General features: G+C 70.1%; 53 protein-coding genes (2 of these 53 running past the window's edge). 29 read left to right on the top strand and 24 right to left on the bottom strand.

Annotation, left to right across the window (positions count from 1 at the left end):
- Window positions 1-327, bottom strand: the 5' portion of a protein-coding gene (locus ACQPXB_RS48505) for a MarR family winged helix-turn-helix transcriptional regulator (RefSeq protein ID WP_285971553.1). Its footprint begins 198 nt before the window's first position; the window shows 327 of its 525 coding nt (coding positions 1-327); it begins with the start codon at window positions 325-327; its stop codon lies off the left edge, out of view.
- Window positions 328-572: 245 nt separating this feature from the next.
- Here ACQPXB_RS48505 and ACQPXB_RS48500 point away from each other — a divergent pair, with 245 nt between their 5' ends.
- Complete coding sequence (locus tag ACQPXB_RS48500) at window positions 573-998, top strand: PPOX class F420-dependent oxidoreductase (protein WP_366580260.1); 426 nt, start codon at window positions 573-575, stop codon at window positions 996-998.
- An 88-nt stretch (window positions 999-1,086) separates the two neighbouring features.
- On the top strand, window positions 1,087-2,481 hold the full coding sequence (locus ACQPXB_RS48495) for an FAD-binding oxidoreductase (RefSeq protein WP_386944193.1): 1,395 nt from the start codon (window positions 1,087-1,089) through the stop codon (window positions 2,479-2,481).
- Between the two features lie 61 nt (window positions 2,482-2,542).
- Here ACQPXB_RS48495 and ACQPXB_RS48490 read toward each other — a convergent pair whose 3' ends face one another.
- The 4 genes from ACQPXB_RS48490 to ACQPXB_RS48475 form a co-directional block, all read right to left on the bottom strand.
- On the bottom strand, window positions 2,543-3,256 hold the full coding sequence (locus ACQPXB_RS48490; RefSeq protein WP_366580262.1) for a DedA family protein: 714 nt from the start codon (window positions 3,254-3,256) through the stop codon (window positions 2,543-2,545).
- Window positions 3,257-3,333: 77 nt separating this feature from the next.
- The gene (locus tag ACQPXB_RS48485) at window positions 3,334-3,735 is read right to left on the bottom strand and encodes a hypothetical protein (RefSeq protein ID WP_366580263.1); all 402 of its coding nucleotides are present in this window, start codon (window positions 3,733-3,735) and stop codon (window positions 3,334-3,336) included.
- 39 nt (window positions 3,736-3,774) lie between these two features.
- A complete protein-coding gene (gene nagA / locus ACQPXB_RS48480) occupies window positions 3,775-4,965 on the bottom strand; it encodes an N-acetylglucosamine-6-phosphate deacetylase (RefSeq protein WP_366580265.1) in 1,191 nt (396 codons plus the stop codon).
- Window positions 4,966-5,024: 59 nt separating this feature from the next.
- Window positions 5,025-5,600 carry a SigE family RNA polymerase sigma factor gene (locus tag ACQPXB_RS48475; RefSeq protein WP_285971557.1) on the bottom strand — a complete coding sequence of 192 codons (576 nt, stop codon included), beginning with the start codon at window positions 5,598-5,600 and terminating at the stop codon, window positions 5,025-5,027.
- A gap of 170 nt (window positions 5,601-5,770) precedes the next feature.
- Between ACQPXB_RS48475 and ACQPXB_RS48470 the strand changes: the two genes are divergently transcribed.
- Complete coding sequence (locus ACQPXB_RS48470) at window positions 5,771-6,052, top strand: YciI family protein (RefSeq protein WP_432848821.1); 282 nt, start codon at window positions 5,771-5,773, stop codon at window positions 6,050-6,052.
- A gap of 3 nt (window positions 6,053-6,055) precedes the next feature.
- On the opposite strand, the gene ACQPXB_RS48465 is transcribed toward ACQPXB_RS48470, so the two are convergent.
- The 5 genes from ACQPXB_RS48465 to ACQPXB_RS48445 all read right to left on the bottom strand — a co-directional run bounded on the left by ACQPXB_RS48465 (window position 6,056) and on the right by ACQPXB_RS48445 (window position 10,857).
- Window positions 6,056-7,006, bottom strand: coding sequence for a PDR/VanB family oxidoreductase (locus tag ACQPXB_RS48465; RefSeq protein WP_432857156.1), 951 nt, complete (start codon window positions 7,004-7,006; stop codon window positions 6,056-6,058).
- Window positions 7,007-7,070: 64 nt separating this feature from the next.
- Window positions 7,071-7,934, bottom strand: coding sequence for a metal-dependent hydrolase (locus ACQPXB_RS48460; protein WP_432848820.1), 864 nt, complete (start codon window positions 7,932-7,934; stop codon window positions 7,071-7,073).
- Window positions 7,931-9,403 (bottom strand): flavin-containing monooxygenase, encoded by a 1,473-nt coding sequence (locus ACQPXB_RS48455; RefSeq protein ID WP_432848818.1) that lies wholly within the window; start codon window positions 9,401-9,403, stop codon window positions 7,931-7,933. Before ACQPXB_RS48455 ends, ACQPXB_RS48460 begins: the two co-directional genes overlap by 4 nt.
- Window positions 9,404-9,484: 81 nt before the next feature.
- Complete coding sequence (locus ACQPXB_RS48450) at window positions 9,485-9,958, bottom strand: pyridoxamine 5'-phosphate oxidase family protein (protein WP_432848816.1); 474 nt, start codon at window positions 9,956-9,958, stop codon at window positions 9,485-9,487.
- A gap of 11 nt (window positions 9,959-9,969) precedes the next feature.
- The gene (locus tag ACQPXB_RS48445) at window positions 9,970-10,857 is read right to left on the bottom strand and encodes an SDR family oxidoreductase (RefSeq protein WP_386944204.1); all 888 of its coding nucleotides are present in this window, start codon (window positions 10,855-10,857) and stop codon (window positions 9,970-9,972) included.
- Window positions 10,858-10,963: 106 nt separating this feature from the next.
- Here ACQPXB_RS48445 and ACQPXB_RS48440 point away from each other — a divergent pair, with 106 nt between their 5' ends.
- On the top strand, window positions 10,964-11,608 hold the full coding sequence (locus ACQPXB_RS48440; protein ID WP_432848813.1) for a maleylpyruvate isomerase N-terminal domain-containing protein: 645 nt from the start codon (window positions 10,964-10,966) through the stop codon (window positions 11,606-11,608).
- On the opposite strand, the gene ACQPXB_RS48435 is transcribed toward ACQPXB_RS48440, so the two are convergent.
- Window positions 11,605-12,519 (bottom strand): aldo/keto reductase, encoded by a 915-nt coding sequence (locus ACQPXB_RS48435; RefSeq protein WP_432848811.1) that lies wholly within the window; start codon window positions 12,517-12,519, stop codon window positions 11,605-11,607. The genes ACQPXB_RS48440 and ACQPXB_RS48435 overlap by 4 nt on opposite strands.
- A 60-nt stretch (window positions 12,520-12,579) precedes the next feature.
- Here ACQPXB_RS48435 and ACQPXB_RS48430 point away from each other — a divergent pair, with 60 nt between their 5' ends.
- Window positions 12,580-13,401 (top strand): LLM class F420-dependent oxidoreductase, encoded by an 822-nt coding sequence (locus ACQPXB_RS48430; protein ID WP_366580275.1) that lies wholly within the window; start codon window positions 12,580-12,582, stop codon window positions 13,399-13,401.
- A 113-nt stretch (window positions 13,402-13,514) separates the two neighbouring features.
- Complete coding sequence (gene fbaA / locus ACQPXB_RS48425; RefSeq protein WP_432848809.1) at window positions 13,515-14,546, top strand: class II fructose-bisphosphate aldolase; 1,032 nt, start codon at window positions 13,515-13,517, stop codon at window positions 14,544-14,546.
- 86 nt (window positions 14,547-14,632) lie between these two features.
- Here fbaA and ACQPXB_RS48420 read toward each other — a convergent pair whose 3' ends face one another.
- Window positions 14,633-15,823: a hypothetical protein gene (locus tag ACQPXB_RS48420; protein ID WP_432848807.1), complete on the bottom strand. Its 1,191-nt coding sequence runs from the start codon at window positions 15,821-15,823 to the stop codon at window positions 14,633-14,635.
- A 226-nt stretch (window positions 15,824-16,049) separates the two neighbouring features.
- Between ACQPXB_RS48420 and ACQPXB_RS48415 the strand changes: the two genes are divergently transcribed.
- The 4 genes from ACQPXB_RS48415 to ACQPXB_RS48400 all read left to right on the top strand — a co-directional run bounded on the left by ACQPXB_RS48415 (window position 16,050) and on the right by ACQPXB_RS48400 (window position 17,902).
- A complete protein-coding gene (locus tag ACQPXB_RS48415) occupies window positions 16,050-16,460 on the top strand; it encodes a DUF3151 domain-containing protein (RefSeq protein ID WP_366580280.1) in 411 nt (136 codons plus the stop codon).
- Window positions 16,461-16,591: 131 nt separating this feature from the next.
- Window positions 16,592-17,467: a helix-turn-helix domain-containing protein gene (locus tag ACQPXB_RS48410; RefSeq protein WP_432848804.1), complete on the top strand. Its 876-nt coding sequence runs from the start codon at window positions 16,592-16,594 to the stop codon at window positions 17,465-17,467.
- The gene (locus ACQPXB_RS48405) at window positions 17,439-17,609 is read left to right on the top strand and encodes a DUF397 domain-containing protein (RefSeq protein ID WP_432848803.1); all 171 of its coding nucleotides are present in this window, start codon (window positions 17,439-17,441) and stop codon (window positions 17,607-17,609) included. The genes ACQPXB_RS48410 and ACQPXB_RS48405 overlap by 29 nt, the downstream gene beginning before the upstream one ends.
- A 41-nt stretch (window positions 17,610-17,650) precedes the next feature.
- A complete protein-coding gene (locus ACQPXB_RS48400; RefSeq protein WP_432848802.1) occupies window positions 17,651-17,902 on the top strand; it encodes a TetR/AcrR family transcriptional regulator in 252 nt (83 codons plus the stop codon).
- A 48-nt stretch (window positions 17,903-17,950) separates the two neighbouring features.
- On the opposite strand, the gene ACQPXB_RS48395 is transcribed toward ACQPXB_RS48400, so the two are convergent.
- Together ACQPXB_RS48395 and ACQPXB_RS48390 are read right to left on the bottom strand one after the other, a co-directional pair.
- Window positions 17,951-19,138 (bottom strand): GGDEF domain-containing protein, encoded by a 1,188-nt coding sequence (locus ACQPXB_RS48395; protein ID WP_366580286.1) that lies wholly within the window; start codon window positions 19,136-19,138, stop codon window positions 17,951-17,953.
- Window positions 19,139-19,451: 313 nt separating this feature from the next.
- Entirely contained in the window at window positions 19,452-20,711 is a 1,260-nt protein-coding gene (locus ACQPXB_RS48390) for an MFS transporter (protein ID WP_432848801.1), read from the bottom strand.
- A gap of 342 nt (window positions 20,712-21,053) precedes the next feature.
- Between ACQPXB_RS48390 and ACQPXB_RS48385 the strand changes: the two genes are divergently transcribed.
- A complete protein-coding gene (locus ACQPXB_RS48385) occupies window positions 21,054-22,982 on the top strand; it encodes an FAD/NAD(P)-binding protein (RefSeq protein WP_432857153.1) in 1,929 nt (642 codons plus the stop codon).
- On the opposite strand, the gene ACQPXB_RS48380 is transcribed toward ACQPXB_RS48385, so the two are convergent.
- A complete protein-coding gene (locus ACQPXB_RS48380; RefSeq protein ID WP_432848799.1) occupies window positions 22,972-24,261 on the bottom strand; it encodes a PQQ-binding-like beta-propeller repeat protein in 1,290 nt (429 codons plus the stop codon). The genes ACQPXB_RS48385 and ACQPXB_RS48380 overlap by 11 nt on opposite strands.
- 271 nt (window positions 24,262-24,532) lie before the next feature.
- On the opposite strand from ACQPXB_RS48380, the gene ACQPXB_RS48375 reads away from it, so the two are divergent.
- Window positions 24,533-25,105: a hypothetical protein gene (locus ACQPXB_RS48375; RefSeq protein WP_432848797.1), complete on the top strand. Its 573-nt coding sequence runs from the start codon at window positions 24,533-24,535 to the stop codon at window positions 25,103-25,105.
- Window positions 25,106-25,750: 645 nt separating this feature from the next.
- Here the strand turns inward: ACQPXB_RS48375 and ribB are convergent.
- A complete protein-coding gene (ribB, locus tag ACQPXB_RS48370; protein ID WP_432848795.1) occupies window positions 25,751-26,365 on the bottom strand; it encodes a 3,4-dihydroxy-2-butanone-4-phosphate synthase in 615 nt (204 codons plus the stop codon).
- Window positions 26,366-26,625: 260 nt separating this feature from the next.
- On the opposite strand from ribB, the gene ACQPXB_RS48365 reads away from it, so the two are divergent.
- The 11 genes from ACQPXB_RS48365 to ACQPXB_RS48315 all read left to right on the top strand — a co-directional run bounded on the left by ACQPXB_RS48365 (window position 26,626) and on the right by ACQPXB_RS48315 (window position 39,204).
- A complete protein-coding gene (locus ACQPXB_RS48365) occupies window positions 26,626-27,906 on the top strand; it encodes an acyl-CoA dehydrogenase family protein (RefSeq protein WP_366580298.1) in 1,281 nt (426 codons plus the stop codon).
- Entirely contained in the window at window positions 27,903-28,907 is a 1,005-nt protein-coding gene (locus ACQPXB_RS48360) for a phosphotransferase family protein (protein WP_432848794.1), read from the top strand. Before ACQPXB_RS48365 ends, ACQPXB_RS48360 begins: the two co-directional genes overlap by 4 nt.
- Before the next feature lie 104 nt (window positions 28,908-29,011).
- The gene (locus tag ACQPXB_RS48355; RefSeq protein ID WP_366580302.1) at window positions 29,012-30,049 is read left to right on the top strand and encodes an LLM class flavin-dependent oxidoreductase; all 1,038 of its coding nucleotides are present in this window, start codon (window positions 29,012-29,014) and stop codon (window positions 30,047-30,049) included.
- Complete coding sequence (locus ACQPXB_RS48350; RefSeq protein ID WP_432848792.1) at window positions 30,046-31,617, top strand: long-chain fatty acid--CoA ligase; 1,572 nt, start codon at window positions 30,046-30,048, stop codon at window positions 31,615-31,617. Before ACQPXB_RS48355 ends, ACQPXB_RS48350 begins: the two co-directional genes overlap by 4 nt.
- A complete protein-coding gene (locus ACQPXB_RS48345) occupies window positions 31,614-32,732 on the top strand; it encodes an LLM class flavin-dependent oxidoreductase (protein WP_366580306.1) in 1,119 nt (372 codons plus the stop codon). Before ACQPXB_RS48350 ends, ACQPXB_RS48345 begins: the two co-directional genes overlap by 4 nt.
- Window positions 32,733-32,760: 28 nt before the next feature.
- Window positions 32,761-33,561, top strand: a complete 801-nt coding sequence (locus ACQPXB_RS48340) for an alpha/beta fold hydrolase (protein WP_432848790.1) — start codon at window positions 32,761-32,763, stop codon at window positions 33,559-33,561.
- On the top strand, window positions 33,558-34,271 hold the full coding sequence (locus ACQPXB_RS48335) for an SDR family NAD(P)-dependent oxidoreductase (RefSeq protein ID WP_366580310.1): 714 nt from the start codon (window positions 33,558-33,560) through the stop codon (window positions 34,269-34,271). Before ACQPXB_RS48340 ends, ACQPXB_RS48335 begins: the two co-directional genes overlap by 4 nt.
- Before the next feature lie 147 nt (window positions 34,272-34,418).
- A complete protein-coding gene (locus tag ACQPXB_RS48330) occupies window positions 34,419-35,507 on the top strand; it encodes an LLM class flavin-dependent oxidoreductase (protein ID WP_366580312.1) in 1,089 nt (362 codons plus the stop codon).
- 92 nt (window positions 35,508-35,599) lie between these two features.
- On the top strand, window positions 35,600-36,085 hold the full coding sequence (locus ACQPXB_RS48325; RefSeq protein WP_432848789.1) for a flavin reductase family protein: 486 nt from the start codon (window positions 35,600-35,602) through the stop codon (window positions 36,083-36,085).
- Window positions 36,085-37,326 (top strand): bifunctional 3,4-dihydroxy-2-butanone-4-phosphate synthase/GTP cyclohydrolase II, encoded by a 1,242-nt coding sequence (locus tag ACQPXB_RS48320; protein WP_386944238.1) that lies wholly within the window; start codon window positions 36,085-36,087, stop codon window positions 37,324-37,326. Before ACQPXB_RS48325 ends, ACQPXB_RS48320 begins: the two co-directional genes overlap by 1 nt.
- Before the next feature lie 51 nt (window positions 37,327-37,377).
- Window positions 37,378-39,204: a GAF domain-containing protein gene (locus ACQPXB_RS48315; protein ID WP_432848787.1), complete on the top strand. Its 1,827-nt coding sequence runs from the start codon at window positions 37,378-37,380 to the stop codon at window positions 39,202-39,204.
- Window positions 39,205-39,394: 190 nt separating this feature from the next.
- Here ACQPXB_RS48315 and ACQPXB_RS48310 read toward each other — a convergent pair whose 3' ends face one another.
- From ACQPXB_RS48310 to ACQPXB_RS48300, 3 genes are all read right to left on the bottom strand, one after another.
- Window positions 39,395-40,294 (bottom strand): glycosyl hydrolase family 18 protein, encoded by a 900-nt coding sequence (locus tag ACQPXB_RS48310; RefSeq protein WP_432848786.1) that lies wholly within the window; start codon window positions 40,292-40,294, stop codon window positions 39,395-39,397.
- Window positions 40,295-40,431: 137 nt separating this feature from the next.
- On the bottom strand, window positions 40,432-41,070 hold the full coding sequence (locus ACQPXB_RS48305; protein WP_366580320.1) for an HNH endonuclease family protein: 639 nt from the start codon (window positions 41,068-41,070) through the stop codon (window positions 40,432-40,434).
- Between the two features lie 147 nt (window positions 41,071-41,217).
- Window positions 41,218-41,889, bottom strand: a complete 672-nt coding sequence (locus ACQPXB_RS48300) for a hypothetical protein (RefSeq protein ID WP_386944243.1) — start codon at window positions 41,887-41,889, stop codon at window positions 41,218-41,220.
- Window positions 41,890-41,963: 74 nt separating this feature from the next.
- Between ACQPXB_RS48300 and ACQPXB_RS48295 the strand changes: the two genes are divergently transcribed.
- Window positions 41,964-43,250, top strand: coding sequence for an adenylosuccinate synthase (locus ACQPXB_RS48295; protein ID WP_366580324.1), 1,287 nt, complete (start codon window positions 41,964-41,966; stop codon window positions 43,248-43,250).
- Window positions 43,251-43,286: 36 nt separating this feature from the next.
- Here ACQPXB_RS48295 and ACQPXB_RS48290 read toward each other — a convergent pair whose 3' ends face one another.
- From ACQPXB_RS48290 to ACQPXB_RS48270, 5 genes are all read right to left on the bottom strand, one after another.
- Window positions 43,287-44,927 (bottom strand): Na+/H+ antiporter, encoded by a 1,641-nt coding sequence (locus tag ACQPXB_RS48290; RefSeq protein WP_432848783.1) that lies wholly within the window; start codon window positions 44,925-44,927, stop codon window positions 43,287-43,289.
- 37 nt (window positions 44,928-44,964) lie between these two features.
- A complete protein-coding gene (locus tag ACQPXB_RS48285) occupies window positions 44,965-46,425 on the bottom strand; it encodes an alpha/beta fold hydrolase (RefSeq protein ID WP_432848781.1) in 1,461 nt (486 codons plus the stop codon).
- 59 nt (window positions 46,426-46,484) lie between these two features.
- Window positions 46,485-48,029 (bottom strand): amino acid permease, encoded by a 1,545-nt coding sequence (locus ACQPXB_RS48280; RefSeq protein WP_432848779.1) that lies wholly within the window; start codon window positions 48,027-48,029, stop codon window positions 46,485-46,487.
- An 869-nt stretch (window positions 48,030-48,898) separates the two neighbouring features.
- On the bottom strand, window positions 48,899-49,885 hold the full coding sequence (locus tag ACQPXB_RS48275; RefSeq protein WP_432848777.1) for a serine hydrolase domain-containing protein: 987 nt from the start codon (window positions 49,883-49,885) through the stop codon (window positions 48,899-48,901).
- Between the two features lie 96 nt (window positions 49,886-49,981).
- Window positions 49,982-51,112 carry a glycerophosphodiester phosphodiesterase gene (locus ACQPXB_RS48270; protein ID WP_432848775.1) on the bottom strand — a complete coding sequence of 377 codons (1,131 nt, stop codon included), beginning with the start codon at window positions 51,110-51,112 and terminating at the stop codon, window positions 49,982-49,984.
- 327 nt (window positions 51,113-51,439) lie between these two features.
- Between ACQPXB_RS48270 and purD the strand changes: the two genes are divergently transcribed.
- The 5 genes from purD to ACQPXB_RS48245 form a co-directional block, all read left to right on the top strand.
- A complete protein-coding gene (gene purD / locus ACQPXB_RS48265; protein WP_366580335.1) occupies window positions 51,440-52,705 on the top strand; it encodes a phosphoribosylamine--glycine ligase in 1,266 nt (421 codons plus the stop codon).
- Between the two features lie 83 nt (window positions 52,706-52,788).
- Window positions 52,789-53,178, top strand: coding sequence for a PE domain-containing protein (locus tag ACQPXB_RS48260; protein WP_220245152.1), 390 nt, complete (start codon window positions 52,789-52,791; stop codon window positions 53,176-53,178).
- Window positions 53,159-53,758, top strand: a complete 600-nt coding sequence (locus tag ACQPXB_RS48255) for a DUF3558 domain-containing protein (RefSeq protein WP_432848773.1) — start codon at window positions 53,159-53,161, stop codon at window positions 53,756-53,758. The genes ACQPXB_RS48260 and ACQPXB_RS48255 overlap by 20 nt, the downstream gene beginning before the upstream one ends.
- An 8-nt stretch (window positions 53,759-53,766) precedes the next feature.
- Window positions 53,767-55,350: a hypothetical protein gene (locus tag ACQPXB_RS48250; RefSeq protein WP_432848771.1), complete on the top strand. Its 1,584-nt coding sequence runs from the start codon at window positions 53,767-53,769 to the stop codon at window positions 55,348-55,350.
- Window positions 55,347-55,684: the beginning of an ESX secretion-associated protein EspG gene (locus ACQPXB_RS48245; protein ID WP_386944256.1), read on the top strand. The gene runs 421 nt beyond the window's last position; 338 of the gene's 759 nt are visible here — the first part of the coding sequence; it begins with the start codon at window positions 55,347-55,349; its stop codon lies off the right edge, out of view. Before ACQPXB_RS48250 ends, ACQPXB_RS48245 begins: the two co-directional genes overlap by 4 nt.

Genomic DNA, 55,684 nt, shown 5'->3' with positions numbered 1-55,684 from the left:
GGTGGGCGCCAGCAAGCAGGCGCGGCCGTCTTCGGGGTCGGCCTGACGTTCCACCAGTCCGTGCTGCACGAGCGCGCTCGACTGCCTGCTGATGGTGGAGATTTCGGAGTGCAGGAACTCGGCGAGCTTGCTGGTGCGCTGCGGTCCCTCGTGGATGAGGCAGAAGAGGATCGCGTACGCGGCCCGCTCGATGCCGTCCGGACCCTGCTTGGAGACCTGGGACTTCGCCTTGGTGATCAGGCGCATGAAACGGACCAGCTCGTGTCCGAGCTGGTCGGCCAAGTCGAGCCCGTCCTTGGGCCGGGTGGCGGCGCTGTTCGGTGCCATTCGGTCGATCTTTCTCGCGGTGAAACGAACCGTTGTTTGGCGGCTGCAACTAGTTGCCTTAAGCAAGAGTGTGCCTGATCCGTGCTTCGCGCAAGCTCGCGGACCCCGGTTGTGTCGCATCACACTTTAGTTGTTGCATGCAAGCAGATATTCACCGGAGGGTGTTCGTCCGTTTTCTCCCGAGTCCGAAGGCCCTGGTCACGGTCCCGGGGAACAAGACGGAGCGTGCCGGGTTGGATAGGGGTATGACCGACGACACACCGCTGTACGACCTCATCGGCTCCCGGCGCAACGGCGTGCTGGCCACGCTCAAGCGTGACGGGCGGCCCCAGCTGTCCACCGTCAGCCACTACTTCGACGCCGCCGAGCGCAAGATCCTCGTGTCGATCACCGAGACGCGGGCCAAGACGAAGAACATGCGCCGCGACCCGCGCGTGAGCTACCACGTCGGCAGCGAGAACGGCTGGTCGTACGCGGTGGCGGAGGGCAAGGCCGTGCTGACGCCGGTCGCCGCCGCCAAGGACGACGCGACCGTGGAGGCGCTCATCGAGCTGTACCGCAAGATCGGCGGCGAGCACCCCGACTGGGACGAGTACCGCGCCGCGATGGTGGCCGACCAGCGGCTGGTGCTCACGATCAACGTCGACCGCGTCTACGGGCTCGCGCGCTGACGGGAGTCACGCCGGGCAAGTCGCCATCCGGCTGAAATTTGGAAATTCTATTCCGCACTGCGGAGATATCTGTGCTTACGATGAAGCCATGAGCACTGACGTCCTCCTGCAGCGACTACGCGACGAGCTCGGCAAGGAGGCCGTGCTCACCGATGCCGACGTGACCGCGAGCTATTCGCGCGACATGATGCCGCTCGCCGATTCCGGGAAACCGCTGGCGGTGGTGCTGCCCGCGGACACGGCGGGGGTGCAGGCCGTGGTCAAGGCGTGTGCCGAGGCGAAGGTGCCGGTGGTGCCGCGCGGGGCGGGCAGTGGCCTGTCCGGCGCGGCCAACGCCATCGACGGCTGCGTGGTCCTGGTCCTGACCAAGCTCGACGAGATCGTGGAGATCGACCCCGGCAACCGCCTGGCGGTGGTGCAGCCGGGCGTGGTCAACCTCGACTTCCGCACCGCCGTGGAGAAGCACGGCCTGTTCTACCCGCCCGACCCGTCGAGCTACGACTGGTGCACGATCGGCGGCAACCTCTCCACCAACGCCGGCGGTCTGTGCTGCGTGAAGTACGGCGTGACCACCGACTCCGTGCTCGGCCTCGAGGTCGTGCTGGCCGACGGGTCGCTGCTCAAGACCGGCCGCCGCACCGTGAAGGGCGTGGCGGGCTACGACCTGACGAAGCTGTTCATCGGCAGCGAGGGCACGCTCGGCGTGATCACACAGGCCACCGTGGCGTTGCGCCCGTTGCCGCAGGCGCCGGCGACGCTGGTCGCGGGCTTCAACACCACGGAGGCGGCTGGCGAGGCCGTGGCGCGGGTCGTGCGCGAGGGACTCGTGCCGTCGCTGCTGGAGATCATGGACGCGGCGTCGATCAAGGCGGCGGAGACCTACCTCAAGACCGACCTCGGCGCCGGATCCGACTGCCAGGCGCTGCTGCTGGCGCAGTCCGACGTCGGTGGCGAGGCCGCGTTGCGCGAGCTCGCCGTGCTGGAACAGATCTGCGCCGACTGCGGCGCCGACCTGGTCTACGCCACCGACGACCTCGAAGAGGGCAAGATGCTGCTGCAGGCCCGGCGCGTGGTCCTGACCGCGCTGGAGACCTACGGCATCTGGCTCACCGACGACGTCAGCGTGCCCCGCACCCGCATCGCCGAGCTGATCCGCGGCTGCGAGCAGGTGAGCGAGAAGGTGGGCCTGAAGATCGCCGTGGTCGGCCACGCCGGCGACGGCAACATGCACCCGACGATCGTCTACGCGCCCGACTCCGAGGACGAGTTCGCCCGCGCGCGGCAGGCGTTCGACGACATCCTGGAGATCGGCCTCTCGCTCGGCGGCACGGTGACCGGCGAGCACGGCGTCGGCAAGATCAAGCGCGATTGGCTGGCGCGCGAGATCGGGCCGGTCGGGATGCGGGTGCACCGGCAGATCAAGCAGGCGCTGGACCCGGAGAACGTGTTCAACCCCGGTTCGATGTTCTCGATGACGGACTGAGTTTTCACGCAAAACGGCGCCGGTCCCCTGCTCGGGGCCGGCGCCGGTTTGTGCGTCCAGGTCAGTCGCGCACGCGCGGGATCCGCTGCGTGACCTCGGCGGCGTTCTCCTCCGGCGCGCCGACGCGGGCCTTCTTCTCGCGGCGGCCCTTGAGGTACTCGAACAGGATCGGGACCACGGACACGAGCACGATCAGCACGAAGATGGCGTCGACGTTGTCGCGGATGAAGCCGATGTTGCCCAGCAGCGAGCCCAGCACCGTGATGCCCGCGGCCCAGACGATGCCGCCCAGCACCGTGTAGGTGAAGTACCGCTTCGGGTCCATGCGGCCGATGCCGGCGATCCAGGTGATGAACGTCCGCACGAACGGCACGAACCGCGCCAGCACCACGGCCTTGGGCCCGTGGTGGTCGAGGAAGGCGTGCGTCTTGTCGACGTACTCCCTCTTGAAGAACTTCGAATCCGGCCGGTTGAACAGCTTCGGGCCGACGAAGTAGCCGATGTAGTACCCGCAGACGTTGCCGAGCAGCGCCGCGGCCGTCACCAGCACGCACACCACCCACAGGGGCGCCTGCAGCGTGCCGTTGGCGATGAACAGGCCCGCCGTGAACAGCAGCGAGTCACCCGGCAGCACCGGGAAGATGCTGCTCTCGATGAAGATGATCAGGCAGAGCACCGCGATGACCGGCACGGTCAGGCCGGACAGCAGCTGCTCCGGGTCCAGCCACGACGGCAGGATGGACATGGTCGTCACTGTGCTCTGGGCGAGAATCACACCGAAAACGGTACAGGGTGACGCTGAGTGCCTTCACAGGGAGAACCACCGCAGGTAATGGGGGTTTTCCGGAATTGTCAGACGAGCGTGAGCAGCCCGATGACCGAACCAGCGGCCAAACCCAGCAACAGCGCCAGCAGCAGGACCCAGTGCGCGGGCAGCGGCGCGGGGCCGGGCGCGGCCTGGCGCACCGTCGCCGGGTCCGGTGCGGGAACCGGCCGAGCACCCGAGGCGACCGGCGCCGTCCGCTGGCCGGAGGCGTCGTCAAGGGCCGCGCGTTCGCGTTCGAGGGAGTCGGCGCCCGCGCCGGAGAGCAGGCCGTAGCGGGGCGGGAGCTCCTCGGTGGGGCCGGTCGCGCCGGCCGAGCCCGGGGCCGCCGAGGTCTCGGGGGCGGGCTGCGAGCTGGTGTGCGGGGCGAACACGGCCTGGGCGCGCAGGGCGTCGGCGAGCAGTCGCTCCGGGTCCTTCGGCTCGCTCATCCCTCTCCGTACTTCCCCGCGGGCGGCCCGCGTAGTCGCTTACGTGCTCAAGGTAGCCCGGCCGACCTCGGCGACCCACTCGCCCCGGCGCAGCACCCGGACCGGCCGCAGGTCGTCGTCGAGGATCACGACGTCGGCGGCGAGGCCCGGCCGCAGCGAACCCGTGCGGTCGGCGATGCCCAGCAGCTCGGCGGGCCGGCCGGAGGTTGCCCGGACGGCGTCGAGGACACCGAGTTTGGCACCCTTCACGAGGTTGCGGAAGGCGTTGTCCATCGTCAACGTGCTGCCGGCCAGTGATCCATTGTCCAGCGTCGCCACGCCGTCGTGCACGTCGACCTCGAGGCGGCCCAGCGTGTAGCGGCCGTCGGCGGCGTCGGTGGCCGACATGGCGTCGGTGATCAGCACGGTCCGGCCGCGCCCGGCGTGCTGTGCGGCCAGGCGCACCACGGTCGGGTGCAGGTGCACGAGGTCGCAGATGAGCTCGACCGTCACGCGCTCGTCGTCCAGCAGCACGCCGACCGGGCCCGGTTCGCGGTGGTGCAGGGGGCGCATGCCGTTGAACAGGTGCGTCGCCACGGTGGCGCCCGCGTCGATGGCCGGCCCGAGCTGCTCGGCGAGGCCGTCGGTGTGCCCGATCGCGGCCGTCACACCCGACTCGGCGAGCTGGCGCACGGCCTTCACGCCGCCGTTGAGCTCCGGGGCGAGCGTGACCATGCGGATCGCGCCGGCGCCCGCGCGCAGGAGCTTCTCGACGGTGCCGGTGTCCGGTTCACGCAGCGTGTCCGGATCGTGCGCACCGCAGCGGGCGCGCGAGATGAACGGGCCTTCGAGGTGGATGCCGGCGAGCTCGCCTTCCTGCACGAGCTCGCGCAGCGCCGCGATCTGCTCGGTCAGCAGGTCGATCGGGTCCGAGACCAGGCTCGCGAGCGTCGTCGTGGTGCCGTGGCGCCGGTGCGCGCGCACGGCCGTGAGGATCTCGTCGGGGTCCAGAGTGGAGAACGAAGCGCCGCCACCGCCGTGGCAGTGGGTGTCGACGAACCCGGGCACCACGAGCGCTCCGCCCACGTCGACGACCTCGGTCTCGGGGCCACCCGGCGGCGTCCCCGTGCCGACCGCGGCGATCCGCCCGTCGGACACGGCGAGCCAGCCGTCGTCGAGTACGCGGTCGGGGGCGACGACCCGGCCGCCCGTGATGACGAAGTCTCCGGCGTGCTTCACGCCCTCCAGCATATATTGGTCTGGACCAGACATGGCTACGCAACTCGGTGATCGAGATTGGTCCACCCGGGTCACTGTGGGGTCTGCATCGCCTTCTGCAGGGCCTCCAGCGCCCGGCTGGCGGTCGATTTCACCGTACCCTTGGAGATGCCGGCGGCCTCGGAGATCTCGGCCTCGGACAGCCCTCCGTAGTACCTCAGCACCAGCACCTCGCGCTGGCGCGGCGGGAGCTTCGAAAGGGCGCTGACCACGGCTTGGTGCTCGCTCGACAGCATCGCGAGGCTCTCCGCGGACCGCGCGTTCACGGCGTGCGGAGGCACGTATTCACGGGCGGTTTTCCGCCGCCGCAGCACGCTGCGTGAGCCGTTGACCACGGCCGTGCGCAGGTAGCCGACCGCCGCGGCCGCGTCGCGCAGCCGGCCCCAGTTGCGGTGCAGACCGGTGAACGCCTCCTGCACCACGTCCTCGGCCGTGGCCGGTTCGTCGACCAGCAGGATCGCCAGCCGCACGAGCCGCATCCGGTGCTGGCGGTACAGGTCCTCCAGCGTCAGCGGTGCGGCCGGCTGCTGCGGCGGCACCGGCCCGTCCATGGTCCGCAGGTGCCCGAGGGTCGCCTCGACACTGCGTTCCGCGTTGCCCTCCAGCATGTACCCCTGCCTGCCTGTTCTCGACCCCTGTGGTGCCCCTGCGCCGAGCTGCTGACGCAGCCCTAGCGTATCGGGTGAGCTCGGCCCCGCCACTGGTCGGATGCTGGGACCACGAGGTGTTGCCCGGTAGCGTCGGCAGCGTCACCAACGCACCCACCCGGGAGATCCACATGGCCTGGTACCTGGTCGAAATCCGTTACGTGCAGGAGAAGGTGGCCGACGTCCGGCCCCGTCACCGTGAGTGGTTGAGCCAGCACTCCGCCGAAGGCCGCGTGGCCGTCGCGGGACCGCTCGCCGACGGCTCCGGTGGTCTGGTCCTGTGGCAGGCCGAGGACGAGGCGGCGCTCGAGGAGCTGATCGGCAAGGACCCGTACCAGCTCGAAGGCGTCGTCGCCGAACGCTCGATCCGGGAGTACAAGCCCGCGCTCGGCGCTTGGGTGCCGCAGGTGTAGCACCTACAGCTCCAGGACGGCGGGTCCGCGGTCCACGCAGATCCGCACCGACCCGCCGTCCGGGGTCGCCACGGCACACGTGCCGCAGAAGCCCTGGCGGCAGGAGAACGCCACGTCAGGCAGCACTTCGCCCACCACGTCGAGCGTCGAACGGTCGGCCGGCACGGCGAGCGTGCGGCCGCTGCGGCGCAGGACCACGGTGTACGGCCGTCCGCCGACGATCGGCGGGGTCGAGAAGCGTTCGAAGTACACGGCCCTGGCGCCGGTGAGCTCCAGGTCCACTCGGACGCCGGTGATCATGGGCGTCGGCCCGCAGCAGTAGACCGAGGCGCCGTCGGGGACACCTTCGAGCAGTTCCGCGCCCGAGGCGGGGATGCCGTACTCGGTGTCCGGGCGCAACCACACGCGATCCTCGGGCAAATCCGAAAGTTCTTCCACAAACGGCATCGACGCGCGGCTGCGTCCCGTGTAGACGAGCCGCCAGTCGACACCGCGGGCCTCGGCCGCGCGGACCATCGGCAGGATCGGCGTGATGCCGATGCCGCCGGCGATGAAGACGTAGGACTCGGCGGCGACGAACGGGAACGCGTTGCGCGGTCCGCGCACGTCGACCTTGGTGCCGGGTTTGAGCGTGTGCACCTCACTCGACGCTTCGCCGATCCGCCGGACGGCCACGCGGTAGTGCGTGAGGTCGCCGGGGTCGCCGCAGAGCGAGTACTGCCGGACCAGCCCCGACGGCAGCCTGAGGTCGAGGTGCGCGCCCGGCCGCCAGCCCGGCAACGGCTCGCCTTCGGGCCGCGTGAGCCGCAGGGACACGACGTCGTCGGCCTCGGGCCGGACGGTGGTCACGACCAGCGGTAACGTCCGGTCCACGGCCTGCACGGGCGGACGGCGCCGGCCGGAGTAGCGGGCGAGCTGCCGGTAGACCGCGCCGACACCGGCCAAAGTGGACATCAGCCGGTCGCGGCGGCCCGAGCCGTCGAGCCGCGGCGGGAAGTCGGGGATCACTTCGGTGCGGTCACTTCGGAGCGTCGGCCGCCCGGGCCGCGGGTGAGCTCGCCAGGTACGCCACGGCCTGGTCGGTGTTGCCGGTCTCCGTCGGGTGGTACGAGCGCCGGAAGTACGGCCGGATCTCCCGCAGCAGCTGGCGCGGCGCGGGCACCACGCCCTTCTTCGCGGCCTTCAGGTACGCGCGCCAAGACGCGCGCCCCGGCCGCGTCGGGTCGTTGCGCATGAGGAACTTCGTGCCCCGCACGAAAACCCACGCCAGCGCCGGCGTCACCACGGCCATGCTGCGCACGCGGCGCGAGTAGCGGCCGTCGAGGTGGCAGAACAGGTCGTAGGCCACGGACCGGTGCTCGACCTCCTCGGCGCCGTGCCAGCGGAGCAGGTCGAGCATCGTCGGGTCGGAGCCGGCGGCGTCGAGCGCCTTCGCGTCGAGCACCCACTGGCCGAGGAACGCCGTGTAGTGCTCGATCGCGGCGATCAGCGCGAGCCGTTCGACGAGCCATTCCTCGCCGGCGCCCGGACGATCGCCCAGCAGGCGACGGAACAGCCACTCCATCTGCGCGACGTACGGCCGCACGGGCAGGCCCGCGGCTTCGAGGTGCTCCGCGGCGCCGTCGTGGGCCTCGGCGTGCATGGCCTCCTGGCCGATGAAGCCGAGGACGTCCTCCTTGAGGCGCTCGTCGCGGATCAGCGGCACGGCCTGCTTGAAGACCTCGACGAACCAGCGTTCGCCTTCGGGCAGGGCGATGTGCAGCACGTTGATGCTGTGCGTGGCCTGCGGTTCGCCGGGGATCCAGTGCATCGGCAGCGCGGCCCAGTCGAACTTGACGTCACGCGCGTGCAGCACGATCTGTTCGTGGTCGGCCGAGTTCACGACGGCCTCCCGGACAGCTCGTAGTCACTCGGCTCCACGCGGCGCGTCTCGAGCCAGTACTTCCACGTGAAGCCGGGCCAGATCGTGCGGTTCACGCCCTTGGCGTCGAGGTACCAGCTCGTGCAGCCGCCCTGCGTCCACACGCCCTTCACCAGCTTGTCCTGGATCTCGTCCTGGAACCGGTCCTGCACGGACGGGCGCACGTCGAGCGCGGCGGCACCGTGGGAGTCGGCGAGCTTGATCGCGTCGACGACGTAGCGCGACTGCGACTCGATCATGAACACCACGGAGTTGTGGCCCAGCGCGGTGTTCGGGCCCAGCAGGAAGAACAGGTTCGGGAACCCGGCGACGGTGATGCCCTTGTGCGTGCGGATCCCTTCCGTGGCCCAGGTTTTCGCGAGGCTGCGGCCTTCGACTCCGGTGATGTCGAGGTACTCCAGCGCATCCGTGACGTGGAAGCCGGTGCCGTAGACGATCGCGTCGACCTCGTGCTCCACGCCGGCTTCGTCCACGACGCTGTTCGTGCGCACCTCGCGGATGCCGTCGGTGACCACGTCGACGTTCGGTCGGTCGAGGGCCGGGTAGTAGTCGTTGGAGATGAGCACGCGTTTGCAGCCCATGGTGTAGTCCGGCGTCACCTTGCGGCGCAGCTTCGGGTCGCGGATGCCCTTCGCGATGTGGCGGCGCGCGATCGATTCGGCCGCGTGCATGAGCTTCGGGTGCCCGTTGAAGCCGATCGCGCGTGCTTCGAGCAGCCAGTACAACGCGTTGCGGTACAGGCGTTGCGTGCCCGGCACGTAGCGAAACAGCTGCTTCGCCCAGCCGGGCATCGCGTGGTCCGGCTTCGGCATGATCCACGGCGGCGTGCGCTGGAACAGCGTCAGCTCGGCCACTTCGGGAGCGATCTGCGGCACGAACTGGATCGCGCTCGCTCCCGTGCCGACCACCGCGACCTTCTTGCCGCGCAGGTCGAACTCGTGGTTCCACTGCGCCGAGTGCCACGTCCGGCCCGTGAACTTCTCGATCCCCGGCAGCTTCGGGATCGACGGGATGTGCAGCCCGCCGACGCCGGAAACCAGGAACTGCGCGGAGAACTCGTCGCCGCTCTTGGTCTCGACGGTCCAGCGGCGCTCGCCCTCGTCCCAGTGGGCGCCGGTGATCTCCACGCCGAACCGGATCCGCTCGCGCAGCCGGTACTTGTCGGCGACGCCCTTGAGGTAGCCGAAGATCTCCGGCTGCGGCGAGAACGAGCGTGACCAGTCGGGGTTCTGCTCGTAGGAGAACGAGTACATGTGCGACTGGACGTCGCAGGCGCACCCGGGGTACGAGTTGTCCCGCCAGGTGCCGCCCACTTCGTCGGCCTTCTCCAGGATCACGTAGTCCCGGATGCCGGCCTTTTCGAGCTGGATCGCCTGCCCGAGCCCGGAAAACCCGGTGCCCACGATCACGACCTTGAACCGCTCGGTCATCTGTCGGCCTCCGCTGCGCTGGGGGTCTGCCGCAGATGACGTTACCTCAAGTAACAGTTACTCGAAAGTACCTGCTACCCGCTAGTACGTTCCGCCGAGCTTCGTGTGGTCCCACGAGACGACCTTGGTCGGGTGGAAGATCAGGCCGATGCGCTTCGGGGCCTGGCGGCCGATGAACTCGCTGAGCTCGGCGGGTACGGGGTCGCCCGGCTTGGCGCCCGCGTAGCGCTGCATGAGCGTGATGCCCATGCGGGTGACCTCGTCGGTGTCCTCGACGATCTGCACGTCGGACTCGATCGAGACACCGCGCAGCTTCTCGTAGGAGTCGCCGCTTTCGATGAGCACGGTGGCCTCCGGCAGGCGGCGCAGGTTCTTCGCCTTCTGCGAGCTGCCGTACGTCCACGTCGCGACGCCGTCCTCGTGCGGGAAGTACCACAGCGGTGCCAGGTGGGGCCGGTTGTTCGGCCCGACCGTGGCGACGTTGATGACCTTCTGCTCGTCGAGGTAGGCCCGGATCTCCTCGGGCGTCATGCGGATCTGGTCGCGACGCGACATGTGCGGCTCCTCTAGCTCTTCCCGGTGGCCGCGCGGCCGCCGTGGCCGGTCACCGCCGACTCGTACGCGCCGCGCTTTTCGATGTCCTCCAGCGCGGCCTTGTCCGCCGCCGGCACGCGGGCCCGCGAGCCGAGCTCGATGATCGGCGGCAGGAACGCGCGCAGCAGCTTGAGGCCGCCGACCCAGCGTGGCACGTGGATCGTCCGGGCGCGCTTGAGGATGCCGGCTTCGAGGTCGTCGAGCGCCACGTCGAGCGGGTACGTCTTCCCGATCAGTCCCGGCATCGACGCCCGCAGCTTCCCGAACACCGGGTGCGCGTCGGCGCTTTCGACCAGGTCCGTGCGGATCCACGTGGGGTGCGCGACGCCGACCTTCACGCCCAGGTGCGCCACCTCGGCGCGCAGGCTGTTGGAGAACGCTTCGACGCCCGCCTTCGCGGCCGCGTAGTTCGCCATGCCGGGCGCGTGGGTGATCGCGGCCAGCGACGAGATCGCGAGCAGGTAGCCGCGCCGCTCGATCACGTGCGGCAGCGTCACGCGGAACGTGCGCCACACCCCGAGCAGGTCGACCTCGATGACCTTCTCGAACGCCCGCGGGTCCACGCTTCGCACGAAGCCGGCCGTGGCGATCCCGGCGTTGGCGATGACGATGTCGATCCCGCCGAAGTGCTCCACCACGCCCTGGGTGGCCGCTTCGAGATCGTCCCAGCTGGTCACGTCGGCTTCCCACGCCTTGGCGTTCGGCCCGATCTTCTCGGCGACCTTCGCCTGCTCGTCCGCCTCCAGGCCGACCAGTGCGACCTTGGCCCCACGCGCGGCCAGCCGCTCAGCCAGCCCGGCCCCGATGCCCCGCGCGGCCCCGGTGATCAGCACGACCTTGCCGTCCACGTTCTTGACCACTGGTGCCCTCCTCGGCGTGCGTTTCCGCTTGTGGAGGGGACGGTACCCCAACCTACCCGGGGTAAGCTACTTATCGGTAGGTTGCGGTGGGTGGTTGGGTACGGGCATGGATGACGCACCCGTGGGGGATCTCGACCAGCCGTTTCTCGACGCCGCGGCGGTCTGTTCGACGTTGTTGCGGCTCGACGTCGTCCGGGAGCGCTGGGCCGAAGCCAGCGCGTTGCCGGAGCTTTCGGTGGGTGCGCTGGCCTGCCACCTCGCGCGCCAGGTGACGCGCGCGGCCGAGCTGCTCGCGGTCCCGTCGACCCTGCCGGTGCTCGCCGCGGTCGACGAGCACTACGCGCGCGCCGCCTGGGTCACGTCGACCTCGCTCGCCGATCAGGCCAACGACCGCACCACCGACGACGCCGAGGCCGAGCGTGGTTTCGACTGGATGCTCGCGCGGTACGACGACGACCGCGCCGTGGTCGCGCGGCTCTTGCGGGGCGAGGCGGCGGAGCGGGTGGATCTCCCGTGGCAGGGCTGGTCGTTGTGCCGCAACGACTTCCTGCACACCCGCCTGCTGGAGCTCGTCGTCCACTCCGCCGACCTCGCCGCGAGCGTCGACCGGCCGGCGCCGGACTTCCCCGACGCGGCCTTCGCACCCGTGCTCGCGTTGCTGTCCCGGCTCGCCGTCCGCCGGCACGGTCAGGGCGCGGTCGTCAGCACCCTGACCCGCCGGGAGCGGGCGCGGAACATCAGCGCGTTCTAGACCGACGCCTTGCTCAGCATCTCGACCTCGACACCCGTCAGCTCCAGCTCCACCGACGCCACGAGGTCCGTGAGCTGCTCCGGCGTCCGCGCGCTCGCGATGGGCGCGGCGACCGTCGGCTGCACGCGCAGCCAGGCCAGTGCCACCGAGGCGACGGACGCGCCGTGCGCCGAGGCGATCGAGTCCAGTGCGGCCAGCACGCGCTCGCCGCGGTCGTCGAGGTACGCGATCGCGCGCGGGGCGCGGGGCGAGTCGCCGGGCTCGTCGGCCGAGCGGTACTTGCCGGTGAGGAAACCCTTGGCCAGCGCGAAATACGGCAGGGTCGAGAGGCCCTCGCGGGAGACCGTCGGGGCGAGGTCGTTCTCGTAGTCCCGCTCCACCAGGTTGTAGTGCGGCTGCAGGGCCACGTAGCGCGCAAGGCCTTCACGGTCCGAAATGGACAGTGCCTCGGTCAGCCGCTCCGCCGAGTAGTTCGACGCCGCGATGTAGCGCACCTTGCCCGCGCGCACGAGCGAGTCGAACGCCGACAGCGTTTCCTCGAGCGGCGTGTCCTGGTCGTCCCGGTGTGCGTAGTACAGGTCGATGTGGTCGGTTTGCACGCGCCGCAACGAATCCTCGGCGGCGGCCGTGATGTTGGCCGCAGACAGACCCGGGCGCTGGTCCCATGCGCCGACCTTCGTGGCGACCACGATGTCGTCGCGGCGGCCGCGCTTGGTGAGCCAGTTGCCGATGATCGTTTCCGAACCGCCGCCACCGCCGTACACGTCCGCGGTGTCGAGGAAGTTGCCGCCGGCTGAAGCGTAGGCGTCGAGAACCGCGTGGGAAGTCGCTTCGTCCGCGGTGAAGTTGAAGACGTTGCAGCCGAGGTTGAGGCCGTAGACGTCGAGGTCCGAGTTGCCGAGCTTGGTCATGCCACGAAACTACAACCGAGACCCGGAAGAATCCGCCGGGCGACGGGTGTTGGGATGGTTATGGCTATCGAACTGGGCAGGATCGGCATTTGGCGCAGCGCCACGCAGACGAACGGCGAGTTCGCGGCGGAGGTGGAGAAGCTCGGCTACGGCGCGGTGTGGCTCGGCGGCTCGCCGGGCGGCGACCTGGCGATCGTCGACGAGCTGCTCGGCGCGACCGACCACCTCGCCGTCGCGACCGGCATCGTCAACATCTGGGCCGACACGCCCGAGTCCATCGCGAAGGCGTTCCACCGCATCGAGGCGAAGCACCCGGGCCGGTTCCTCCTCGGCATCGGCGCGGGCCATCCGGAGGCGACGCAGGAGTACAAGAAGCCCTACGCCGCCCTCGTTGAATATCTCGACGGCCTCGACGCGGCGGGCGTCCCGCAGGCGTCGCGCGCGCTCGCGGCGCTGGGCCCGAAGGTGCTGAAGCTGTCGGGCGACCGCACCGCCGGCGCGCACCCGTACCTGACCATCCCGGAGCACACGCGCTCCGCCCGCGAGATCCTCGGCGCGGGTCCGCTGCTCGCCCCCGAGCACAAGGTCGTGTTCGACACCGACCCGGAGCGCGCGCGGGCGCTCGGCCGCAAGACCGTGCAGTTCTACCTGCAGCTGTCCAACTACACGGCCAACCTGCGCAAGCTCGGCTTCACCGAGGAAGACCTCGCCGGCGACGGCAGCGACCGCCTCGTCGACGCCCTCGTGCTGCACGGCGACGCCCCGGCCATCGCGGCGGGCGTGCGCGCGCACCTCGACGCGGGTGCCGACCACGTGAACATCCAGGTCTTGAACGAGGACCCGTTCCCGGCATACCGGGCGCTGGCGGCGGAGTTGTTCTGAATCGTTCCACGTGAGGATGTCCATAGGCGTTCCAAATGAGGTGGACCGGCCCACGCGGCCGGTCCACCTCGTACGATGCGGCTGAGAAGCCAGTCAGTTCCGAGGAGGAAACGATGCCCATCGCCACCCCCGACGTCTACGCGGAGATGCTCGACCGGGCCAAGGCGAACGAGTTCGCCTACCCGGCCATCAACGTGACCTCGTCGGAGACCGTGAACGCCGCGATCCGCGGGTTCGCCGAGGCGGAGAGCGACGGGATCATCCAGGTCTCCACCGGCGGCGCCGAGTTCGCCTCCGGCCAGAAGGTCAAGGACATGGTCACCGGCGCGTCCGCGCTGGCCGAGTTCGCGCAGGTCGTGGCGGCGAAGTACGACGTGAACGTCGCGCTCCACACCGACCACTGCCCGAAGGACAAGCTCGACGGTTTCGTCCGTCCGCTGATCGAGATCTCGGCCGAGCGCGTGAAGAACGGCCAGAACCCGCTGTTCCAGTCGCACATGTGGGACGGCTCCGCGATCGACCTCGACGAGAACCTGCAGATCGCGCAGGAGCTGCTCGCCAAGACAGCCGCCGCGAAGATCATCCTCGAGGTCGAGATCGGCGTCGTCGGCGGCGAGGAGGACGGCGTCGCGCACGACATCAACGAGAAGCTCTACACCGCCGAAGGCGACTTCCTGAAGACCATCGACGCCCTCGGTTCGGGCGAGAACGGCCGCTACCTGCTGGCCGCGACCTTCGGCAACGTCCACGGCGTCTACAAGCCCGGCAACGTCAAGCTCCGCCCCGACGTGCTCAAGGGCGGCCAGGAAGCGGCCGCCAAGAAGCTCGGCCTCGACGCCGGCGCCAAGCCGTTCGAGCTGGTCTTCCACGGCGGCTCGGGCTCGCTCCCCGAGGAGATCCGCGAGGCGGTGACCTACGGCGTCGTCAAGATGAACGTCGACACGGACACCCAGTACGCCTTCACCCGCCCGATCGTCGACCACTTCTTCAAGAACTACGACGGCGTGCTCAAGATCGACGGCGAGGTGGGCAACAAGAAGGTCTACGACCCGCGCTCCTACCTCAAGGCCGCCGAGGGTGGCATGGCGGCTCGCGTGGTCGAGGCTTGCCAGGCCCTGGGCTCGGCCGGGACGAAGGTCAAGTAAGACCTTGGTCTGAAGTCTGGTCTGGTTGCACGTGAAACGGCCCTTCCCTTGGGTGTCCCGAGGGAAGGGCCGTTTTCTGCACTTGGCTAGGCGACCAGCTTCTCGGGGGTCACCTTCCGCCGGGCGGTCCAGCGGCGCGTGACCGGTCCGGCGCTCGCCCACAGCACGAAGACGCCGACCAATGCCACCACCACCGTCCAGTACGCCACCGGCGGCGCGGACTCCGTGTGCGCGTCGCCGAGGAACCAGACGCGGAACTGCGACTGCAGCCACAGCGCGCCGTAGCCGAAGGCCGTCACCAGCAAGGCCCCGATGGCCGCGGTGATGACGCGATGGCCGGCGCCGATCGTGAACGCCAGATCCACGGCGAGGCCGACGGCCAGCAGGTAGAACGGCACCGTCGACACCGGGAAACCCAGCCCCAGCAGCAGCGGCCACATCACGCACCGGTAAGCCACGTAAGCACCGGCCACCGCCAGCGCGGCCCAGCGGAACCGCAGCGTGTGGCGGGCGAGGGCGAGGATGAGCGCCATCACCGCGATGCCCCACAGCGGGTAGACCCACTCCGGGATCGGCATCGTGAAGTGCAGGATCGCCGTCCGGTCGACGGGGTGCCCGATCTGGTTGGCGGCAAAGCTCAGCAGCGAAGGCTCGGCCTCGGGCGCCCCGCGCTCCCACGCGCGGAGGCCGAGGATGCCGTACTCCTGCTGGCCGTTGGGGAAGAACGTGTTCTCCAGGAAAAACGCCCACAGCGCCAGCAGCACGCCCGTCCGGAAGCGCCCCGGCGGTGCGAGGCGCAGCCAGCCGAGCAGGACGCCCGCCTGCATGATGCCGGTGCCGAGGTACAGCATCATGTGCGACGGGCTCCACGCGGTGAGGTCGAGGCCGTTCACGCGGTGGTTGATCACGTCGAGCGGCGCCGCGACGAGGAACACCACGAGGCCCGTCTGCATCAGCCGCAATGACGGTTTGTCGCAGCCCAGGCCCGTGTAGCTGTGGATCGCGACGAGCACGATGATGATCACCGTGCCGACGGTGTTGATCAGGTGCGGGGGCGCCAGGTCGTCGCGCAGCCACCTGAAGTGCCACGACATGTCCCACGACGAGCCCAGCAGCTTGAACCCGAACGCCGCCAGCCACATCCCGTAGCAGAATCGCAGCACCCACGCGGGCGTCGGCTGTCCGGCCGCCCCTCGGTGCCAGTGCCGCCGGAAGAACAGCCGGGTCTTCCCGACCGGGCTCCGCGGGATCACGTCTACCTGCGTCATGGTCGTCATCATTCCCGGCGCGCGGGCAGCGGTGGTGCGGAAGGTGCCAAACCGCGCGAAAACCGGGGTTCACCCCTACGGGTGGCGGATTTGCCTCCGCGGCCTTTTTCACGGCATGGTGTCGCGCCATGATGCCGAAACGCGTTGTCGCCGCAGTCGTCGTCGCCGCCCTCGTGCTGGCCGGCGGAGGCGTGCTGACGAGCCTGTTCCTCTGAGCGCGCGGCAGAATGTCGGTATGACGCACAACCTGCTTGGCCCCGAGCCGACGTTGCTGCCCGAGCACACCGCCGCCCAGGCCGCCCTGGACGCGGGCACCGACCCGTCGGCCGTCGCCGCCGAACACCCCGACTTCAGCGCCGCGTGGGCCGCCCTCGCAGAAAAGGCCCTCGCCGACGGCGAAACCGTCGCCGCCTACGCCTACGCCCGCACCGGCTACCACCGCGGCCTCGACCAGCTCCGCCGCGCCGGCTGGAAGGGCTTCGGCCCGGTGCCGTGGTCGCACCGCCCCAACCAGGGCTTCCTCCGCGCCCTGGCCGCCCTCGGCCTCGCCGCGGGCCGCATCGGCGAAACCGACGAGTACGACCGCGTGAAGACCTTCCTCAACGACTCCGACCCAGCCGCGGGCGAAGCGACGGGCCTGAAGTAAGCCAACCGGCGGCGGCTGGCCCCCACCTCGAACCGGGTGGGGGCCAGCCGCGCCTCCGCGGTGGCGTTCCTTCGGGTGATCTCCGGTGTGAACGTAAGTGTTCCCAGTTGGGGACACTTTACTTTCTGTGAATGAAAACCACCGCCATGCTCACGCCGCGGATTCGCACCCTGGGTGCATCCCTTCGCGCGGCGCGGGTTGGTGCGCACTACGGCGTTCGTGAGCTGGCCCGCCGGATCGGGGTGAGCCCGTCGCTGGTGGTGCATTGGGAGCTGGGATCGCGGGTGCCGACAGCCGAAGATGTGTCCGGGGTGCTGGGAGCGCTCGGTGTTGTCGGTGACGAGAAACAGCGCATTCTCAACTTGGCTCACGGAGCCGCCGAACAAGGATGGATCGCCTACGGCCGCCCGGGAACGCCGAACCAACTGCATTGCCTGGTGGCGTGCGAGCAAGCCGCGAAGGCGATGGTCGAGTGGTCGCCGCTCGGTATTCCGGGACTTCTCCAGACCTCTGACTACGCGCGGGCGCTGCTCGAGTCGACCGGGCTGGCGGCCGCCGAGGTCGAGCGTCGCATTGCGGTGCGGCTGGAGCGGCGGAAGCTCATTGTCGACGTCGACCCGCTGCCGTTCGAGGCTCTGGTCGGCGAGGCCGCTCTGCGGGACACAATCGGCACTGCGGCCACCATGGCCGGGCAGCTGCGCTCACTCGCGAGTTTGTCCGCACGGCCGACGATCACCGTCCGAGTGGTGCCCTCGGGCATCGGCTGGCACCCCGGTCTCGCGGGGCGGTTCATCCTCTACACCATCCGCGACTCGCGACCGGTGGTCTACTTCGAGCATTTGAGCTCAGGTGCCTTCGTGGCCGATGACTACGATGTGCGGCAGTACCGCGCGGCTATCGAGGGGATCCGCAAGGTCGCACTCGACGCGGCCGATTCCGCCGCGCTGGCTACTCGGCTTGCGGAGGAGATCGAGGAACGTGGCGGAGACCAGGTGGCGCAAGAGTAGCTACAGCGACAAGGAAGGCGCCTGTGTCGAAGTCGCGCTCGATCGCGCCGCCGTTCTCGTGCGTGACTCGAAAGCGCCGGCGCTGCCTGGCCACAGCTATCCCGCCTCGGCTTGGCAGGCGTTCGTTCGCCACCTCCGCTGATGTCGAGCCCCGCGCCGCGTGGGAGGCCGCGGAAGTGGCCCGTGGCGGAGCAGCGGGCCAAGGTGGTGCGGGCGGCGACCGAGGCGGTGGCGCGGCACGGGTTCGAGGCGGCGACGATCGAGGAGATCGCGAGGGCCGCCGGGGTGTCGCGGCAGTCCGTGTACGAGCAGTTCGGGGAGCGCAAGAGCCTGTTCGCCGCGGTGGTCGCCGACGCGGAGGAGAGGGCGTTCGAAGTCGGTGGGGTGCTGAGGCTGCAGACCCAGGCGGCGGATGTGATCGAAAGGCTGCGCTAGGTCCGGCCGAAGCTCGGGGGAGGAAGCCGGCCGGACCCCGCGTGGACCCTATGCGACGGCCGCGAGCTCCCGGACCGGCGAGGAAACCGCGCCGATCACCCGGTTGCGGCCGCCGTGCTTCGCCGCGTACACGGCGGCGTCGGCGGAAGCCATGACTTCGTCGACGCTCGTGCCGTCCACCGGGAACGACGCGACGCCGATCGACGCCGTGCGCTCGGAGATCTCGACGGCCGCGCCTTCGTTGGTGTGCGTCGCGATCACGAGCTCGCTGATGCGCTGGCGGATGCGCTCCGCGGTGACGATCGCGTCTTCCTTCGACGTCGACGGCAGGAGCGCGACGAACTCTTCGCCACCGAAGCGGCCGACGAGATCGTGGGCGCGGGTCTCCTGCTTGACGACGGCGGCCACGGCCTTGAGCACGTCGTCGCCGGCGAGGTGGCCGAAGGTGTCGTTGATGGACTTGAAGTGGTCGAGGTCGATCATCAGCGCGCCGAAGCTGCCGTTTTCGCGCTCGGCGCGGGAGACCTCGCGCTGCGCGCCGTCCTGCCAGGTGGTGGCGTTGAGCAGCTGGGTCTTCTGGTCCGTGGTCGCGAGCTCTTCGAGGCGCTTGATCAGCACCGAGCGCTGCAGCACGTACAGGGGCAGGATCACCAGCACCGACAGCAGCGGTTCGCTGGTGAGCACCATGGTCAGCAGACCGCCGACGCACAGGATCGACGCCTCGAGGAGGTTGTCGTCCATCGTGCCGAAGCAGGACGCGGGGGTCGCCTCCGCCGGGTCGGCGAGGTACAGGCCGAGACCGGTGAGCGCGGTGTTCACGACGAAGTAGCCGAGCGCCGCGGCGGCGACCATCGCGACACCGTGGCTGCCCGCGAGGTGACCGCCGAGCGCGGCGCCGAAACCGGACAGGATCATCGTCGTCGCGTTCGCCGCGACGCGGTGGGCCTCACCCGGACGGGTGCCGTGCCAGCTGCGGAACGCGAGGTAGCCGTAGAGCAAAACGGCCAGTCCGGCCACGAGCTGCGGCGGAACCAGCAACGCGGCGGGCAGCAGCCACACGGACGTCACGTTGATGTGCGGGCCCCGGCTGAGCATCCGGCGCTGGCGCTCGATCTGCCGGGTGATCTCGGTCTGAGCGACGGCCAGGCCCGTGATCAGCGCGAACAGCTCCAGCTGACCCGTCGTGACGGGCACCAGCAGGCTGCTCACGACCGCCAGAACGACGGCGACGGCCATGCTCGTCAGCGTGACCGCGATCCACCGTCGCGGCCGCGACCACAGCGCCCACCCCTTGACCGCAGCGACCGCGCCCTGCCCAGACCGTTCCCCCGATGTGACCATTTTTCCCCCAAACCCTTGCGCGAGTGTCCGGTGACAATCTCCTCACGCACAGTTTCGGGCCGTTTGCCGCCTGTCCACAAGAGCCTTAGGTGTGTACCTTTTTCCCGAACACGCCGGATGAAGGGTGACCAGCTATGCGCAGCAAGGATCAGTGACCGCGTAGCAGCACCGCAAGGTCGCGCAGGTCAGAGCCCACGCGCCGAGCATGTCACGCATGCTCGGCGCGTGTGGCTTCCTTCGCCGTACCCTCGCTCGTCCGGCCGGAGAACGTCCGCTGCCACATGATCGTTAGCGGAATCGTAATCAGAAGTCCGACCAACCCGAAGATCCCGACAGTCGTCTGGGCGGTCAGGTGGTCGGCGATCACTCCGCCGATCAGGGGAACCACGCCCATCGTGGTCGTCAGGCCCGTGTTGGACAGGCCCATCGTCTGCGCCCGGGTCTCGTCCGGCACCGCCACGGTGAGCGAAGCCGTGGCTTGCAACAGCGCGATCGTGCCGAAACCGCCGGAGATCACGAACAGGATGATCGACGCGACGGGCCCCGGCTGCAGGAAGCAGAGCAGGAGCGGGATCGCGGCGAGCGCCGTCATCGGCCCGATCAGCTTCGGCCGCACCTCGGCGGGTACCCAGCGCGTGTAGATGAAGGTGAAGATCACGCTGCCCACCGGGTCTGCCGCCAGCAGCAGGCCGATCACCTCCGGGCCGCCGCCGGACGACGCGACGTACGGCGCCGCGATGCCCTCGTACACGGGCATGAAGCCGGCCAGCCAGGTGAACAGCATCAGCGAACGCAGCGCCGAGGTCGCGAAACCGACCTTGCCGCCCGCGCTCAGCGACGCGAGGAACGGCTTGCGCTTCTCCCCGGTCGCGGCCGCTGGGCGCGCCTTCACGCCGAAGCGGATGAACAGGGCCGAGAGCACGAAGGTGCCGGCGTCGAGGACCAGCGCCAGACGCGGGTCGAGCGCCAGCAGCAGCGCGCCACCGCCGGCGAAGCCGAGCAGCTGCGCCGACTGCACCGTCATGCTGCGGATGCCCATGCCGACCACGAACCGGTCGCCTTCGAGCACCTGCGGCAGGAGAGCCAGCTGCGACGCCTTGAACGGTGGGTTCAGCAGCGAGACGCAACCGACGAGCACGCACAGGACCCAGAACGGCAGCCCGGGGATGGCCACCAGCAGGATCAGCGCGGCCCGCGCCGAGTCGACCGTCACCATCACGGTGCGCCGGGAGAAGCGGTCGGCGATGCCGGTGAGGAAGATGCCGCCGAGCAGGGACGGGAAGAACGTCAGCGCGTAGGTGAGGCCGGTGAGCGTGGCCGACTGCGTGGTGGCGTAGACCAGCACGGACAGTGCGACGCGGGCCAGCTGGTCGCCGGCGATCGACAGCAGCTCGCCGAACCACATCGCGCGGAACTCGGCGACCCCGAAGACCTCGCGGAACGTCACCCGTCCCGGTGCTGCCGTCATGCGTGCTTCTCCCCGACATTCGTGTGCGGACGGTTCCGCACGGTGATCAGGCGGTGACCTTAGGACCTCGTGGTCACGAGCCAATCACAAAACGTGAGTTGCCAAGGTCAGTGTCCCGTGACTGTTGGTGAATCTCTAGGTTCTTTCGCCGGTATCCAACGGGTCACGGACAGTTCTCCGAGTGTCCAGACCATAGCGCCGAGCACCGTCAAGATCGCGAGGGTAGCGTGATGTGGCCTGCGCCACACTCGGCCGGATGCCGCGCTGCGTAGTGCAGTTGCACCGGTGTCCGCACTGTGGGAGCGCCACTTCGTGGCCGCCTGGCGGCGTAGCTTCGAGTCCGTGGCCGATCACCCGACGTTCACGCTCGCCGTCGTGGGCGCCGGACCTCGCGGGGTCGGTGTCCTGGAGCGGCTCTCCGCCAACGCACCCGAACTGCTCGGCGACCGGCGGTTCGTGGTGCACCTGATCGACCCGTTCCCCGTGGGGCCGGGCCGCGTGTGGCGCTATGAGCAGTCGCCGCTGCTGCGCATGAACTCCATGCCCGAGGACGTCACGATGTACACGGACGACTCGGTGCGCATGGAGGGACCGGTCGCGCCCGGGCCGTCGCTCATCGAGTGGACGCGCGAGGTGCGTTCGGGCTCCTTGTCCTTCCCCGTGCCGGAAGACCTGCGTGCGGAGTTCGACGCGCTCGCCAGCACCGACTTCCCGACGCGGCGGCTGCAGAGCCTGTACCTGCGCTGGTTCTACGAGAAGGTGCGCGCCGAGCTGCCGCGGGGGATCGAGGTGGTGGAGCACGCGAGCGCGGCCGTCGCGATCGAGGACGGGCCGCCGCAGCGCGTGCGCCTGGCCGACGGCTCCGAACTGACGGCCGACGCCGTGCTCCTGACCGTCGGCCACCTCGACGCGACGCCGGACCGGGGCGAGAGCGCGCTGGCGGCCTTCGCCGAGCGGCACGAGCTGGCGTACTACCCGGCGGGCTACACCGCCGACGTCGACTACTCCGGCGTGCCGGCCGGCGAGCCCGTGCTGGTGCGCGGCTTCGGGCTCGCGTTCGTCGACCTCATGCTCCTGCTCACGGAGGGCCGCGGCGGCCGTTTCGAGGACCTGCCCGGCGGCGGCCTGCGCTACCACCCGAGCGGGGCGGAGCCCGTGCTGCACGTCGGCTCGCGGCGCGGGGTGCCGTACCACGCGAAGACGGGGTACCGGCTGCGCGGGAAACCGTTGCAGTTGCCCAGGTTCTTCGACTCCTACGCGATCGACGCGCTGTGCGCCCGGCCGGGGCCGATCGACTTCCGCGCCGACGTGTGGCCGTTGATCGCGAAGGAGCTCGCGTGGGCGTATTACACGGAGCTCTTCACGGGGCACCCGGATCGGGTGGTGATGGATTTCGCGGTTTTCGCGGACCGGTTCGCGGATCTGCCGTGGGGGACGGCCGAAATGGAAGCGCTGGTCGTTTCCGCGATTCCCGCCGAAGAGGACCGCCTTGATCTGGAGCGGCTGGACCGGCCGTTCGGGGGTGAGCATTTCGAATCCGTGGAGGAATTCGGAAAAGCCGTCCGGGAGTACGTGGAAGCCGACCTCGCGCGCCGCGCGGACCAGCGGTTCAGCGCGGATCTCGGGGCGTTCATGGCGCTGTTGTCCGTGGTCGGGCAGCTGCCGGCGTTGCTGATGACCGGCCGGCTTTCGGCGGCGTCGCAGGTCGCCGACATGGACGGGTGGTTCCGCGGCTTCTTTTCTTTCTACGCGAGTGGGCCGCCGCCGCGTCGGCTGGAGGAATTGCTGGCTCTGGCCGACGCCGGCCTGGTTTCTTTCCTGGGTGCGGATTTGCTGGTGACGGCGGATGAAAACACCGGGGAATTCGCCGCTTCGAGTTCGAGCTTCCCCGACGTGGTGCGTGCCCGCACGTTGATCGAGGCGCGGCTGCCGGAAGCGAGCGTGCCGCGCGTGTTCGACACGCTGCTGCGCCAGATGTGCGACGCCGGGACCCTGACGGAGGAAACCGTCCCCGACGCCCTCGGCGACGACCAGCCCTCGGGCCGCATCGCCACGCGCATCACGGACTCCCGCCTCCTTGACGAGGCCGGCACCGCGCACCCGCGCCGCTTCGCCATGGGCGTGCACACGAGCATCCGCTCGCCGGGAGCGTTCACCCGCCCCCGGACGAACGCGATCATGTTCCGTCAGAACGACGCTCTGGCAAGGGAACTGCTGCAGCTGTCACCCGACGACCAGCCCACCGCGGTGGCCGGGCCGATCACTTCTTGACGGGGTACGCCTTGGCATTGCCGTCGTCGTCCACGCCGACACCGGCATACGCGCTGACCAGGACGGGCGCGGCGCCGACGTTGTCGGTGGACAGGTCCTTGCCGGTCTTGGCGTCCAGCACGATCGGCTGCCCGCCTTGGGTTTTGCCGTACAGGGCGCCGTGCCAGGCGACGGTGACGCTCGGCGCGACGCGGTTGGCGGCCTGGTCCGGCAGGCTCCACAGCTTGGCGGCGGTCTTGGCGTCGTAGCCGGTGAGCACGCCGTCTTCCTCGCACGTCAGCACGGACTGCTGGTCGTAGAGGCAGTCGCCGTAGGCCTGGGAGCCGAAGCCGTGCGCGCCCTCGATCTTGGCCTTCTCGGCGCCCGTGGCGGGGTCGAGGAACAGCAGGTACGACTGCCCGGAGCCGTAGTCGGTGCGGTTGGCCACGACGAGTGCTGGATCCGCCTGCACCATCGTGAGCCCGTACGATTCGCGCGCGCCGATCCACTTCTGCTGCCCGGTGGCCAGGTCGAGCGCGGTGGCCTGGGTCATCGAGGAGTTCTCGGGCACGTTGAAGTCGGTGCCGACGAGGACGTCGCCGTGGAGGCTGCCGGCCAGGTAGTCCTTGCGCTGCCACAGGGTCTTGCCGGTCGCCGGGTCGAGCGCGGCCGTGACGTGGTCCTCGTCCTGGCTGTAGCTCGCGACGACGGCCTTGTCGGTCACGGCGACGACCTGGGTCACGGCGTTGCCGGCGTCGGCGTACTGGTCGTCGGACACCTTGATGTCCGCCTGCCAGGCCTTGGTGCCGGTCTCCTTGTCCGCGGCGATCACCGACAGCGTGATGTAGGCCGGGGTGGTGCCTTGTTCCGGCATGAGGACCGGAACGGCGCCGACCGCGAGCTTGTCGCCGACCGCCGGCGGGCGCGGTCCGGTCTCGTTCACGAACGGTGTGGCCTGGTTGTACGGGTCGCCGGGTTTGCCGGTGACCGCGACGGTCCACTTCTGCCGGCCGGTCAGCACGTCCACCGCGTTGAGCGAGGTCTGCGTGATGATGTAGGCGGTGCGGTCGCGCAAGGTCGTGAACGTCGACACGACGTTGCCGGCCACGTTGGCGCGCAGTGCCTCGGCGGGCAGGCCGACGCCGGCGCCCGCGTCGAACGCGGTCGGCGGATCGGCCGTCTTGGCCGCGGGCTCGGTGGACGTCGGCTGCTGCGCGGCCGGTGCTGATCCGGCGGGCACCGAAGCGGTGCCGTTGTTCGTGCCGCCACTGCAGCCGGCGACGGTGATAGCTGTCCCCAAGCACGCCACGAAAACCAGAGCTCGTCGCATGTGCGCCTGCCTTCCCCCAAGGTCCACTGCTTCGACCGCCGCACCATAACCGAGTGGGTGCGTGCGATGTGGCAGTTCACACGAATGTGTCACTATTTCCTGATCAGCGGCCTGTATCGTCGAAGATCCCGCGGTGAAACCCGCCTCCGTGTGACGATTCGCCGGGCTTTCCGGTTCCGCCCCACGGGCGCCGGTCTGTCGCTTACTCTCCGGGGGTTCTTACTGAGGGGAAAGGTGCTCCATGTCCGTTCGTGCGCTGGTCGTCCTGACCACGGGTGCTGCCCTGCTGATCGCCGGATGCTCCAGCAGCGTCGGCGGCTCGGCGGCACCGGCTTCGCCGGCCAACCCGGCGTCGCCGTCCACGGCCGCCTCGTCCGCGCCGCCGTCGACTCCGACTTCGACTTCGACTTCGACGCAGCCGGCCACCTCGACGCAGGCCGGCTCGCCCCAGTCCGGTTCGGAGAAGTCGACCGCGGGCGCGGTCGCGCGCTACGAGGCCTTCCTGCACGCCGTCGGCAAGGAAGATCTCGCCACGGCCTGCGAGATCGCGGGCCCGGCCGCCAAAAAAGCCGAGGACGAGGGCTGGGGCCCGTGTGAGCAGACGTTCCCGATCACGTTCCAGATGATCTCCGCCCAACAGAAGGCCGCCCTGCGCGGCGCCACCGTCGACCCCGGCCGGGTCACCGAAACGAGCTCGACGAAGGTCGAAATCCCGGCCACCGCCATCCGCGCCACCGTGAAGTTCAGCGACAGCGACATCGGCGACGCCACCATGGAATACCGCGGCGGCCAGTGGTTCGTCATCGACGACTGAGCCGGACTGTCGGCTGCGCGAGCTGGTCGACGGACTTCGCCGTGATGAACGTGGTAGTGGGCCAGGGCAAGCGTCGCGGAGTCGCGCCCGACGGTGACGCCTGGTGATGATCGGCTTGGCCCGGAACTGCCCGGCCCGCTGAGCCTTCCGCACGCCGGTCTCGTCGCGCCGGACCCGCCCTCATCGCGGGACAGACCCTCGCCTCGCGGGAACAGACCCCCGCCCTCCCTGGGGGGGCTGCCCTGTTCCAGTTTACCGAGGTCAGGGGCCGAAAAACGGCGGGCGGGAAATCTGTGGACAACTAAGGCTCGACAGGACCGAGTGTGGATAACTCCGGGTCAACCGTCAGCCGGGTCTGGTGCGGTGTGGAAGCTGTCGAACCTCCGTAACCGGCTCAGCTCGGCAACGATGGTCACCAGCCGCGCTGGTGCACAGCGAAGAAACCAGCAGGTTCGTCGCGGGATCGCCCCCCAGTCAGCGCGAAGCCAGGTGGGCGGCCCAGTGCGTGGTGCTCTTGCCCTGGATCGCGGCCCAGACGGCGGGGGTCCATGGCTCGTCGTGGCGACCGGCAAGGGCGACGAAGGCCCGGTTCCAGGTGGTGGCGCTATCGATCGAGGTCGAGGTCGAAGATCGTGGCGGTAAGCGTCACCGGGCTGCCGCGGGCTGGGGCGCGAAGGCGCGGATCTGTTCGATCGACGTGACCTTGAGCCACAGCCGGTCGGCGAGCGCGCGCAGCTGGGGCAGGCGGGCGACGCTGCCGTCTTCGTTGCAAACCTCGCTGATCACGGCGACCGGCGCGAGCCCGGCCAGCCGCATCAGTTCGACGGACGCCTCGGTGTGGCCGCGGCGCTCGGCCAGGCCGCCGGCTCGCGCGCGCAGGGGAAACACGTGCCCTGGCCGGCACAGCGCGCCGGGCGTGGTGGTGGGGTCGGCGAGCAGGCGAAGGGTGTGCGCGCGGTCGGCCGCGGAGATGCCGGACTCGATGCCGGCCGCGGCGTCGACCGACACGGTGTAGGCCGTGCCCGCCGGGTCCTCATTGCGCGCCACCATCGGCGGCAGGTGCAGCCGGTCGGCGATCTCCGGGGTCATCGGTGCGCAGATCAGGCCGCTGGTGTGGCGCAGGTAGAAGGCGAGCGCCTGCGGCGTGGCGTGTTCGGCGGCCATGATGAGGTCGCCTTCGTTCTCGCGGTCCTCGTCGTCGACGACGATCACCGGACGGCCGGACTTGAGGTCCAGGATCGCCGCCGCGACGGTGTCCAAACCGGACATTCGATCGGGGCGCGGTTGCTCGGGAATCACGTTCGCCGACTCTATGGTGCAGGTGTGCCGATCACCGGGACCATCACCCCACCTTCGGGTACCGGACCCTGGCGGGTGACGCCCGGCGGCCCGGAGTAGCCGCGATCCGCCGGGTGGAGCAGCCGCTGTGGAAATCCACAAAAGCCCGCCGCCGCGTGGCTGGTTCGGCTGGCGCGCCCTTCCTAGCGTGAGGGGCGTACGGCGAAGCGGAAGGGCGGCAGATGACCTGGGACTTCTCCACGGAACCGGAGTTCGCGGCGAAGCTGGACTGGGCGCGGGAGTTCGTGCGCACCGAGATCTACCCGCTCGAGGTGCTGGACCTCGACCACGCGGGGTTCCGGCGGATCGCGAAGCCGCTGCAGCAGGCGGTGAAGGACCACGGCCTGTGGGCCGCGCACCTCGGACCTGAGCTCGGCGGGCAGGGGTACGGCCAGGTGAAGCTCGGGCTGCTCCACGAGATCCTCGGGACCACCGAGTTCGCGTCCTACGTCTTCGGGTGCCAGGCGCCGGACTCGGGCAACGCGGAGCTGCTGGCGATCGCGGGGACCGAGGAACAGAAGGCCAAGTACATGCGGCCGCTGCTCGACGGCGAGCTGCTGTCCGCGTTCTCCATGACGGAGCAGGGCACCGGGTCCGACCCGCGGCAGTTCACCACCACGGCGCGGCTCGACGGTGACGAGTGGGTCCTCGACGGCGCGAAGTGGTTCGTGGGCAACGCGTCGCGGGCGGACTTCCACATCGTGATGGCCGTGACGGAGCCCGACGCCGACCCGTACCACCGGATGTCGATGCTGATCGTGCCCACGACCGCTGAAGGGATCACGACTCGCGAGATCGGGTTGATGAACGACCCGGACCACAAGAACCCCATCTGGTCGCACTGCGAAGTCGGGTACGAAGGCGTCCGCGTGCCGAAGGAGAACCTGCTGGGCGAACGCGGTGAGGCGTTCGCGTTGGCGCAGAAGCGGCTCGGGCCCGGGCGGATCCACCACTGCATGCGGTGGGTGGGTGTGTGTCGGCGGGCGTTCGACATGTTGTGCGAACGCGCAGTGAGCATCGACGTGCACGGGGGACCGCTCGCGGACAAGCAGACGGTGCAGAACTGGGTCGCCGACAGCGCCGCGCAGATCGAGTCCGCGCGGCTGCTGACGCTGCAGACCGCGTGGAAGATCGACCAGGTCGGCGCGCAGGCCGCGCGCACCGAGATCGCGATGATCAAGTACCACGGCGCCACCGTGCTGCACGACGTGATCGACCGCGCCATCCAGGTCCACGGCTCGCTCGGCTTCTCCACGGACATGCCGCTGGAGCAGATGTACCGCTGGGCCCGCGCGGCGCGCATCTACGACGGGCCCGACGAGGTGCACCGGGTGACCGTCGCGCGGCGGCTGCTCAAGCGGTACCAGCCGGCGAAGGTGCCGACAGAGCACATCCCGACGCGACGGGCCGCGGCGCTGGAGAAGTTCCGCGACCGGCTCGAAGAGTTCACGGCGGCCCAGTGAGCACGCGGCTGCTCGACCGGCCGCTGGCCGGCTGGCTCACCGCGCACACGGGCGACCCCGGGCCGTGGGAGCTGCGGAAACTCACCGGCGGCAACTCCAACGAGACGTGCCTGCTCACCGGCGACGGCACCAGTTACGTCCTACGCCGGCCGCCCGATCACGCGTTGTCGGCGTCGGCGCACAGCGTCGCGCGGGAGCACCGGCTGCTCACGGCCCTCGCAACCACCGAGGTGCCCGCGCCGAAACCCGTCGCGCTGTGCGAGGACCCCACGCAGACGCTGGCGCCGTTTCTGGTGATGGAGCACGTGGCCGACTCGGTGTCGATCACGGACACGCTTCCCTACCCCGCCCAGGACATCGCGCGGGTGGCCGACGAGGTCGTCGACGCGCTCGCCGCCGTCCACACGCTCGACTGGCGAGCCGCCGGGCTCACCGGGTTCGGCCGGCCCGAGCGGTTCCTCGACCGGCAGGTCGAGCGCTGGTACCGGCAGTGGGAAGGCATCGCGCGGCGGCCGCTGCCGGCGATGCCGAAGATCGCCGCGTGGCTGGAGCAGAACAAGCCGGAACCGACCGAACCCGCGTTGCTGCACGGCGACTTCCACCTCGACAACTGCCTGTTCTCCGCGCACGAGCCGCGCCTGAAAGCCGTGATCGACTGGGAGATGGCGACGATCGGCGATCCGCTGCTCGACCTGGGGTTGCTGCTCGCGTTGTGGGGTGGGCGCGGCCGCGCGATGCCCGCCATCCAGGGCGTCTCCCGGGCGCCCGGCGCGCCGCCGCGCGAGCACCTGCTCCAGCGCTACGAGCACGCGGTCGGCCGCGAGCTCCCGCAGATCCGCTACTACCAGTGCCTCGCGTTGTTCAAGCTCGCCGCGATCGTCGAGGCCGCGTGGTCGCAGTTCCTCACTGGAGAACTCTCCAGCGCCTACGCCGCCGCGCTGGAGCACGACGTGCCCGCGCTCCTCGACGAGGCTCTCGACACGGCGGGGGTGACGCCGTGACGTTGGAGGGAGCCACAACGGCACCCGCGATCGGGGGTGGCCTGCCGCCGCCCGGCTGAGCACGGTGGGAGGCAACCAGCCGCTACGTCGACAAAGGAGACGGCGTGACCGAGCAAAGCGTCAATTTCGGGCTCTGGTACGACTTCCGCAACCCCGAGCAGTGGTTCCGGCCTTTTTCCACGCTCTACCGCGAGGCGCTGGACCAGCTCGCGTGGGCGGAGAGCGTCGGGATCGGCTCGGTCTGGCTGACCGAGCACCACTTCTGCGAGGACGGCTACACGCCCTCGCCGTACACGCTGGCCGCGGCGATCGGCGAGCGTACGAAGACCATGCGCATCGGCACGAACCTCGTGATCGCGCCGCTGCACAACCCCGTTCGCCTGGCCGAGGACGCCGCGACGCTCTCGCTGCTCACGGGCGGGCGCTTCGACCTCGGGCTCGGGCAGGGCTACTGGGCGCCGGAGTTCGCGGCGTTCGACCGCAACCTCAAGCACCGGCCGAGCCTGCTCGAAGAGAGCGTGGCGGTGATCCGCCAGGCGTGGTCGGGTGAGGAGAAACCGTTCGAGGGCAAGCGGTTCTCGCTGCCGTCGGTGCGGATCACGCCGAAGCCGGAGGTCCTCCCGAAGCTGCTCGTCGGCGCGATGGCCGACCCGGCGATCGAGCGCGCGGCCCGCATCTCCGACGGGTTCCTCAGCACCCAGAACGTGCACCAGCAGTCCTATTTGGACGCGCTGGACCGCGTGGGCAAATCGTCGGCCGACGGCCAGATCTTCGCCGGCCAGTGGGCCGTGATCGCCGAGGACCCGGAGCGCGAGTGGGCGCGGATCGGGCAGTACGCGTTGTACCAGCTCAACAACTACATCGAGTGGGGCGCGTTCGGCCCGCCCGACGTGGTGCCCAAGTTCGAGAACGCGGACCAGATCGTGGCAGGCGGTGCGTTCCAGCTGTGGGACGTGGCCACGGCCGTCGACGAGCTCACCGCGCTGCTGAAGGACAAGCCGCAGATCAAGGACGTGCACTTCTGGGCGCAGCTGCCCGGCGAGCCCGTGGACAGCGGTTCGGCGCGCATCGAGCTGCTCGCCACGAAGGTCGTGCCGCAGGTCCGCGAGCGGCTGGGCCAGAAGGCGGGGGTGGCGGGGTGAACCAGCCGCTCGTGCTCACCGACCTCCTGCACCGTGCGCGGGAGTTCTTCCCCGCCCAGGAGATCGTGGAGTACGGCGGCGGTGCCGAGCCGCACCGCTACCCCAACCGGGAGTTCCACGAACGCGTCGTCGCGCTCGCCGGAGCCCTCGTCAGGCTGGGGGTGCGGCCCGGTGACCGGGTCGCGACCCTCGCCTGGAACCACCACCGCCACCTCGAGCTGTACTTCGCCGTGCCGCTCGCGGGCGCCGTGCTGCACACGGTGAACCTGCGGCTCGAACCGACGGAGATCGCGTACGTGCTGGGCCACGCCGAGGACGTCGTGGTGTTCGCCGACCTGTCGCTGCTGCCGCGGCTGGAAGTGGCACGGGCGGAACGGCCGGAGATGCTCGTCGTCGCCACCCACGGCTCCGCGCCGGGTGCGCTCGCATACGAGGACCTCGTGGCCGAGGGGCCGCCCCTGGAAAACCCGCCGGAGATCGACGAAAACGATCTCGCGGCGCTCTGCTACACCTCCGGCACCACGGGCCCGCCCAAGGGCGTCGGCTACTCGCACCGGTCGCTCTACCTGCACACCTTCGCCGCCTGCCTCGCCGACGGCCACGCGATCAGCGAGCGCGACACCGTGCTGCACGTCGTGCCGATGTTCCACGCCAACGCGTGGGGCATCCCGTTCGCCGCGCTCATGACGGGTGCCAAGCAGGTGCTGCCCGGTCCCCACCCGGTGCCGGCGGAGATCGCGAAAATCGTCGAGGCGGAACGTGTGACGTACACCGGCATGGTGCCGACCGTCGCGGCCGACCTCGTGCGTCACGTCGCCGCGACCGGCGCCGACCTGAGCAGCCTGCGGGCGCTCGTGCTCGGCGGCTCTCCCCCGGACGACGAGCTGCTGCGCGCTCTCGACTCGCTGGGCATCCCGTCGTTCCAGGGCTGGGGGATGACGGAGATCTCGCCCATGGGCACGTTCTCGCGGCCGCTGCCTTCGGTCGTGGATCCGGCCGAGCGGCGCCGGTCGGTCCGCAAACAAGGCCGGCTTCTGCCCGGCCTGCGCTGGCGGCTCGTCGGAGAGGACGGCACCAACCAGCCCCACGACGGGGTTTCGCGCGGTGAGCTGCTGATCCGCGGGCCGTGGGTCGCCACACAGTACTTCCGCGACGAGCACCCGGACAGCTTCGCTGACGGCTGGCTGCGCACCGGCGACATCGCGACCATCGACGCCGACGGCTACCTGGAGATCGTCGACCGGGCCAAGGACCTGATCAAGAGCGGTGGCGAGTGGATCAGCTCGGTCGCGCTGGAGCAGGCGCTCACGGCCAACCCCGCCGTGGCCGAGGCCGCCGTGGTCGCGGTGGCGCACGAGCGGTGGCAGGAACGGCCGTACGCGCTGGTCGTGCTGGAGCCCGGCCGCGCGGACACACCGGCGGAAATCCTCGCTGACCTGCGGGAACGCGTGCCGCGCTGGTGGCTGCCCGAGGGCGTGCTCGTGGTCGAGGAGCTGCCGCGCACGAGCGTCGGCAAGATCGACAAGAAGGTGCTGCGCGCGAAAGTGGCCGCGGGTGGTGCCGGATGAAGTTCGGTGTCTTCTACGTCCTCGAGTGCCGTGACCACGACTTCCGCCGCGCGTACGAGGAGATGCTCGCGCAGATCTCCTACGCCGAGCAGCTCGGGTTCGACGAGGTGTGGCTGGCCGAGCACCACGGCAGCGACTACGGCTCGATGCCGTCGCCGCAGGTCGCGGCCGCCGCGGTGGCCGAGCGCACGAGCCGGATGCGCATCGGCATCGCTGTCAGCAACCTGACCTTCGACTGGCCGGTGCGGGTGGCCGAGGACTACGCGATGGTGGACGTGCTGTCGAACGGGCGGCTCGATTTCGGCGCCGGCCGCGGGTACCAGCCGGGCGAGTTCCACAACATGGGCGTCGGCGACCGCCAGGACGTGAGCCGCGAGGTGTTCGACGAGGCGCTGGAGATCGTGCGCGGCCTGTGGAGCAAACGCGCGGGCGAGCCGTTCTCCTTCCACGGCAGGCACTTCGACCTCACCGAGGTCGACTGCCGGCCCACGCCGGTGCAGCGCCCGACCCCGCCGATCTACGTCGCGTCGATCAGCCCCGAGACGTTCCACCTGGCGGCCGCGCAGGGCTACAACCTGCTGGTCACCCCGACGTTGATGACGTTGCCGGAGCTCAACCGGCTGGTGGTGGACATCAAGCGTTCGCTCATCACGAGCGGCCGCGACCCGCTGTCGCTCGACTTCCCCATGAACTGGCAGGTCCACCTCGCCGACACCACCGAGGAAGCGCTGGCGAACGTCGCCGAACCGCTGTCCTGGTACTACCGCCACGTGCTCGACCTCGTGCCGAGCGGGCCGCGGGCACCGCACACCTACGAGCGGTACGCGGAACTCGTTGCGGCGTCGGAGGAAGCGGGCGGGCCGACGCTCGACGGGTTGCGCGAGAGCGGCGTGGTCTACGCGGGTGACCCGGCGGGGCTCGTCGCCGAGATCGAGACGCTGTACGAGGAAACCGGGCTGCAGCACCTCATCTGCTGGATGCGGATCGGTGGCCTCGCGCACGAGAAGGTGCTGCACTCACTGGAACTGTTCGCCGAGCACGTGCTGCCCCGCTTCCGCGACCGGCCGCCGGTCGTGCCGCGGGCGTTGCGCGCCGAAGTCGCTGCCACCCATTGAGTTCCCCGAAGGAGAGAGGCGAGATCCCATGGGCTACCTAGAGGTCGAAGACGGCCGGCGGGTGTACTTCGAGCACCACCGGGGCTCGGGCCGCCCCATCGTGCTCATCCACGGCTGGGGCGCGACCGCCCGCTGCTGGGACACCACCGCGCCGGCGTTGCGGGCCAACGGGAACGAGGTCGTGCTGCTCGACCAACGCGCGTGCGGCCGCTCGGACAACGATTTCTCCGACGTCACGATCTCCGCGCTCGGCTCCGACGTCGTGCGGCTCGTGGAGCAGCTCGGCCTGCGCGAACCCGTGGTCAACGGCTGGTCGCTCGGCGGCGCGGTCGCCGTGGACGCGGTGGCGAAGCTGGGGTCGAACTGCTCGGGCCTGGTCTTGACCGGCGGCGCCACCCCGCGGTACACGTCCACTTCGGACTGGCCGCACGGTGCCACGGTGGACGACGTGAAGGGCGTACTCGGTGCGGCCGCCGCCGACCGCGCGAACACCTTCAAGGGCGTCGCCGAAGCCGTGTGCGCCGAGCCGCCGACGGCCGACACGATCGCCTGGCTGTGGGGAATGTTCATGGAGATGGGCCCGCTCGGTGACGAGTCCCTGCTGGACCTCGCCGAGCTCGACCAGCGCAAGCTCCTCGGCGGCCTGGCCGTGCCCGTGCTGTCCCTGCACGGGCGCAAGGACGGCTTCGTGCCGTTCTCCGGCGCCGAGGCCGCGCGTGACCTGTGCTCCGACGCCCGGCTTGTCGAGTTCCCCAACGCCGGCCACGCGCCGTTCCTGGAGGACCGCGACACCTACCTCGCCGAGCTCACCGGCTTCCTGAACCGATGACCACCTGGCTCGTCACCGGCGGTTCGCGCGGGATCGGCCGCGCCGTCGTCGACCACGTCGCCGCCGCGGGTGACAACGTGGCGTCGCTGGCGCGGTCGGCCGGCTCCTCGCCGCCGGCGGTGCCGAACCGCGTGCTCGAGGTCAAGGGTGACGTGACCGACGAGGACTCGATCCGCCGCTGCGTCGAGGCCGTGACCGAGCGGTTCGGCCCGATCGACGTGGTGGTCAACAGCGCCGGCGTGCACCGCGGCCGCCGCATCGACGCGCTGGCGAGATCGGCGTGGGACGAGGTGCTCGCCACGAACCTCACCGGTGCGTTCGAGGTCTGCCGCGCGGTGGTGCCGTTGCTGCCACGGGGTTCGGCGATCGTCAACGTCGGCGCGGTCGTCGGCTTGCGCGGGTTTCCCGGCGACGTTGCGTACGGCTCGGCGAAGGCGGGGCTGTCGGGGCTGACGCAGGTGCTGGCCGTGGAGCTCGCTCCGCGCGGCGTGCGCGTGAACCTCGTGGTCCCGGGCTTTGTGGACACCGACATGACCGCAGGGCTCAGCGATCGGGCCCGCAAGAGCATCGTCGACAAGATTCCGGCCGGGCGCATCGGGACGACGGCCGAGATCGCCGAGGTCATCGTGGCCGTGGCGCGCTCGACGTACATGACGGGCGCGACCGTGCCCGTCGACGGCGGATTGCTCGCGACGTTCGGCGGCGGCTGACCCGCGCGTTTTGTGTGGACCTCCAACGGCCGCACGCGAAGAGCGTTCTTCCCGCGCCCGGTCCTGGTTAGCGTCGGAAGGCGAACCAGGGCGACCCACCCGTAGACGGAGAACACCGACCACCCCCACGAAGAAGGAGAACCACCCATGGACGTCGGAATGCTGCTGGTCTTCCAGAACTGGTTCGAGGACGTCAGCGACCACGAGGTCTTCACGCGCGAGCTCGAGATGGGCGTGCTGGGCGAGCAGTACGGCTTCGACTCCGTCTGGTCGGCCGAGCACCACTTCGACGACTACTCGATGTGCCCGGACAACCTCCAGATCATGGCCTACCTCGCCGGGCGCACCTCGAAGATCAAGCTCGGCACGGGCGCGGTCATCCTGCCCTGGAACGACCCGCTGCGCGTGGTCGAGAAGGCCATCATGCTCGACCACATGTCCAACGGGCGCCTGCTGCTCGGCATGGGCCGTGGCCTGGCGAAGATGGAGTACGAGGGTTTCCGCGTCGACATGAACGAGTCGCGCGAGCGCTTCGACGAGGCCGCCGCGATGATCATCCGCGGGCTGCAGAACGGGTACGTCGAGAACGACGGCAAGTACTACAAGCAGCCGCGCGTCACCGTCCGGCCGGGCCCGGCCGGGCACTCGTGGGAAGGCCGGATCTTCGGCGTCGCGATGTCGCCCGACTCGATCCCGGCCGTCGCGGAGCTGGGCGCGCAGATGATGACGTTCATGCAGTACGACTTCGCGCAGCACCTCGAGGCGATCGACCGCTGGCGTGGCCTGCACCGCGAGAAGCACGGCACGGAGCCGGGCGCACCGCTGATCCAGGACTTCGTGTACTGCCACGAAGATCCCGAAGAGGCGAAGCGCATCGCGCACGAGCACATCTCGCGCTACTTCCTGTCGGTGATCAAGCACTACGACTTCGCCGGCTCGCACTGGCGGGAGACGAAGGGCTACGAGGCCTACCAGGCCGGCGCCGACATGATCCGCGAGGCGGGCATGGAAACCGCGGCGAGCGCGTACGTCGACGCGAACATCTGGGGCACGCCCGAGGAGATCGTGGAGAAGTACGCCGCGCGGCGCGAGCAGGGTGGCGAGCTGATGGCCAACGCCGCGTTCTGCTTCGGCGGCCTGCCGCTGGACAAGGCGGAGGCGAGCATGCGGCTGTTCGGCGAGAAGGTGGTGCCGCAGCTGCACAAGATGTCCTCGCGCGCGCCCGCGGGGGTGTGAGGCCGGGCCGTGGCCCGGGTTTCCGCCCGGGCCACGGCATCTTCCCGGGCTTTCGTGGTTTCGGGTTTTCGGACTGGAGCTGGATGGATACCTTGACCAGACCGGCATTCGCCGAGCAGTTCCGCGAAGTGATGTCGGGCGTGTGCACCCCGGTTTCGGTGGTGACCGCCCTCGACGGCACGCGGCCGCACGGCACGACGGTGAGCGCGTTCGCGTCGCTCTCGATGGACCCACCGATGGTGCTCGTGTCGCTCGACCGCACGTCCGACCTGCTGACGGTGGTGCGGCGCGCCGGGCGCTTCGGCCTGAACGTGCTGGAAAGCGGCCAGGCGGAGCTCGCGAAACGCTTCGCCCGCAAGGGAATGGCCAAGTTCGAAGGCGTCACCTGGGCGCTCGAGGACGACCTGCCGCGGCTCGCGGGCTCGTCCGGCTGGGTGGCGTGCACCGTCGAGAAGTTCATCGAAGGGGGTGACCACGTGGTCGCGCTCGGCCTGGTGGAGGCGGCGGACTCGCGGCCGCTGGCGCCGTTGACCTACCACGCGCGGACCTTCGGCACCCACGCCCGGACGGACGGCTGATGGCACCCGGCGAGCAGGTGCAGCACGCCGTCGCGGCGTTGGCGCAGGGCCGGCTGGTCGTGGTCGTCGACGACGCCGACCGCGAGAACGAGGGCGACCTCGTCGGTGCCGCGCGGACGATGACCGCCGCGCAGATGGCGTTCCTCGTGCGGCACACCACGGGGATCGTCTGCGCGCCGATGCCCGGGGAGCGCGCGGACGCGTTGCGGCTGCGGCAGATGGTCGCGGACAACACCGACGCGCACGGCACGGCGTTCACGGTGAGCGTCGACCACGCTTCGGCCGGTACCGGCGTCTCGGCGGCGGACCGGACCACGACCGTGCGGGCGCTGGCGGACCCGGCCACCAAACCCGGTGAGCTACGCCGGCCCGGCCACGTGTTCCCGCTGCGGGCGCGTGAGGGCGGAGTGCTGGTGCGGGCCGGGCACACGGAAGCGGCCGTCGACCTGCTGGCGATGGCCGGCGCGGGTGACGTCGGCGTGATCAGCGAGCTGGTGGCCGACGACGGGTCGATGCTGCGCGGCGCCGCGGTGGAGGAGTTCGCCGCGCGCCACGACCTGCCGGTGCTGCGGATCGCCGACCTCGTGCGCTACCGCGGGGCGACGGAACGCCTGGTGGAGCCCGTGGCGAGCGCGGCCATGCCGACGGCGTTCGGCGACTTCCGGGCCGTCGCCTACCGGTCCGTGCTCGACGGGACCGAGCACCTCGCGCTGGTGCGGGGCGATGTCGCGGCGGCCGGGCAGTCGGCTGCCGGTGCCCTGGTCCGGGTGCACAGCGAATGCCTGACCGGCGACATCCTGGGCTCGCTGCGGTGCGACTGCGGCGCACAGCTGGAGTACGCGCTGCGGGCCATCGCCGAAGAGGGCGCGGGCGCGGTGATCTACCTGCGGGGCCACGAGGGCCGCGGGATCGGGCTGGCGCACAAGATCCACGCGTACGCGCTGCAGGAGCAGGGTCTGGACACCGTCGAGGCCAACCTCGCGCAGGGCCTGCCGGTCGATTCGCGCAGCTACGGCATCGGCGCCCGGATCCTGACCGACCTCGGCGTCCGCCGGATGCGGCTCATCACGAACAACCCCGCCAAGTACGGCGGGCTCGAGGGCTACGCGCTCGACATCGTCGGACGCGTGCGCCTGCCCGTCACACAGACGCCGCACAACGTGCGTTACCTGCGGACCAAGCAGGAGCGCATGGGCCATGACCTGGGCGTACTCGCTTCAGGCATGGACGGGAGCGGGTGAGGTAAGGCACCCTCAGACGGAGTCCGGATTTCAACGGTGAAGGCGGATCCCATGCGCGACGCTTCGGTTCGGTCCCTGGTGCGCCCGGTGGATCCGGCGCACCGTGAGCGTGAGGTCATCGCCGCGTTCAGCGAGATCACGACCGAGGCCATCACCACCACGCGGCTCGAGGACCTGCTGGGCCTGCTCGGCAAGCAGCTGTGCCACCTGCTGGGCGTCACACGCTGTTCGGTGTACCTGCGCGACGGCGACGGCCGGTTCCGCGGCGCCGCCGGCTACTGCGAGAGCGAGGGCGACATCTCGGCCGCCGTGCAGGCGCAGGAGGCCGGCATCCAGGGCGACCGGTTCAGCCGCGAGGTCATCGAGTCGGCCGCGCCTGTGCTCATCTCCGATGTGCCGCGCGACCCGCGCCCGCACCGCCGCACCATGGAGCACTGGCACGTGCGCGCGATGCTCGGCGTGCCGCTCGTGTTCGACGGCAAGGTGATCGGCCTGATCTTCGTCGACAACGTGCAGAAGGACCACGTGTACGCCGACGAAGACGTGGCGCTCGCGGAGCTGTTCGCCCGGCTGGGCGCGTTGTTCCTGCGGCAGGCCATGCTGAACGCGCACCTGAAGAACAAGGCCGCCGAGGTCGTGCGGCAGAAGAACACCCTGGCGTACCTGGCCGATGTGCACCAGAAGCTGACCAACGCCGTGCTCGACGGCGCGAGCATCCAGACCGTGGTGACGCTGCTGGGTGAGCTCTCGGCGAAGCCCGTGGTGCTGTACAACGAGGATTTCCAGGTGCTGGCGTGGTCGGCACCTGCGGGGTTGAAGATGACGCAGCCGCCGGAGCTGGCGGCGCGGATCCGGGAGCTGCCGTCGGTGAAGCAGGCGCTGGCGTCGCTGAGCGCCAGCTGCCCGTCGACGATCGTGCCGCCGACGCCGGCGGTGTGGGTGGGTCGGCGGCACCTGATGTGCCGGCTGATCATCGAGGGCCAGCCCAGTGGGTACCTCGGGATCGTCGAGGTCGGGCGTGGCCTGGAGGAGCTGGACACGAAGCTCGCCGAACACGGCGCGACGGTGCTGTCGTTGCAGGTGCTGTCCGAACGACGCCAAGCGGAGGCCGAGGGCCAGGCGCGCGAGGACTTCCTGTCCGATCTGCTTCACCGCACCCGCGACGCCGAGCAGCTGGCGCGCCGGGGTCCGCAGTTCGGGGTGAACCTGGCTCAGCCGCACGTGCTGGTGCGGTTCGCGTTGGACAACGCCAGCCAGAACGTGAGCGTTTCGGTGGGGCGGAAGCTGGTGATCCGCTCGCTGGCCACGATTCTGTCGGTGTCCGAACCGGCCGCGGTCAGCCTGCCGGGCGCGGTGGTCGCACTGCTGTCCCTTCCGGACGGTTCGGAACCGCGCGACTTGCGCGCGGCGGTCGACGAGGTTCGGCTGGCTGTCGGCCCGCGCTTGCGGGTGCGGACCGCCGTGATCTCCGGCGTGTGCCGTTCTCCGGAGGATTTCCCTTTGGCACACCGGGAGTTGCGGGAGATCGACGAGCTGGCCACGTCGTTCGGCTGGTCCGGTGGCGTGGTGACGGTGACCGAGCTGGGGCTGTTCCGGCTGGTCGCGTCCAGCGGCCGGGTCAAGGAGGCGGTGCAGTTCGCGCACGAGACGATCCGGCCGTTGCGGGACGCGGACCCGTCGCTTCTGGAGACGTGGCGCGCTTTCGTCGCCGCCGAGGGGCGCGTTCAGAGCACGGCGTCGGAGCTGGGCGTGCACGAGAACACGATCCGCTACCGGCTGGGGAAGATCGGAAAGCTGATCGGGCAGGATCCGGGTGCGTTGGATTGTCTGCTGCAGTCGCGGATCGCGTTTCAGATTCTGGATCTGGCTGGTTGGTGAGTCATTTGCAGGATTTTGGCGAGGGTGCAGAGGTTGTCTTGCATTCCTCGTCTGAAGAGCTTCTCGGCCAGCGTGCCGAGTAGCGCGGCTGGTCCGGGGAGTCCGGCGCAGGTTTGGCTCTGGTGTCAAGCCACGCTGATGGGCCGGGCGGTGCGCGGCCCCGGAAATGCCGGCGGGTGAGCCGTCCGGATCAGCCCTTCACCACCGGCGCGACCTGTTGCGCCCACTGCCACGGCGCGCCCGTCCCGCCCGGCAAGGAGTTGAAGTACTCCCAGCCATCCACCCCGCCGAAGTCCGGGTACTTCGCGACCAGCGAACGAACCGTCGACTGCAGCCGCGACATGTCGACGTACCCACCACAGTTGGCGGGATTCGTCACGGTCCCGGCGACGACCTTCGCGGCCGGCACGACGCCGTGGCCGACGATGGCGTCGTAGCCGGAGGTGTCGGACAGGGAGCCCCAGCCGCAGTAGAACTGGGTGTTGAACCAGGAGATCTGGGGGCCGCGGTCGCGGTAGAGCTGGTCGTAGTTCAGGCCCGAGAGGCCGCGCCCGCCGCTCAGCTCCTGGGCGACGGGGGCGAAGGTGATCAGAAACGACGGGCCGAAGTCCGTGCGCAGGGCGTCGATGAGGCGGACGACGGAGGCGTTGTCCACCGTCTCCTCGATGTCCAGGTCGATGCCGGACAGCGAGTGGTCGCGAAGCAGAGCGCGAAGCGGTGGGTAGTACGTGTTGAAGTCGGACGCGAGCCGCTGGAAGCTGCCCTGGGCCGCGCCGCCGAGGAAGGCCAGGGTGTGGACGCCCTGGGAGCGCAAGGTGCCGAGGTCCTGCCACATCTGGTTGAACTTCGCGGCCGACGGCGGGTCGTCGTTCACGTGCACCACGCCGCCGGGGTCGAGGTGGATGGCGCCGACGAGGACGTCGGTGACGCCGGCGTTGTGCTGCGTGAGGCCGAGCGGCGAGACGTACGCGCTGCCGTTGTAGATCGTCTGGTAGTACACGATCACGCGCCGTCCGGTCGCGGCCGAGGCCGGCACGGCGCCGCACAGCACCAGGAGCACGGCCAGCGCGGCCGCCGCGAGCTTCCTCATGGTCCAGACCTTACGTGGCAGAACGTGCCCGCACTACCACCGTCCGTAGGGTTCCGCGCGGGGCGGGACCGTGGTGATCGGCCGTCGGACCCCAGACCCAGAACCGATCTCGGCCCCGCGCGAAGCACTCGGCTGACTCAGCAGCGGCCCAGCATGTCCGTCAGCGCGGACTTCTCGGCGGAGTTCACCGTGAGCTTGAACTTCGACTTCACCGCGACCCACATGCGGGCGTAGGTGCACCAGTAGCCCGTGGACGGCGGCTTCCACTGGTCCGGCGACTTGTCGCCCTTCTCCTGGTTGACGTTGTCCGTCACGGCGATCAGCTGCGGGTCGGACAGGTCGTTGGCGTAGGCCTGGCGCTGCGCCGTGGTCCACGACGACGCACCGGTGCGCCACGCGTCGGCCAGCGGCACGACGTGGTCGATGTCCACATCGGACGCCGCGGTCCAGGTCGCGCCGTCGTAGGGCGAAACCCACTTGCCCGAGGTGGCGGTGCAGCTGGAGTTGGTGACGACGTTCGTGCCGTCGCGCTTAAGCACGACCTCACGGGTGTCGCAGTTGTTGCCCTGCTGGATCCAGTGCGGGAACTTGTCGCGGCTGTAGCCGGTCAGCGAACCGTCGGCCTTCACGGTGAGGCCGGCGAGCTCGCTCTTGGCCGTCGCGGCCGACGGGATGCCGGGCGGGGTCGCGTCGGCGATGCCGACCATCGTGCCGCCGAGCAGCGTCACGCCGACGAGGACGGTCAAGGAGTTTCGGACACTACGCGCTGTGGGCATATTGCTGCCTCCGTGTCGAGTGTGGGACTGATTCACCTTCGACCACGGAAGTGGCGCAAGCAACACTTACGGGTGACATGTAACAGACCTTCAGTGAACAGAAAGTGCCGTTAGGCCACCTGGCGCAGAACTATCGGATGAAACCGGTCACGGTCGGATCAGGCGCAGGTCCTCGGTGTGCCGGTACCAGGTCCGCTTGGTGACCTCGCGGGGGTGCGCGACGCCGTCGCTCACGAGCGACGTGGTCGGCAGGCAGCCGAGCTGGAACGCGCGACCGTGGAACACGGCGCTGCGCTTCACCAGCTTCCCACGCGTCACCCGGGCGACCAAGCCGTTCTCGTCCGCCGACACCTCCACGGCGGCCGCGGCGCCGTCGAAGGCCAGGTGCTCGTCGCAGTACGCCTGGCCCTGGACGTTACGCAGAGTGGCGCGCCCGGCCAGGATGCCGCCGGTGTCGTCACGCACGAGCGGCACTTCCGAGGCCGAAGCGTCGAGGGCGATTTCGAGCGCCTTGACGGGGTCCGTGGGCAGTCCCCAGAGCGCCGCGACGGCCGAACCGGACTCGGACGGCACGAACCCGATCGACACGCCCGACACGCGATCGGTCCGCAGCAATCGCACGAGCACCGCCGCGAGGTCCGCGTCGGTCCCCGCGACGATCAGGCGCTCGTGTTTCCCCAGCAAGGGATCGATTTCCGTCTTGCCCGGAAGCGCCGAGACGCGCACGATGGACAGGTCACGGAGGCCCGTGAACGAGTGCGGATCATCACCGCAGGCCACCACGATTCCGCGCACGCCCACGTCCTCCGTTACAGTCATGCACCGGCATTTCCCAGCGCCACCCCGTGTCCCATCGGGACACTTTCCCTGTTGCCGAACACCTGGAGTGTCACATGCCGGCGATCGTGCTGATCGGTGCCCAGTGGGGGGACGAAGGCAAGGGCAAGGCGACCGACCTGCTCGGTGACCGTGTGCAGTGGGTCGTCCGCTACCAGGGCGGCAACAACGCCGGCCACACCGTCGTCCTTCCCAACGGCGAGAACTTCGCCCTCCACCTCATCCCGTCCGGGATCCTCACGCCGGGCGTGACCAACGTCATCGGCAACGGTGTGGTGGTCGACCCGGGCGTGCTGCTCGACGAGCTCGCGGGTCTGGAGGAGCGCGGCGTCGACACGAGCGGGCTGCGGATTTCCGCCGACGCGCACTTGATCATGCCGTACCACGTGGCGATCGACAAAGTCACCGAGCGCTACCTGGGCAGCCGCAAGATCGGCACCACCGGCCGGGGCATCGGGCCGTGCTACCAGGACAAGATCGCCCGCGTCGGCGTCCGCGTGCAGGACCTGCTCGACGAGAAGATCTTCCGCCAGAAGGTCGAAGCGGCGCTGGAGTTCAAGAACCAGGTTCTGGTGAAGGTCTACAACCGCAAGGCGCTCGACGCGAACCAGGTCGCCGACGAGGTGCTCGCCGCCGGCGAGAAGTTCGCGCACCGCATCGCCGACACGCGCCTGCAGCTCAACCAGGCGCTCGAACGCGGCGAAACGGTGCTGCTGGAGGGTTCGCAGGGCACGCTGCTCGACGTGGACCACGGCACGTACCCGTTCGTCACGTCGTCGAACCCGACCTCGGGCGGCGCGAGCGCGGGTTCGGGCATCGGCCCGGGCCGCATCACCACCGTGCTGGGCATCCTGAAGGCCTACACCACGCGCGTCGGCTCGGGCCCGTTCCCGACGGAGCTCGACGACGAGTCCGGCGAGTACCTGCGCAAGCAGGGCGGCGAGTTCGGCGTGACCACGGGCCGTTCGCGGCGCACCGGCTGGTTCGACGCCGTGATCGCCCGCTACGCCGTGCGCGTCAACGGGATCACTGACTACTTCCTCACCAAGCTCGACGTGCTGTCGGGCCTGGAGAAGGTGCCGGTGTGCGTCGGCTACGACGTGGACGGCCGCCGCACCCACGACATGCCGATGACGCAGACCGACGTGCACCACGCCGTGCCGGTGTACGAAGAGCTGCCGGGCTGGTTCGAGGACATCTCGGGCTGCCGCACGTTCGACGAGCTGCCGGCCAACGCTCGGTCCTATGTGGAGCGTCTGGAAGAGCTGTCGGGTGCGCGGGTCTCGGCCATCGGCGTGGGGCCGGGCCGCGAGCAGACGATCGTGCGCCACGACTTCGTCTGAGCCGTTTGCCGGCGGGCGTTCCCGGCGGAACGCCCGTCAGCCCATGCCCATCCGGTTGGTGAGGGTGTTGGTGGCGGAGAGCTCTTCGAGGTCCAGCTCGACGAGGACCTTGCGCAGCACCTCGTCGTCGAGGCGCCCGGCGCGGTTCTCCGCGATCATCGCCGCGCGCTGGGTGATCAGCAGCTCGCGCCGGGCCTGGGCGAACTTCGCCTGCGGGCTGGCGCTGCGTTCCTCGCCGGACAGCGTGATCGCGGCTCGCGCGAAGCGGTAGCGGGTGTCGACGAGCCGCTCCAGACGTTCTTCCAGCCGCTTCATGCGGTCCGGCGGCAGGTCCGCCTTGGCCATCGCCGCCTGCGTGATCTCCTTCAGCCGCGCGTGCGCCGCCTTCTGCGCGACCTCCCGCGCGGCCAGCTCCTCGGCCTGGTCGCGGGCGGCCTCGGCCGGGTTCCGGACCTCGAGCCAGCGGATCAGCGGCGGCAAGGTCAGGCCCTGGATCAGCACCGTGCCGACGGCGACGGTGAACGCGAACAGCTGGATCTCCGGGCGCCCCGGCGTCCCGAGCGGCACGGCCGAAGCCGCGGCGAGTGTGACCACGCCGCGCATCCCGGTCCACGACACCACGGCCAGCGCTTGCCACGAAGCCGCGTCGCGCGTCCGTCCGAACAGCCGCAGCGTTCTCGGCAGGTAGCTCGACAGGAACACCGCGGGGATCCGCACGGCCATCGTCACCAGCAGCACGACGACAGCGACGATCGCGAGGGTGCCGTTGTCGCGGGCCGCGCGGTCGGCGCCGTCGAGCACGAACGGCAGCTGCAGGCCCATCAACGCGAACACCAGCGCTTCGAGCAGCACGTCGATCGACGTCCACACGGACCGGTCCTGCATGCGCGTGGCCGGGGACGCGCGCAGCGAGCGCTGGCCGAGGTAGAGGCCGGCCGTGACCACGGCGAGCACGCCCGAACCGCTGAACTCCGAGCCGAACGGGTGCAGGTGCTCGGCCGTCACGTAGGCCGCGAACGGCACGATGATCCCGAACGCCGACTCCAGCAGCGGGTCGTCGAGCCGCGAGCGGATGAACACCACCACGAACCCGGCCACGAGGCCCACGGCGATGCCCAGCACCGTCGCCACCGCGAACACGCCAAGGCCGTGGCCGATCGACCCGGCCATGCCCGCGACGGCGGCGAGCGCGACCTTGTACAGCGTGAGCGCGGCGGCGTCGTTGACCAGGCTTTCGCCGGTCAGCACGGTCATGATCCCGCGCGGCAGGCCGAGCTTGCGCCCGATCGCCACGGCCGTCACGGCGTCCGGCGGTGCCACCACCGCCCCGAGCACCAGCGCCGACGCCCACGGCAGGTCGGGCAGCAGCAGGTGCACCACGAACGCGACGACCACGGCCGTCACCACCACCAGCACGACACCCAGCCCGATGATCGGGCGCAGGTTGGCGCGGAAGTGCGTGAGCGAGCTGTCGAGCGACGTCGAGTAGAGCAGCGGCGGCAGCACCACCGTGAGGATCAGCTCGGGCTCCAGCTCGATCCGTGGCACGCCGGGGATCAGCGCGACCCCCAGCGCGACCACGACGATCAGCAGCGGCGCCGACACGTTGTAGCGCCGGGCGAGCGCGGTCAGGCCGAGCGAGCCGGCGAGGACTCCGACCAGCGTGAGGGTCTCCATGCCCGCATCTTCACCCAGGTTGATCTCGGATGACGGGTCACGGGCACGTCGTGTCGCGTCCGGGCAGGTGATCTTCGAGCAGGAAATCGGTGAGCCGGCCGGCCGTGCACACGTTGGTGAGGTCCACGCCGTGGCCGGCGTCGTCGATCGTGGTCAGCTCCGCGCGGCGGCCGAGGGCTTGGCGCATCTCCAGGGCGCCGGAGGACGCGGTGGAGGGGTCGGCGTGGTTCTGGAGCATCAGGACGTTGCGCGGGCCGTTCGCGGTGATGGGCTGTGGCTGGTGCACGGCGTCGCGCGGCCAGAAGGCGCACGGCCAGATGTCGACGGGCATGCCGTTGGTGAGGGGGTGGACCTGGCGGTCCTGCTGCACGGCGGCGGCGTACGTCGCGGGGTCGCGGGAGACGGGCGCGTCACCGCAGAGGACGGCGTACTGGTCGCTGGCGAAGTTGTCGGGGATCGGCTGGGTGAAGGTGGTGCCGAAGGGCAGGTCCTGGCCGTCGCCGAGGGCCATCAGCGTGGCGATGACGGGGTAGGTCGCCGGCTTCTCGAGGAACGGCGGCAAGGCGACGCGCACGTCGTTGCCGGTGAGGACGCGGCCGCTGTCGAAGGTGCGGGGGTGCGTGTCGAGGGCCGCGGTGATGCGGAAGTAGGCGGCTTCTATCGCGTCCGGGGTGGTGCCGAGGTGGAAGGTGCTGTCGTGGTCGGCGGCCCATTCGGCGAACGGGGGAAACGCCGTTTCCACGGCTTCGCCCTTCAGCCGGATCGCGGCCGTGACGCCGCCCGGCGGAGTGCTGCTGTCGAGCACGATCTTGCCGGTGTTCCGCGGGAACATCGAGGCGTAGACGGCGCCGCGGTAGGTGCCGTAGGACGTGCCGTAGTAGTTCAGCTCGCGCGCGCCGAGGGCTTGGCGGATGCGGTCCATGTCCTGGGCGACGTTCTTCGTGTTGAGGTACGGCAGGTACGCGCCGGCGTTCTTCGCGCAGGTGGCGGCGACGCGGCGGGCGTAGGTGACGTTGGCGCTGATGTCGCCGTCCGGCGCCGGGTACGGGTCGGCGAGAGTGGCGGCGCGGTCGGCGTCGGACAGTCCACAGAGGACCGGAGTCGAGTTGCCGATGCCGCGGTCGTCGAAGCCGATGAGGTCGTACTGGCTCAGCAGTTGCTTGCCGACGGCCGTGGTCGACCACACGCTCGGCTGGTCCAGGCCGGACCCGCCGGGCCCGCCGGGGCCGATGGCCAGTGGCTGGTGTTTCGTGCCGGGGATGCGCGAGATCGTGAGGGTGATGGTTTTCCCGTGCGGGTGGGCGTAGTCGAGCGGGACGGTCAGCGTGGCGCACTGCTGGCGCGGGTCGCGCTGGACGGTGTTGCTCGACGCGTCGGGGGTCGGGGCGGGGCAGGTGCCCCAGGACAGCGGCGGGGTAGCCGCGGCGGCGGGTGCGACGGTGAGCGCGCCGAGGCTCACGGCGGCGAGCGCGAGAGTGGCTGTTCGGTTCGGTTTCACCGTCCCGATCTTCACGGCCGCCGCTGGGTGACACCTCCACCTGCGGGTTGATCCCGGGTCTATCCCAGTTCTTTGAGCTCCCGTTCGACGGCTTCCAGTTCCGCGGCGGATCCCTGCACCTTCGGGCCCGTGAACCATTTGCGCGCCGACACGACCCACCACAGCGCCGCGCCGCCGAGCACGATCAGGAACGCGATCGGCGTGTAGTTGAACGAGTCGACCGTGACGGGTGAGCCCTGCGGCAGCATGAACAGCACGAAGATCACCACGACCCACGCCGTCGCGACGATGCCGATCGCCTTGCCCCAGCGACCGAGGTGCCACGGTCCCTTCTCGAAGCTGTCGCCGCGTCGGACGCGCAGGAACACGGGGATCACGTACGCCACGTAGAGCCCGACGGTCGCGATCGATGTGACCGCCGCGTAGGCCGTGGCGCTCCACAGGTACGGCAGCGCCAGGATCAGCGCGCCGCCCGCGGCCAGCCACACGGCGTTGGTGGGCGTCTGCGTGCGCTTGTTGATGCGGTGCCAGATCTTCGAGCCGGGGATGGCGCCGTCGCGGGCGAACGCGTAGATCATCCGCGAGTTGGCCGTCACCGAGGCCATGCCGCAGAACAGTTGCGCGCCGATGCAGATCAGCAGCAGGAACTTGCCCGTGACCGCGCCGGTGGCGTCGATGAAGATCTGCGCCGGCGGCACCCCCGTGGCCGAGTTGACGGCGCCGTCGTAGTCCTGGATGGCGAACGTGAGCCCGATCAGCAGCACCCACCCTGCGACGAGCGACACGAGGATCGAGTTGATGATCCCGCGCGGCCCGGCCTTCGCGGCGTTCTTGGTTTCCTCGGTCATGTGCGCCGACGCGTCGTAGCCGGTCAGCGTGTACTGCGCCAGCAGCAACCCGAGCGCGAACACGTACACCGACGAGCTCCAGCCCGTCTCGTTCGCGAAGTGCCCGAACACGAACGACGCTTCCTGGTGCTTCGCCGGCACGAACACGAGCACGCCGACGATCACCAGCACCCCGATCAGGTGCCACCACACGCTCACGCTGTTGAGGATCGCCACCACGCGCACGCCGAACGTGTTCAGCGCCCCGTGCACGACCAGGATGATCGCCAGCAGCAGGATCGTGTGCCCCGGCGTCGCGGCATAGCCCCACTGCAGGTCGAGGAACGCGTTCAGGAACAGCGCCGCCCCGAAGTCGATGCCCGCCGTCACGGCGATCTGCCCGATCAGGTTGAACCACCCGGTGAACCACGACCACGCCGGCCCGTTGCGTGTCGCGAGCTTCGCGGCCCAGTAGTACAGACCACCGGCCGTCGGGTAGCTGGAACACACCTCCGCCATGCCGAGCCCCACGAGGATCACGAAGAGACCGACGAGCGGCCACCCCCAGATCATCGCCACGGGCCCGCCGGTCTTCATGCCGAAGCCGTACAGCGTCAGACATCCGGACAGGATCGAGATGATCGTGAACGACACCGCGAAGTTCGAAAACGACGACATCGTGCGCTTCAGCTCCTGCGCATACCCCAGCGCATGCAGCCGCGCACTGTCCTCATCGTGTCGGTCGGGTTCGGCGGTCTGCTGGTCGGAGACATCCATCGGGCACCCACCTGAAAGGTATGTGTACAGACCTTTGAAGTTCCGGAGAAGCTAGCCCGGCCCGTCCGCGGGTGTCAAGGCTCCGTCAAGAACCCCTCCCGCGCGCGGCCGCCATTGGTTCCTCACCGCGACCGTGGGCGCCTGGCCGCGTGACGAGGTGCTCCGCCACAACGCGCCTTCCGCAGCAGGCTGGCGCCCCCATCGCGCGGATTGTGGCAGCCAGCCACAATCCGCGCGCAGCGCGGCGCACCCGACCCGCACCCGGCAATCCGCGTTGGCTAACCGCAACCAACCACGGTTCGCCACGGCCAGCCGCGGTCCGCGGCGGCCAACTTGCAAATCCGTGGCAGGAGCGTGAGGACGACCCGTGGCATGTCGGCGCAGTCCGCGGGCGATCCGCGACTGGCCGGCGCAGCGATCCAGCAGCCGGCGGGTGGCCACCGCAACCAATCCGCAGTTCGCGACTGGCCGCGGTCCCATCTTGCAATTCGAGTCAGCTGCCCGCGGGCAACCCATGGCAGGCCGCCGCAGTCCGCAGGTAACGGTGGCGGGCGGGCGCAGCTATCGCGCAATCCGTGGCAGTGACGGCAATCCGCGGGCAGTCTTCCGAGATCCTCGGGCGGTCTGGCGCAGCCGACCGCGGTTGGTCGCAGCCCGCCGTAATTCGCGGCGACCGACTGCAGCCCGCCGCAACCGACCGGCCGTGATTCGCGGCAACCCGTGGGAAATCGCGAGGGCGGTTATTCGGCCCGGTCGTCCTCCAGCCGCTGGCTTCGCCGCGATCCGCCAGCCGGCCGAGCGCCTCCCGCCGCGATCCGGCCGTCCGCGCGACGGCATGGAACGCACGACCGCGTGCCTGAAGTCCGATGTCAGCCCTTCGCCACCAATTCCCCTCCGAGCCATCGGGTCAACGGCCACGCACCCTCCGAAGTGTTGGAAACAACCGTGAACACCAGGCCGTCGGAGGGGCGCGAGACGCTGCGGAACGAGACGCCGTAGTCGTAGCCCTCCAGCATCACCGTGGTGTCGTCGGGTGGGAGCCAGAAGCCGAGGCCGTAGCAGAGCTGTTCGCGGGTCGAGGTCTCGGCGCTCACCACGGTCGTCATCCGCGAAACCCACTCCGGTGGCACGATCCGGCCGGCGTGAAACGCGGACCAGAACGCCGCGAAGTCGCCGGCGGTCGAGTAGATCCCGCCGTCGCCGCTGCCGACCACGGGCAGGCTGAAGACGTTGGTGCGCCCGTCTTCCAGGTACCCCGTGGCCGCGTCGCCGGGTAGCGCGTCCGAGCGGAGGAACGACGTGTGTGTCATGCCGGCAGGAGCGGCAACGCGCGAAGCGACCAGATCCGCGAAAGGCGTACCCGCAGCCCGTTCCGCCAGCAACGCCAGTACCGCGAACCCGCCGTTGTTGTACGAGAACCGCGATCCCGGCGGAAACCGTTGCGGGAACCCGTCCAGTGCCGGCAAATACGCCGCCGCCGAGGTGAAGGACTGCGGTTGCGCCGGTGGCGAGGCGTCTTCGTCGCAGTAGTCGCCGATGCCCGAGCGGTGGGAGAGCAGGTGTTCCACCGTGACGTCGTCGTCGATCAACGGCAGGTCCGCGCCCAGCAGGGAGCGCACCCGGGTGCCCAGGGTCAGCAACCCCTCGACGATGAGCCGAACCACCACCAAGGCAGTGAAACCCTTGGTACCACTGGCGATCGCGAACCTGGTGTCCACTGTGTTCGGTACGCCGTACCCGCGGTGCGCCGAGCCGTACGCACGCGCGAGCACCGATTCATCACGACGGCTGACCGACACGACCCCGGAAAACCCGGTGTCACGCGCCAGCCGGTCGATCTCCTCCCCAAGAACCATGGCGGCAACTCTAGGAACCGGCACCGACAAAAAACAGCAGGCCCGTCCACCATCGGGTGAACGGGCCTGCGGAAAACCCGGCTACAGAGCCAAAAATCAGTGCCCCAGGAAATCGTGCAGCGACTCCAGTGCCGTGTCCGCCTGGTCGGCGAAGAAGCCGTCGACGCCGGCCTTGAGGAACGCCGCCTCCTCCGCGAACACGTTGCCGAACGCGGTCGGGCTGGCGGAAGAACGCAGGTTCGCCGGCAGGAACGGGTTCTCGTTGCGGAAGGTGTACGGCTGCACCTTGAGACCCACGCGGTGCGCGTCCGCGACCAGCGAGGTCGGCTTGCCCAGGTTGTCCGAAGCGTCGCGCGGGATGATCTGCGCCTTGTCCGGGCCGAGGTACTTCGCGTACTTCGCGACTTCACGCAGCCCCGCCGGCGTCACGATGTCCGCGTACGTGCGCTTGTCACCGGCGGCCACGAAGTCGGCCGGCGCGCCCGAAGCCTCCGTGAGCTGCAGCAGCGGCACCCGCACCTGCTTGTGCAGCTCCTTGAGGTTCGCCACCTCGAACGACTGGATGATCACCGGCGCGTCGGCGCGGTTGAGGCCGTTGCGGTTGAGGAACGCGACGAGCTTCGGCTCGGTCGGGTTGCCGATCGAGGAGAAGTACGTCGAGTGCTTGACCTCGGGGTACGTGCCCAGCGTGCGGTGCAGCTCCTTGCCCAGCCGCCGCGTGAGGTCGATGACCTCCTGGTAGGTCGCGATCTGGAAGCGGCCGTTGTACAGCTGGTTGTTCGGGCGGTTCTCCGGGATCCGCTCCTTCGCGCGCAGCGTCTTGAGCTCCGCGAGCGTGAAGTCCTCGGTGAACCAGCCGGTCATCGACACGCCGTCGATGGTCTTGGTGGTCTTGCGCGAGGCGAACTCCTTGTGGTCCGCCACGTCGGTGGTGCCGCCGATCTCCGGCTCGTGCCGCGCGACGAGCTGGCCGTCCTTGGTCGGCACGAGGTCGACGTCGACGAAGTCCACGCCCATGCGGAACGCGAGCTCGTAGGAGGCGAGCGTGTGCTCCGGGCGGTAGCCGGGCGCGCCCCGGTGTCCGACGATCACGGGGTCATCGTGCCGGTGCGCCGCCGCGCCCGCCACCTGCTGCGGGGCCGCCGTGGCGGGACCGATGGCCAGGCTCGCGACCCCGAGCAGGGCGAGACCGGACAGGGCGAGCACACCCACGCGTTTGCGCTTCATGGGAAAGGGACCCTCTCTCTACCGGGCGCTCCGTCCTCATCTGACGGATTTGCCACACTGCGCCGTTTATTTGCCAATCCGACCACAGTCACGGCGGAAACTGGCGGCAGGAAGGCGGCTGCCAGTCCGGTACCGCCTACTTTCGGCCGGTTTGGCAACGCCCGCCGCCACCCTCACGGCCGCAAGCGTCCGGTGAGCGGCACAGGGCGGACAGACGGCTGACAAACCGGTAAACGGTGCATGGAATCCGCTTCCGGACAGCACGGGACAGGTGCCTCACGGACGGCGAAATGCCCCCGCCGACCCGAGCCCGTTACGCTGGTCGGCGTGCGCGTACTGGTAATCGGGTCCGGCGCCCGGGAGCATGCACTCGTCCTCGCGGTGTCCGGCGATCCCGCCGTCACCGCGCTCGCCTGCGCGCCCGGCAATGCCGGGACGGCCGCGGTCGCCGAGCAGATGGGTGTCGAACCGGCTGATCCCGAAGCGGTCGCTGCCCTGGCGAGCGGGTGGAAGGCCGACCTCGTGGTGGTCGGCCCCGAGGTTCCGCTGGTCGCGGGCGTCGCCGACGCGGTGCGGAAGGCGGGCATCGCCTGCTTCGGACCGTCGGCCACGGCCGCGCGCATCGAGGGCTCGAAGGCCTTCGCCAAGGACGTGATGGCCGCCGCGAACGTCCCCACCGCGCGCAGCGAGGTCGTGGACACTCCGGCCCGCCTCGACGCCGCGCTGCAGCGCTTCGGTCCCACCTGGGTCGTGAAGGACGACGGCCTCGCGGCCGGCAAGGGCGTGGTCGTCACGCAGGACGTCGAGGTCGCGCGCAAGCACGCCCTGATGCTCCTCGACGGCGGGCATCCCGTCCTCTTGGAGTCCTTTTTGGACGGACCAGAGGCTTCGCTGTTCTGCTTCGTCGACGGCCGCACCGTGGTCCCGCTGCTGCCCGCGCAGGACTTCAAGCGCGTCGGAGACGACGACGCCGGCCCGAACACCGGGGGCATGGGCGCCTACGCCCCGCTGCCGTGGGCGCCGGAAGGCCTGGTGGACGACGTGGTCGCCCGCATCGTGCAGCCCGTGGTCGACGAGCTCGACGCGCGCGGCGCCACCTTCTCCGGCCTGCTCTACGCCGGTCTCGCGCTGACGTCCGAGGGCCCGCAGGTCATCGAGTTCAACTGCCGCTTCGGCGACCCGGAGACCCAGGTCGTGCTGGCGCTGCTGCGCACGCCGCTGGCCGGCCTGATGCACGCGACGGCCACCGGCAAGCTCGCGAAGCAGCCGCCGCTGGAGTGGTCGGGCGGCGCGGCCGTGACGGTCGTGATCGCGGCCGACGGCTACCCCGGCAAGCCGCGCACCGGCGACGTGATCACCGGCGGCGAGCTCGAAGGCGTGCTCCACGCGGGCACCCGGCGGCGCGAGGACGGCGCCGTGGTGTCGGCGGGCGGGCGTGTGCTGTCCGTGGTCGGCACGGGCAAGTCGCTCAAGTCGGCGCGCAAGCACGCGTACGAGACGGTGGAGCGCGTGCACCTCGCGGGCTCGCACCACCGCACCGACATCGCGCTCAAGGCGGCCAACGGCGACATCACCATGCCGGTGAACGCCTGAGTTTCCGCCTCCCGATCACCCGGCGGTTGGTAGCCTCGTAGCGGGGCCGAACGGTCACACTCCGTATTACCGAGGGGGAGCGCATGGCGGGAAGCAGTCCGCTGTCCGACCTGGCGTCGTCCGTCCCGGCCGCGCCCGGCGTCGCGGACCTCATCGTGGCGCCGGAGAAGCTGCTGGACGTGGCGAAGGCCGTCGACGAGCAGGCCAACGCACTCGAGGACAAGCTGCTCACGCGCCTGGGCGAGCTGCGCATCGACACGCCTTCGGCCGACGCGGTGAGCGTGAATTCCGTGGCGGCGTGGAACATGATCGTCGCGGAAGGTGATCACTCCTACGCGGCCGAAGCGCGCGCGTACGTCGCCAACCTGCGCCGCCTCGGCGAGCAGCTGCGGGGCGCGGCCCAGACGTACCAGGCGAGCGAAGACGACAAGGCCGCGGCGTTCGGGGACCGTGGTGCGCACGGCATTCACTAGCGCTCTCGTCGCGGCGCTCGCGCTCGGCGCGGCCGGGTGCTCGTCCGGCGATGCCGGCACGGCCGTGCCGGTGCCGACCGCGGTGAGCTCGGCTTCGCAGGCCGCGAAGGCTTCGCAGCTGCCGCCGCGCCCGGCCGACCTCCCGCTCACGGGCGTGGACCCGTGTGACCTGCTGGGCCAGGCGCAGCTCGACGAGCTGCAGGTCAACGCCGTGCCGCGTAAGGCCGCCGATCCGCAAGACGGGCCCACGTGCGTGTTCGACGCGGACAAGACCGAGCCGTTCCACGCCTACCACCTGCGCACCGTTACCGCCGACCTGCACGAGTGGCTCACCGGCGCGCGGCGGAAGAACAGCATGACCACGGCGCCGCTCGCGGTCGAGGGCTACCCGGCGCTCACGAACTACCGCGCGGCCGGCACGCCTTCGGACTGCGAGGTGCTCGTCGGCGTCGCGAAGGGCCAGACGCTGGCGGCGCAAGCGTTTGCGGTTACCGCCGGCGCGTTCACCCAGCAGCAGCTGTGCGACCAGGCGACGCAGGCGGCCGACCTGGCGCTGCAGTACCTCAAGACACGGACCTAGGAGGGCGCGTGGAGATCTCCGACCTCGCGGGCAAGATCCGCGACCAGCGCTTCGACGGCTGGACGGACACGTCCCTCGCCGACGAGATCCGGAAGTTCTCCGACGGCGACGGCATCGGCAGCATCGGCACGGCCGTCGACGCGCTGAAGGCCGTCGCGACCGCGCTCGCCGAGACCGACCAGGCGCTGCGCACGCAGCTGACGCAGCTCGGCGTCGAGTGGCAGAGCCAGGCGGGCGGCGCGGCCGGGCAGGTGTTCACCGACCAGGCCGGGTTCTCCCAGGACGCCATGCGGAAGGTGTCCAACACCGCCGAGCTGCTCTTCGCGCAGGGCGAGGCCTTCAACCGCACCAAGTTCAAGCTGCCCGACCCCGCCACGCTGATGAAGGGCGCCGGCGGCTACACGCTCGGCGACTCCGTGCTGAGCCTGATCGGCTTCGAGACCGACCACGCGACGGCGGTCGACGCGGCGCAGAACGCGCGAAGCCAGGCGCTCGAGGCGTTGAACGCGTACGCGCAGCAGAGCGGCGAGAACCTGTTGGCGTCGGAGCCGCTGAGCCAGCCGCAGTCGCTGTCGATGACGGAGCCGGACGGGCGCAAGAGCGTGCTCGACCTGGCCGGGTCGGCGGTGGACGTGACGCCGGACGGCGGAGTGCGGCCGGCTTCGGCCTCGGTGCAGTCGCGGCACGTGGATCCGCCGGTGGTGCAGCCGGTGGCGAACCGGCTGGCGGTGGATCCGCCGACGCCGGCGTTGGGGATCGCGATGCCTGGTGGGTCGGCCGGGTCCGGTGGATCCGGCGGTTACACGGCGCCGGCTTCGGCTCCGGGGCGGCCGGCTGCGCCTCCGCCTGGGGCGGCCCCCGTTGCTCCTCCGGTTTCGGGTCGGCCTTCGACGCCGCCGCCTGGTTGGGAAATGCCTCGGGGTGGCGGCCGGCCGGACGTGCCTGGACGGCCTGGGTTCGGTGGGCCCGTCCGGGGTGGTGGGCCTGGTTTCGGTCCTGGTTTCGAGGGGCAGCCCGGTGCCGGGCGTGGTCCCGTCGGAGGGCCCGGGCCCGGCTCCGGCAGCGCTGCGCCGGGTGGATCGTCGACCGGGCCTGACGCCGTCCTCGGCCGCGGTCCGGCCGGCGGGACCGGTGGTGGCGACCCGGCGTTGAGCCGGGGCCGGATGGTCGGCAGCGGTCCGCAGTCACCCGTTGTGCCGGAGGAGAGCGTGAGCGGTCCCGCCGCGCCGCCGCGGCCGGATGCGTCGGCCGGCGAGCTCGGCGCGGGTGCCGCGGCGCTCGGCGCGGGCGTGGCCGGCGGTGCCGTGGCCGGTGACCGGGAACGGCCGGGCCGGGGTTTCGGTGGTGCGCCGTCGAAGGGACCCGTGCGTCCGCTGCCGGTGGGCGAGCTGCCGGAGGAAGAGGCGATCGCGCTGCGCAAGACCGAGCAGATCGAGCCCAAGCAGCCTTCGGGCGACGCGAAGTTCCTCGCCCCCGCGGCCACGCAGAACGAGGACGACGCCGACCACGTGCGCCGCTTCGGCGTCGACGACAAGGACCTCTTCACCGACCCCCGCCTGGTCTCCGACGACGTGATCGGCGACGACGCGTGAACCTCGTGCTCTCGACGCTCGAGTTCGACGTCCTGTGGGAGTCGCTCGAGCTGGGCCGCCGTCCCGCCGCGCTCGGCGTGCCCTCGCCGGGCCGCACGCATTCCGAACGCGCTGAGTTGATCGACCAGGCGTGGGCGGGACTTTCGCGCCGCCGCCTCGCGCGCGGGCGCCGCGCGTCAGGCGAGCTGTTCGACCAGCTGCACCTGCTGTCGCGCCCGCAGTCCGCCCTCGACGTCTGGGTCTGGGCCGACCGCGAGATCCACGGGCGCGCCGTCAGCCGCGGCAGCCAGGCCGTGCTCGCCGTCGTCGACCGCGACGAGGTCTGGCTCATCCC

This window comes from Amycolatopsis sp. CA-161197 (assembly GCF_050942255.1).
GTDB lineage: Bacteria > Actinomycetota > Actinomycetes > Mycobacteriales > Pseudonocardiaceae > Amycolatopsis.
The sequence above is the reverse complement of the archived record's forward strand: the minus strand, read 5'-3'. Positions and strand labels throughout refer to the sequence as shown.

What these genes read in the sequence shown, in the direction of transcription:
- ACQPXB_RS48500 (WP_366580260.1), top strand. Translation starts at nt 573, where the DNA reads ATGACCGACGACACACCGCTGTACGACCTCATCGGCTCCCGGCGCAAC.
- ACQPXB_RS48495 (WP_386944193.1), top strand. Translation starts at nt 1,087, where the DNA reads ATGAGCACTGACGTCCTCCTGCAGCGACTACGCGACGAGCTCGGCAAG.
- ACQPXB_RS48485 (WP_366580263.1), bottom strand. Translation starts at nt 3,735, where the DNA reads ATGAGCGAGCCGAAGGACCCGGAGCGACTGCTCGCCGACGCCCTGCGC.
- nagA (WP_366580265.1), bottom strand. Translation starts at nt 4,965, where the DNA reads ATGCTGGAGGGCGTGAAGCACGCCGGAGACTTCGTCATCACGGGCGGC.
- ACQPXB_RS48475 (WP_285971557.1), bottom strand. Translation starts at nt 5,600, where the DNA reads ATGCTGGAGGGCAACGCGGAACGCAGTGTCGAGGCGACCCTCGGGCAC.
- ACQPXB_RS48470 (WP_432848821.1), top strand. Translation starts at nt 5,771, where the DNA reads ATGGCCTGGTACCTGGTCGAAATCCGTTACGTGCAGGAGAAGGTGGCC.
- ACQPXB_RS48465 (WP_432857156.1), bottom strand. Translation starts at nt 7,006, where the DNA reads ATGTCCACTTTGGCCGGTGTCGGCGCGGTCTACCGGCAGCTCGCCCGC.
- ACQPXB_RS48455 (WP_432848818.1), bottom strand. Translation starts at nt 9,403, where the DNA reads ATGACCGAGCGGTTCAAGGTCGTGATCGTGGGCACCGGGTTTTCCGGG.
- ACQPXB_RS48450 (WP_432848816.1), bottom strand. Translation starts at nt 9,958, where the DNA reads ATGTCGCGTCGCGACCAGATCCGCATGACGCCCGAGGAGATCCGGGCC.
- ACQPXB_RS48440 (WP_432848813.1), top strand. Translation starts at nt 10,964, where the DNA reads ATGGATGACGCACCCGTGGGGGATCTCGACCAGCCGTTTCTCGACGCC.
- ACQPXB_RS48435 (WP_432848811.1), bottom strand. Translation starts at nt 12,519, where the DNA reads ATGACCAAGCTCGGCAACTCGGACCTCGACGTCTACGGCCTCAACCTC.
- ACQPXB_RS48430 (WP_366580275.1), top strand. Translation starts at nt 12,580, where the DNA reads ATGGCTATCGAACTGGGCAGGATCGGCATTTGGCGCAGCGCCACGCAG.
- fbaA (WP_432848809.1), top strand. Translation starts at nt 13,515, where the DNA reads ATGCCCATCGCCACCCCCGACGTCTACGCGGAGATGCTCGACCGGGCC.
- ACQPXB_RS48420 (WP_432848807.1), bottom strand. Translation starts at nt 15,823, where the DNA reads ATGACGACCATGACGCAGGTAGACGTGATCCCGCGGAGCCCGGTCGGG.
- ACQPXB_RS48415 (WP_366580280.1), top strand. Translation starts at nt 16,050, where the DNA reads ATGACGCACAACCTGCTTGGCCCCGAGCCGACGTTGCTGCCCGAGCAC.
- ACQPXB_RS48410 (WP_432848804.1), top strand. Translation starts at nt 16,592, where the DNA reads ATGAAAACCACCGCCATGCTCACGCCGCGGATTCGCACCCTGGGTGCA.
- ACQPXB_RS48395 (WP_366580286.1), bottom strand. Translation starts at nt 19,138, where the DNA reads ATGGCCGTCGCCGTCGTTCTGGCGGTCGTGAGCAGCCTGCTGGTGCCC.
- ACQPXB_RS48390 (WP_432848801.1), bottom strand. Translation starts at nt 20,711, where the DNA reads ATGACGGCAGCACCGGGACGGGTGACGTTCCGCGAGGTCTTCGGGGTC.
- ACQPXB_RS48375 (WP_432848797.1), top strand. Translation starts at nt 24,533, where the DNA reads ATGTCCGTTCGTGCGCTGGTCGTCCTGACCACGGGTGCTGCCCTGCTG.
- ACQPXB_RS48365 (WP_366580298.1), top strand. Translation starts at nt 26,626, where the DNA reads ATGACCTGGGACTTCTCCACGGAACCGGAGTTCGCGGCGAAGCTGGAC.
- ACQPXB_RS48345 (WP_366580306.1), top strand. Translation starts at nt 31,614, where the DNA reads ATGAAGTTCGGTGTCTTCTACGTCCTCGAGTGCCGTGACCACGACTTC.
- ACQPXB_RS48340 (WP_432848790.1), top strand. Translation starts at nt 32,761, where the DNA reads ATGGGCTACCTAGAGGTCGAAGACGGCCGGCGGGTGTACTTCGAGCAC.
- ACQPXB_RS48335 (WP_366580310.1), top strand. Translation starts at nt 33,558, where the DNA reads ATGACCACCTGGCTCGTCACCGGCGGTTCGCGCGGGATCGGCCGCGCC.
- ACQPXB_RS48330 (WP_366580312.1), top strand. Translation starts at nt 34,419, where the DNA reads ATGGACGTCGGAATGCTGCTGGTCTTCCAGAACTGGTTCGAGGACGTC.
- ACQPXB_RS48320 (WP_386944238.1), top strand. Translation starts at nt 36,085, where the DNA reads ATGGCACCCGGCGAGCAGGTGCAGCACGCCGTCGCGGCGTTGGCGCAG.
- ACQPXB_RS48315 (WP_432848787.1), top strand. Translation starts at nt 37,378, where the DNA reads ATGCGCGACGCTTCGGTTCGGTCCCTGGTGCGCCCGGTGGATCCGGCG.
- ACQPXB_RS48310 (WP_432848786.1), bottom strand. Translation starts at nt 40,294, where the DNA reads ATGAGGAAGCTCGCGGCGGCCGCGCTGGCCGTGCTCCTGGTGCTGTGC.
- ACQPXB_RS48305 (WP_366580320.1), bottom strand. Translation starts at nt 41,070, where the DNA reads ATGCCCACAGCGCGTAGTGTCCGAAACTCCTTGACCGTCCTCGTCGGC.
- ACQPXB_RS48300 (WP_386944243.1), bottom strand. Translation starts at nt 41,889, where the DNA reads ATGACTGTAACGGAGGACGTGGGCGTGCGCGGAATCGTGGTGGCCTGC.
- ACQPXB_RS48295 (WP_366580324.1), top strand. Translation starts at nt 41,964, where the DNA reads ATGCCGGCGATCGTGCTGATCGGTGCCCAGTGGGGGGACGAAGGCAAG.
- ACQPXB_RS48290 (WP_432848783.1), bottom strand. Translation starts at nt 44,927, where the DNA reads ATGGAGACCCTCACGCTGGTCGGAGTCCTCGCCGGCTCGCTCGGCCTG.
- ACQPXB_RS48280 (WP_432848779.1), bottom strand. Translation starts at nt 48,029, where the DNA reads ATGGATGTCTCCGACCAGCAGACCGCCGAACCCGACCGACACGATGAG.
- ACQPXB_RS48275 (WP_432848777.1), bottom strand. Translation starts at nt 49,885, where the DNA reads ATGGTTCTTGGGGAGGAGATCGACCGGCTGGCGCGTGACACCGGGTTT.
- ACQPXB_RS48270 (WP_432848775.1), bottom strand. Translation starts at nt 51,112, where the DNA reads ATGAAGCGCAAACGCGTGGGTGTGCTCGCCCTGTCCGGTCTCGCCCTG.
- ACQPXB_RS48260 (WP_220245152.1), top strand. Translation starts at nt 52,789, where the DNA reads ATGGCGGGAAGCAGTCCGCTGTCCGACCTGGCGTCGTCCGTCCCGGCC.